The organism is Vibrio natriegens NBRC 15636 = ATCC 14048 = DSM 759 (genome assembly GCF_035621455.1).
In the GTDB taxonomy this organism is placed as follows: domain Bacteria; phylum Pseudomonadota; class Gammaproteobacteria; order Enterobacterales; family Vibrionaceae; genus Vibrio; species Vibrio natriegens.
The window spans coordinates 230686-288356 of record NZ_CP141823.1; the positions used below are offsets into that span (position 1 = coordinate 230686).

At 46.1% G+C, this 57671-nt stretch carries 51 protein-coding genes (2 of these 51 only partly in view); 15 read left to right on the plus strand and 36 right to left on the minus strand.

The genetic code is table 11. The features are described 5' to 3' along the window. The 18 genes from modA to VER99_RS15650 all read right to left on the minus strand — a co-directional run. A protein-coding gene (modA, locus tag VER99_RS15565; RefSeq protein WP_020333821.1) for a molybdate ABC transporter substrate-binding protein crosses the window boundary here: on the minus strand, nucleotides 1-405 show its 5' portion. 345 nt of this gene lie to the left of the window's left edge; the window shows 405 of its 750 coding nt (coding positions 1-405); its start codon is at nucleotides 403-405; its stop codon lies off the left edge, out of view. A gap of 4 nt (nucleotides 406-409) precedes the next feature. Further along, on the minus strand, nucleotides 410-1246 hold the full coding sequence (locus VER99_RS15570; protein ID WP_020333820.1) for a peptidylprolyl isomerase: 837 nt from the start codon (nucleotides 1244-1246) through the stop codon (nucleotides 410-412). Nucleotides 1247-1256: 10 nt separating this feature from the next. Next, a complete protein-coding gene (locus VER99_RS15575; RefSeq protein ID WP_020333819.1) occupies nucleotides 1257-1709 on the minus strand; it encodes a nitrogen fixation protein NifZ in 453 nt (150 codons plus the stop codon). Nucleotides 1710-1713: 4 nt separating this feature from the next. Continuing rightward, nucleotides 1714-2007 (minus strand): nitrogenase-stabilizing/protective protein NifW, encoded by a 294-nt coding sequence (locus VER99_RS15580; RefSeq protein ID WP_020333818.1) that lies wholly within the window; start codon nucleotides 2005-2007, stop codon nucleotides 1714-1716. A gap of 26 nt (nucleotides 2008-2033) precedes the next feature. Next, nucleotides 2034-3176, minus strand: a complete 1143-nt coding sequence (gene nifV, locus VER99_RS15585; protein WP_020333817.1) for a homocitrate synthase — start codon at nucleotides 3174-3176, stop codon at nucleotides 2034-2036. A 10-nt stretch (nucleotides 3177-3186) separates the two neighbouring features. After that, nucleotides 3187-4419: a cysteine desulfurase NifS gene (nifS, locus tag VER99_RS15590; protein ID WP_020333816.1), complete on the minus strand. Its 1233-nt coding sequence runs from the start codon at nucleotides 4417-4419 to the stop codon at nucleotides 3187-3189. Next, nucleotides 4409-5299, minus strand: a complete 891-nt coding sequence (nifU, locus tag VER99_RS15595; RefSeq protein WP_020333815.1) for a Fe-S cluster assembly protein NifU — start codon at nucleotides 5297-5299, stop codon at nucleotides 4409-4411. The genes nifS and nifU overlap by 11 nt, the downstream gene beginning before the upstream one ends. Nucleotides 5300-5553: 254 nt before the next feature. After that, nucleotides 5554-5844 (minus strand): ferredoxin III, nif-specific, encoded by a 291-nt coding sequence (fdxB, locus tag VER99_RS15600; RefSeq protein ID WP_014234010.1) that lies wholly within the window; start codon nucleotides 5842-5844, stop codon nucleotides 5554-5556. 22 nt (nucleotides 5845-5866) lie between these two features. Then, a complete protein-coding gene (locus VER99_RS15605) occupies nucleotides 5867-6346 on the minus strand; it encodes a NifB/NifX family molybdenum-iron cluster-binding protein (RefSeq protein WP_014234009.1) in 480 nt (159 codons plus the stop codon). Then, nucleotides 6343-7713, minus strand: a complete 1371-nt coding sequence (nifN, locus tag VER99_RS15610; protein WP_020333814.1) for a nitrogenase iron-molybdenum cofactor biosynthesis protein NifN — start codon at nucleotides 7711-7713, stop codon at nucleotides 6343-6345. Before nifN ends, VER99_RS15605 begins: the two co-directional genes overlap by 4 nt. A 1-nt stretch (nucleotide 7714) precedes the next feature. Next, nucleotides 7715-9133, minus strand: a complete 1419-nt coding sequence (nifE, locus tag VER99_RS15615; RefSeq protein ID WP_020333813.1) for a nitrogenase iron-molybdenum cofactor biosynthesis protein NifE — start codon at nucleotides 9131-9133, stop codon at nucleotides 7715-7717. A 149-nt stretch (nucleotides 9134-9282) separates the two neighbouring features. Continuing rightward, the gene (locus VER99_RS15620; protein WP_020333812.1) at nucleotides 9283-9582 is read right to left on the minus strand and encodes a hypothetical protein; all 300 of its coding nucleotides are present in this window, start codon (nucleotides 9580-9582) and stop codon (nucleotides 9283-9285) included. Next, entirely contained in the window at nucleotides 9575-10264 is a 690-nt protein-coding gene (locus VER99_RS15625) for a NifB/NifX family molybdenum-iron cluster-binding protein (protein WP_020333811.1), read from the minus strand. Before VER99_RS15625 ends, VER99_RS15620 begins: the two co-directional genes overlap by 8 nt. A gap of 13 nt (nucleotides 10265-10277) precedes the next feature. Continuing rightward, a complete protein-coding gene (gene nifT, locus VER99_RS15630; RefSeq protein ID WP_020333810.1) occupies nucleotides 10278-10496 on the minus strand; it encodes a putative nitrogen fixation protein NifT in 219 nt (72 codons plus the stop codon). A gap of 125 nt (nucleotides 10497-10621) precedes the next feature. Continuing rightward, nucleotides 10622-12193 carry a nitrogenase molybdenum-iron protein subunit beta gene (gene nifK / locus VER99_RS15635; protein WP_014234004.1) on the minus strand — a complete coding sequence of 524 codons (1572 nt, stop codon included), beginning with the start codon at nucleotides 12191-12193 and terminating at the stop codon, nucleotides 10622-10624. Nucleotides 12194-12280: 87 nt separating this feature from the next. Further along, nucleotides 12281-13747 carry a nitrogenase molybdenum-iron protein alpha chain gene (gene nifD, locus VER99_RS15640; RefSeq protein ID WP_014234003.1) on the minus strand — a complete coding sequence of 489 codons (1467 nt, stop codon included), beginning with the start codon at nucleotides 13745-13747 and terminating at the stop codon, nucleotides 12281-12283. 55 nt (nucleotides 13748-13802) lie between these two features. Continuing rightward, nucleotides 13803-14684, minus strand: coding sequence for a nitrogenase iron protein (gene nifH, locus VER99_RS15645; RefSeq protein ID WP_020333808.1), 882 nt, complete (start codon nucleotides 14682-14684; stop codon nucleotides 13803-13805). 236 nt (nucleotides 14685-14920) lie between these two features. Beyond that, nucleotides 14921-17410 carry a molybdopterin oxidoreductase family protein gene (locus VER99_RS15650; protein ID WP_020333807.1) on the minus strand — a complete coding sequence of 830 codons (2490 nt, stop codon included), beginning with the start codon at nucleotides 17408-17410 and terminating at the stop codon, nucleotides 14921-14923. A gap of 389 nt (nucleotides 17411-17799) precedes the next feature. On the opposite strand from VER99_RS15650, the gene cobA reads away from it, so the two are divergent. The 6 genes from cobA (at nucleotide 17800) to narL (ending at nucleotide 25796) form a co-directional block, all read left to right on the plus strand. Further along, nucleotides 17800-18609: a uroporphyrinogen-III C-methyltransferase gene (cobA, locus tag VER99_RS15655; protein WP_024372592.1), complete on the plus strand. Its 810-nt coding sequence runs from the start codon at nucleotides 17800-17802 to the stop codon at nucleotides 18607-18609. A 43-nt stretch (nucleotides 18610-18652) separates the two neighbouring features. Next, entirely contained in the window at nucleotides 18653-21193 is a 2541-nt protein-coding gene (gene nirB / locus VER99_RS15660; protein WP_020333805.1) for a nitrite reductase large subunit NirB, read from the plus strand. A gap of 35 nt (nucleotides 21194-21228) precedes the next feature. Then, the gene (gene nirD, locus VER99_RS15665; RefSeq protein ID WP_014233998.1) at nucleotides 21229-21555 is read left to right on the plus strand and encodes a nitrite reductase small subunit NirD; all 327 of its coding nucleotides are present in this window, start codon (nucleotides 21229-21231) and stop codon (nucleotides 21553-21555) included. An 89-nt stretch (nucleotides 21556-21644) separates the two neighbouring features. Then, entirely contained in the window at nucleotides 21645-23114 is a 1470-nt protein-coding gene (locus VER99_RS15670) for a NarK family nitrate/nitrite MFS transporter (RefSeq protein WP_020333804.1), read from the plus strand. Between the two features lie 173 nt (nucleotides 23115-23287). After that, nucleotides 23288-25042, plus strand: coding sequence for a bifunctional protein-serine/threonine kinase/phosphatase (locus VER99_RS15675; protein ID WP_020333803.1), 1755 nt, complete (start codon nucleotides 23288-23290; stop codon nucleotides 25040-25042). Between the two features lie 109 nt (nucleotides 25043-25151). After that, on the plus strand, nucleotides 25152-25796 hold the full coding sequence (gene narL, locus VER99_RS15680) for a two-component system response regulator NarL (protein WP_024372591.1): 645 nt from the start codon (nucleotides 25152-25154) through the stop codon (nucleotides 25794-25796). A 176-nt stretch (nucleotides 25797-25972) separates the two neighbouring features. Here narL and VER99_RS15685 read toward each other — a convergent pair whose 3' ends face one another. The 4 genes from VER99_RS15685 to VER99_RS15700 form a co-directional block, all read right to left on the minus strand. Further along, the gene (locus VER99_RS15685; protein ID WP_020333802.1) at nucleotides 25973-26833 is read right to left on the minus strand and encodes a sterol desaturase family protein; all 861 of its coding nucleotides are present in this window, start codon (nucleotides 26831-26833) and stop codon (nucleotides 25973-25975) included. Between the two features lie 7 nt (nucleotides 26834-26840). After that, entirely contained in the window at nucleotides 26841-27851 is a 1011-nt protein-coding gene (locus tag VER99_RS15690) for a DUF2804 domain-containing protein (RefSeq protein WP_020333801.1), read from the minus strand. A 179-nt stretch (nucleotides 27852-28030) separates the two neighbouring features. Further along, nucleotides 28031-28498, minus strand: a complete 468-nt coding sequence (locus VER99_RS15695; RefSeq protein WP_020333800.1) for an OsmC family protein — start codon at nucleotides 28496-28498, stop codon at nucleotides 28031-28033. Nucleotides 28499-28579: 81 nt separating this feature from the next. After that, complete coding sequence (locus tag VER99_RS15700; RefSeq protein WP_020333799.1) at nucleotides 28580-28702, minus strand: membrane protein; 123 nt, start codon at nucleotides 28700-28702, stop codon at nucleotides 28580-28582. Between the two features lie 364 nt (nucleotides 28703-29066). On the opposite strand from VER99_RS15700, the gene VER99_RS15705 reads away from it, so the two are divergent. From VER99_RS15705 to VER99_RS15715, 3 genes are all read left to right on the plus strand, one after another. Then, entirely contained in the window at nucleotides 29067-31715 is a 2649-nt protein-coding gene (locus VER99_RS15705; RefSeq protein ID WP_020333798.1) for an EAL domain-containing protein, read from the plus strand. Nucleotides 31716-31901: 186 nt separating this feature from the next. Further along, nucleotides 31902-33281 carry an NfeD family protein gene (locus VER99_RS15710; protein ID WP_020333797.1) on the plus strand — a complete coding sequence of 460 codons (1380 nt, stop codon included), beginning with the start codon at nucleotides 31902-31904 and terminating at the stop codon, nucleotides 33279-33281. 9 nt (nucleotides 33282-33290) lie between these two features. Continuing rightward, nucleotides 33291-34073: a slipin family protein gene (locus tag VER99_RS15715; RefSeq protein ID WP_014233986.1), complete on the plus strand. Its 783-nt coding sequence runs from the start codon at nucleotides 33291-33293 to the stop codon at nucleotides 34071-34073. A gap of 99 nt (nucleotides 34074-34172) precedes the next feature. On the opposite strand, the gene choV is transcribed toward VER99_RS15715, so the two are convergent. From choV to VER99_RS15780, 13 genes are all read right to left on the minus strand, one after another. Continuing rightward, a complete protein-coding gene (choV, locus tag VER99_RS15720; RefSeq protein WP_014233985.1) occupies nucleotides 34173-35357 on the minus strand; it encodes a choline ABC transporter ATP-binding protein in 1185 nt (394 codons plus the stop codon). 2 nt (nucleotides 35358-35359) lie between these two features. Next, nucleotides 35360-36202 (minus strand): choline ABC transporter permease subunit, encoded by an 843-nt coding sequence (gene choW, locus VER99_RS15725; RefSeq protein WP_024372589.1) that lies wholly within the window; start codon nucleotides 36200-36202, stop codon nucleotides 35360-35362. Nucleotides 36203-36294: 92 nt separating this feature from the next. Further along, entirely contained in the window at nucleotides 36295-37233 is a 939-nt protein-coding gene (locus VER99_RS15730) for a choline ABC transporter substrate-binding protein (RefSeq protein ID WP_020333795.1), read from the minus strand. Nucleotides 37234-37279: 46 nt separating this feature from the next. Continuing rightward, on the minus strand, nucleotides 37280-38980 hold the full coding sequence (gene betA, locus VER99_RS15735) for a choline dehydrogenase (RefSeq protein WP_020333794.1): 1701 nt from the start codon (nucleotides 38978-38980) through the stop codon (nucleotides 37280-37282). A 19-nt stretch (nucleotides 38981-38999) separates the two neighbouring features. Further along, nucleotides 39000-40460 (minus strand): betaine-aldehyde dehydrogenase, encoded by a 1461-nt coding sequence (betB, locus tag VER99_RS15740; protein WP_020333793.1) that lies wholly within the window; start codon nucleotides 40458-40460, stop codon nucleotides 39000-39002. Nucleotides 40461-40478: 18 nt separating this feature from the next. Further along, entirely contained in the window at nucleotides 40479-41078 is a 600-nt protein-coding gene (gene betI / locus VER99_RS15745) for a transcriptional regulator BetI (RefSeq protein ID WP_014233980.1), read from the minus strand. 625 nt (nucleotides 41079-41703) lie between these two features. Further along, entirely contained in the window at nucleotides 41704-42462 is a 759-nt protein-coding gene (locus VER99_RS15750; protein ID WP_014233979.1) for an SDR family oxidoreductase, read from the minus strand. A gap of 9 nt (nucleotides 42463-42471) precedes the next feature. Continuing rightward, nucleotides 42472-43368: a 3-hydroxyisobutyrate dehydrogenase gene (gene mmsB, locus VER99_RS15755; RefSeq protein ID WP_020333790.1), complete on the minus strand. Its 897-nt coding sequence runs from the start codon at nucleotides 43366-43368 to the stop codon at nucleotides 42472-42474. 46 nt (nucleotides 43369-43414) lie between these two features. After that, a complete protein-coding gene (locus tag VER99_RS15760) occupies nucleotides 43415-44545 on the minus strand; it encodes an enoyl-CoA hydratase/isomerase family protein (RefSeq protein ID WP_024372588.1) in 1131 nt (376 codons plus the stop codon). A 27-nt stretch (nucleotides 44546-44572) separates the two neighbouring features. Then, nucleotides 44573-45349 carry an enoyl-CoA hydratase gene (locus VER99_RS15765; protein ID WP_020333788.1) on the minus strand — a complete coding sequence of 259 codons (777 nt, stop codon included), beginning with the start codon at nucleotides 45347-45349 and terminating at the stop codon, nucleotides 44573-44575. Nucleotides 45350-45397: 48 nt separating this feature from the next. Next, on the minus strand, nucleotides 45398-46552 hold the full coding sequence (locus VER99_RS15770) for an acyl-CoA dehydrogenase family protein (RefSeq protein WP_020333787.1): 1155 nt from the start codon (nucleotides 46550-46552) through the stop codon (nucleotides 45398-45400). A gap of 84 nt (nucleotides 46553-46636) precedes the next feature. Continuing rightward, nucleotides 46637-48130 (minus strand): CoA-acylating methylmalonate-semialdehyde dehydrogenase, encoded by a 1494-nt coding sequence (locus VER99_RS15775; protein ID WP_020333786.1) that lies wholly within the window; start codon nucleotides 48128-48130, stop codon nucleotides 46637-46639. 70 nt (nucleotides 48131-48200) lie between these two features. Further along, nucleotides 48201-49379 (minus strand): thiolase family protein, encoded by a 1179-nt coding sequence (locus VER99_RS15780; protein WP_020333785.1) that lies wholly within the window; start codon nucleotides 49377-49379, stop codon nucleotides 48201-48203. Between the two features lie 209 nt (nucleotides 49380-49588). Here VER99_RS15780 and VER99_RS15785 point away from each other — a divergent pair, with 209 nt between their 5' ends. The 6 genes from VER99_RS15785 to VER99_RS15810 all read left to right on the plus strand — a co-directional run bounded on the left by VER99_RS15785 (nucleotide 49589) and on the right by VER99_RS15810 (nucleotide 56728). After that, nucleotides 49589-49975, plus strand: coding sequence for a MerR family transcriptional regulator (locus VER99_RS15785; protein WP_005373242.1), 387 nt, complete (start codon nucleotides 49589-49591; stop codon nucleotides 49973-49975). 45 nt (nucleotides 49976-50020) lie between these two features. Next, nucleotides 50021-51190: an isovaleryl-CoA dehydrogenase gene (locus tag VER99_RS15790; RefSeq protein ID WP_014233971.1), complete on the plus strand. Its 1170-nt coding sequence runs from the start codon at nucleotides 50021-50023 to the stop codon at nucleotides 51188-51190. Nucleotides 51191-51294: 104 nt separating this feature from the next. Next, nucleotides 51295-52902 carry a carboxyl transferase domain-containing protein gene (locus tag VER99_RS15795; RefSeq protein WP_020333783.1) on the plus strand — a complete coding sequence of 536 codons (1608 nt, stop codon included), beginning with the start codon at nucleotides 51295-51297 and terminating at the stop codon, nucleotides 52900-52902. Nucleotides 52903-53009: 107 nt separating this feature from the next. Further along, nucleotides 53010-53792, plus strand: coding sequence for an enoyl-CoA hydratase-related protein (locus VER99_RS15800; protein WP_020333782.1), 783 nt, complete (start codon nucleotides 53010-53012; stop codon nucleotides 53790-53792). Further along, nucleotides 53785-55845: an acetyl/propionyl/methylcrotonyl-CoA carboxylase subunit alpha gene (locus tag VER99_RS15805; RefSeq protein WP_020333781.1), complete on the plus strand. Its 2061-nt coding sequence runs from the start codon at nucleotides 53785-53787 to the stop codon at nucleotides 55843-55845. Before VER99_RS15800 ends, VER99_RS15805 begins: the two co-directional genes overlap by 8 nt. After that, a complete protein-coding gene (locus VER99_RS15810; RefSeq protein WP_020333780.1) occupies nucleotides 55826-56728 on the plus strand; it encodes a hydroxymethylglutaryl-CoA lyase in 903 nt (300 codons plus the stop codon). The genes VER99_RS15805 and VER99_RS15810 overlap by 20 nt, the downstream gene beginning before the upstream one ends. 108 nt (nucleotides 56729-56836) lie before the next feature. Here VER99_RS15810 and VER99_RS15815 read toward each other — a convergent pair whose 3' ends face one another. After that, on the minus strand, nucleotides 56837-57671 hold the end of the coding sequence (locus tag VER99_RS15815) for an FUSC family protein (RefSeq protein WP_024372587.1). The gene runs 1067 nt beyond the window's last position; only the last 835 of its 1902 coding nucleotides appear in the window; its start codon lies off the right edge, out of view; it ends in the stop codon at nucleotides 56837-56839.

The window sequence follows — 57671 nt, forward strand, 5'->3', positions numbered from 1 at the left end:
AAGCTTTGGATCAGCGATCGCAAGGTATTGAAAATTTGCCGAAAATAACTCTGATTTAACGTCAAGATTCTCAACAGGCGACCATGCCACCAAAACGCCTTGTGCGTACGTAAACTGATCTTCGGCCAGTTGTTTTTCCACCAGCAGTTGAGGTCGGCGTTGATCGGCTGAAAAGAACAAGTCAAATGGTGCACCGTTAACAATCTGCGCATAAAGCTGGCCCGTTGAACCAGTGCTAATTTCTACATCATCGCTATGCAGTTGCGTGTAATCACTCGCAAGCGCTTTCATTGGACGATAGAAGTTATTTGCAACAGCAAGTGTCAGAGATTGGCTGTAGCTGTTGCTCGAGAACAGCATCGCAGCAGCCAAGCAACAACTTAGGTTAGATCTATTTTTGGCCATAAAACTATCCCTCTTCCGCTAACAACTGCGACACCCACTGCTTCTGTATGTACGCTTTCGCTCTTTGTTGATGTTTTTGTTTGAGATAGGAATAGGCTTGCTCAAATGGTAATTGACCACTGGGTTTTACTGAGTGGACACGAATCAAATGAAAACCAATTTCCGTCTCAATAACTGAGCTAATCTCCATCAGATCAAGCTGTGGTAACTGCTGCGCGATTTGCGGAAAAAGTTTGGCCTCTTCACACCATCCCAGATAGCCATCATTGACTGCACTCGGGCATTCAGAATATTTCAGTGCGACTTGAGAAAAATCTCTCTCCTTTAACTCTTGCTTTGCTGTCTGAATACGAGCAAATGCAGGTTTACGGTGGTTTTCCTCAATATCGGTATTTACGGTGACCAGTATTTGACTTAGTTCCCACAGGCTTGGGCGTACAAACTTTTCCTGGTTGGCTTGATAATGTTCGAAAGCCGCTTGTTCACTAAGCTCGGGCACATCACTACTGACTTTTTCTAACACTTTATTGCAGCGAAGTTCATCCTTTAACGCCAGCCTGAGATCACTTTCTGACAACTGTTGCCCGTTAAGCGCACGATAAAATTCCTCTAAGCTTGGATACCCTTCCATTACGTCATTTATCGCCTGTTCAAGTTCATTGTCATGCACATAAGTTTGAATACCCAGACTTGAGCTTAGTACGGCCGACTGAATTCGAAAAAGCTGCTCAACCTGCGTGTTCACATCTTGTTTCTGCTGTTCACTCAGCCACTGAGGATTTAATTGATATCTTTCTGTCGCCACTTTCGCAGTCAGATAGTGACGTTTATATGCTTCCATGCTGTTACTCCTATGCCTCTATTGGGCTTAATCGCGTGGCATCTAAGGTAATCGTGTGCTCTCCAAACTTAACTTCGTAGTTAACGGTCCCATCATCTAAATTTCGATAAGCTCGGTGCACTTCTATTACGTCACCTTTGGACGCAAGTGGCTCGCCAAACATGACTAAACTGCAAGTCAATTTTGCTTTATCTAAAGACCGAAACAGGCAAGGAACCCAAGGCAATGTAGCGTCAATAACTTCACTGTCTCTCACGCCAACCACTTTGCTTTCTGCTGCGATAAAAATTTGATAAATGAGCTGTGTCTGCAAAAAATAACCGTAACTCCGAACAATACCGACGCTTCCGGCTTCAACGAGCAAGTCTCCTTTGTCTCTGTCCTGAAAACTGCCATCATTGCGAATATTTCTCACTACTCGTACTTCGTCACCCGATTCAAAACGGGGTATTTCTGCCTGCATAAGGTTACTCCGCTTGGTCGCAATCTGACTGACATGTCGCACAAGCGCTTTGATTTACCGTAGGAAGCCTTCCGCGCGTAATTTGTCCATAGGCTATCGATAATGCACTTCGGTAATCATCGTAGTTGTCTGTCACTTTCCTTGCGTCTAAGAGCTGACGACAAAGCCTTAACAGCGGAATGTGCTTGCTCTGTACAATCTGGCTATCGTATTCAATGGCGAAGTATTCTAAGAAATCCTCCACGCCCTCAAGCTGTTCGAGATCTTCAATAATCCGACGCTGCTCTCTGGTATCCATACCATTCTCTCCCGAAAGTTTTGAGATTAAGCCGAGTGTAAAATCATTGAGGTGAAACTACGCAACTGCTGAGGATCCGGGACACATTTGTAAGTTTCAGCCCAATTGACGAGTTGTGCTTTTATCAATTCACACTGTGCTGTAGTCAGCCTGATCCCCATCGCTGTATAGATTGACTCAATGGCCTGCATACCTGAGTGCTTACCCAGAACCATTTGATGGTCTCGTCCTACCAGACTTGGCTCAACACCCTGATAGTTCTTAATATCCTTGAGTAAGCCATCGACGTGGATGCCCGATTCATGCGTAAAAGCACAGTCCCCAACGATCGCCTTTTGCGGCATCAGCGGACGGCCAGAGGCGACTTGAACATAGCGACACAAACCTTCAAGCTTTAGTAAATCGACACCAGTTTCAGCGTGATTAAGCACCTTCAGCGCAACCGCTATCTCTTCCAGCGCGGCATTACCTGCGCGCTCGCCCAAACCATTCACTGTCGTATTAATAGAGTTCGCCCCCGCACGTATTGCCGCTAAAGAGTTCGCGGTCGCCATTCCCAAATCGTTATGCGCATGCATCTCAATCTGAAGACCCGTTTGAGCTCGTAATTCAGATATGGTCTGGTATGTAGAAAACGGATCGAGAATACCGAGTGTGTCAGCGAAGCGAACCCGGCTCGCGCCAAAAGATTCCGCCACTTCGAGTACCCGGCATAACACATCATGATCGGCGCGGGATGCGTCCTCCATTCCCACACAGACTTGCATACCGTTATCTATGGCCTGTTGAATGACGGATTCGCAAGCTCTTATCACCTGCTCCAGTGTCTTATTCAGCTTATGTTTGATTTGCTGGTGCGATACAGGTACCGAAAGATCAAGCCAATCCAGTCCAAGATCAACCGCACAATCCACATCTTCCGCTAACATCCGACACCACCCCATCGTCTTGGAATGTGTGAGACTATGGGTGATAGCCTTAATACCCTCACGCTCCCGCTCACCCATCGCCGGGATACCGACTTCAAGCTCACTGACGCCTGCAGACTCGAGCAATAAAGCAATGTTTACCTTTTCGTCGATGGTAAAGCCCACACCGGGGCTCTGTTCACCATCACGTAATGTTGTGTCATTGATAATGACATTTAACGGCTGCGCTTGCTTATCCATCGCGACACTCCTAGCCATAGACTGGAATAAATTCCGTCTCACTACCCTGTTGTGTTTCTGAGTTCCAATACGGCGACATTTCACGCAATCGTGCGACGATCGGCGGCAAATGTTCGAGCACATGATCGATATCTTCATCGGTCGTAAATCGAGACAGAGAAAATCGCAATGTACCGTGGGCCGCAGTAAACGGTATCTGCATCGCTTTCATCACATGAGACGGCTCTAGTGATCCTGAGGTACAAGCGGACCCCGACGATGCGGCAATACCAACCTGATTCATCATCAACAAAAGCGCCTCACCTTCGACATACTCCACAGCGATGTTGGTGGTATTTGGAACTCGACGTTTCGGAAAGCCCGTCACAAAGCAATTGGGAATTCGCGCAAGTAGCCCTTGTTCAAGCCGATCGCGAAGCATTTGAATTCGATGTGTTTCTGTTTCAAGTGCTACACATGCCAGTTCAGCAGCCTTACCCATTGCGATGACAGATGCTGCGTTTTCCGTGCCAGCACGTCTTCCACGCTCTTGGTGTCCACCACGTAATAACGGACGGAACTTAGTGCCACGTTTTACATATAAAGCCCCAATCCCTTTTGGCGCATGAAACTTGTGCCCCGAAATAGACAACATATCAATCGGGCAAGTTTGTACATTTACCGGGCATTTCCCTACCATTTGGACCGCGTCTACATGAACAATCACACCAAATGATTTCGCCAGTTGAGCGACTTGTTCAATAGGAAATATCGTGCCGGTTTCATTGTTGGCCCACATGATAGAAAGTATCGCAACATTGCGGCTTAAAGCCGCTTTGAGGGCAGTCATGTCGAGGCGACCTTTTTTATCCACACCTATCCAGTGAACGGTGTAGCCTTTGCGCTCCAATGTCTGACAAAGTTGTAGCGTCGCCGGATGCTCAACTTGTGTGGTAATGATCTCTTTCTTATCTGGGTAGGCTTCAACCGCAGATAGAATGGCCGTAGAAGTCGCTTCGGTCGCACAAGAAGTGAAAATGACTTCGCTTGCGTGTTCCGCACCAATTAACTGCTGAACTTGTTCGCGTGCTGTCTCCATCGCATGACCGACGGCGGCTCCAAGACGATGAATCGAAGAAGGATTGCCATAAAAAGTATCGAGATACGGTAACATCACTTCGAGCGCTTTAGGGTCAATACGGGTTGTCGCATTGTTATCAAGGTAAACCAGCTTATCACTGCTTAATTTAGCGTTATACGTCATAAGAGCCTTCCTTTTTAATCGTGTTCGATGCGTTTTGTTGAACTGGGAATACCGTAAAAGCGTCACCCAAGGCTTGAGTGATTTTTTGTTCCAAGTTCGCCATCGTCAGGCCAGATAAGCCACATCCAACACATGCGCCGCTCATTTCAACAAAAATGATATTGTCTTCAATATCGACCAGGCTAATGTCACCACCATCGGCTTGCACCGAAGGACGAACTTGTTCAATGATGGACTCAACAATGGCGACGATCTCAGTTTCCGGCTCATCGAGTTTTTTGGATACATCAGTAATCAAACCTTGTTCTGCCATTTCTTTAAGGCAATCTTCTAATACCCACTCAATTTTTTCATGGCAAGAGGTGCATGCTCCGCCCGCCTTGGTGTAGTTGATCACTTCTTCAAGTGTGGTGAGTTTATTGGCTGCGACCACGCGTTTTATCATCAAGTCATCAATAGCAAAGCACTTGCAGATTAACTCACCTTCTTCATGGTCATCTTCTAACGTTTCACCACGATAGTTAGCGACTGCCGCATGTAATGCTTCCATCCCCATTACAGAACAATGCATTTTTTCTGGCGGTAGACCATCAAGATATTCCGCGATGTCGTTATTTGTAATGCTCATGGCCTCATCAAGTGATTTACCGATGATCATCTCTGTCAGTGCTGATGACGACGCAATCGCGCTTCCACACCCGAAGGTTTGAAAACCAGCGTCTAAGATCACTTCAGTGTCAGGTTCAACTTTAAGCGTTAAACTCAATGCGTCTCCGCAACTGATTGAACCAACATCCCCACGTGCATTAGCGTCACTAACTAATTTTGCGTTTTTTGGATGAAAGAAGTGTTCCTTCACCTTTTCCGAGTAATCCCACATAGCCACTCCTTGGTTGAATATCTTTCGGTTCTTTCGATATTGTTACCGTTGCAATAACCCGACCAAGATCACGAAAAGGCACAACCATATGATTTTTAAGAAGTAAAAAATGCTCTTGATGTGACATTGGAATAAGAACGACAAAATTGTCATACCGTTTGTAGGGTTTATAACAAAACAAATTGTCAGCTAAGAAACATTAAGGGGATAAAAAGGACTGACTAAAAAAGGATGAGAACTCATCCTTTTGTTATTTATGCAGAGGGTGCGGTGAACGTCTGACAGTTTTTAGGACAAACTTTGGCGCAGGACATACATCCGATACAGTCCATTTGGTCTTTCAGAGTCATCACCATCATGATTTCGTCTTCATCATAATAGTCATCATCATCATCCGTGGCCTCCTTCTCAATTAAGTCGAAGACATTTCGGGAGCACACTTTAAAGCAGCGGCCACACCCTATACATTTTTGTTCATCAATCGCCTCGATAAATTGAGGTGCCCACGGTTCACCACCTCGGGTATAACTGAGTTGCGTCGTCATATTAACCATCCTTGTTTTACAATTACCATTCTTCATCCATTAGCTGAGTGAGCCTCTTTTCGGTGCCTGAGGTGTCGGGCTGCTTATTTTTCTTTAGCGCTCTGGAAAGCCATCCTGTGTGAGCGCTGTCTAACTCAGACAGGACTTCATTCAATAAAAAGTGAATGTCGCATTTCTCATTTACTTTGACTGGCTGGATATCACACTCCAACAATTGTCGTATCGCCGAAGCACCGCACGCATTACAGAATATTGCTGCGCACCCCGATAAATCTTCGATACGACTGGGTAACTTATCGTGTGCAGGGCCGCTAGTTCGGTACTCAATGGCTTCCATCAGGTGCCACTCGGTGTGGTAGATACCGTAAATCAATACACCTTTCGCAGAACCAAAGTGTTGGTCAACCGTTTGTCTATCTGACGTAGTAAAAGCAATTTTAACGCGCAGTTTTTCCTGAGTTGGCTCCGGTGGAAGATATAGCCTTCTTTTTGTCGACTTCATAACCCCTCCGTTGTTGGTAACACGTCATTTGCACCAAAACGATAGTAGCTTACGTGGGGTGTTACCTCGTCTTTGTGGTTGCGAAGCAACAAGTTGGCAAGTGCGAACAGTCGTTGACGAGCACCTTCATAGCCTGTTTGTTTGAGCTCCATATTTCCGAACTGGTCAAAACATGGATAGCCGACCCGCATAACAGGGACAACCGGCTCACATACGTTGGCACAATGGCTGTTACCAATCACTAAGGTTAACTCCGGGTTGGACAGATCGATGCACGATAAGTCACCAACAATTACTTCTTGTGCTTGCATGTCTTGCAAACCCGGGACATCTAACGTCGTGACGACCTGACTAACGGTACCACCTGCCATGGTGATTAGGTCAACGTAACCACTCGCCAAGTCGGGTTCAAGTGCGATGGTGTATTGCTCGCCACTGAGCAAAAAATGAACATCGAGTAATGCATCCTGCAGTCGTTGACGCTCACGTGTTATCCAGCCGGGCACAGCGCGACCACTTATCTCCGATAACGTCATGATAAATTGGTCGATTACGTCCAGGTTCATTGCCATCCCAAATTGGTGATAGCGAATACCGAACCTCACTTTAAGCCACCTTGCTACCTCATCGAGAGATTCGCCGAATACCAACGTGATAGCGCTGTCAGCCATCAACTCAACTTCAAGGACCGAAGTACCTCCAGTACTGGTCGCGCTAAAATCCTCTCGACCTAAATGACCGTCTAACGAAAGCGATAAGTCAGGCACAATGACAGAGTCCAATTCGAATGCTTCCACGTAGCGTTTAATCGTTTCAATATCCGCAGAAGTCATTCCTATAGAACAAAGGATATTCACTTGTTTGCGCTGTTTGTCTCGACCTGTCGGCCCTTTAACCAATTGCTTCACCACACTACGAACCGTATGCGCGTATCCAGTTTGCATGGAACCGACAAAATCCGGCGTCAGAACAGGAACAATTCTCGTATCCGAATATTGCGGGTGCTTGAGAGTGAATTCAGTAATGCTGTGATACAGGTCAGCCCCCTGCATTTCAGTTAAACCCGTGCTCATAAGTACGATCAATTCTGGCGCGTGTTTTTCACATAATACTTGTAGTGCTTCGCTTACATTACCCTCTCCGCCCATAACTGCAGAAACTTGGTCAATTGCCGTGTTCTGCAATGGAATCGGCTCCCTCAAATGTTGGATAAGGTAAACTTTAGTGAACGCACTACAACCTTGAGAGCCGTGCATCAAAGGTATGGAGCCAGCAAAACCAAGGGTCGCCAACGTAGCTCCCGTTGCCGGGCTCGTTTTTAACGGCTGGGTAACCAGTGGTGAATTTTGTTTGATTGGAGTAACCATATCAGGCTCCTTTTTCAATGATGGCAGAAGTGAATGTTGTGTCTTCGACGATCCAGGGAGCCTGACTTTGAACGGTTTGCCAGATGGGCGCTTCTATTGTTCTACATAGCTCTTTTGCTAACGTAAGCATGCCCTCGTAACCAGCATAGGCATGTTCCCGCTCTTGGTTAATATCTAAAAAAGGCAGCTTCGCTTTTAATGCGGTGTACATATTTCGGCCACCAGCAATCATGACATCAGCGTGATGTTGATGATAAGTATCGAGCAACAACCTGGCGCCACCTTCATCCAGCATGAGAGCGTCTTTGCCCATTATCTCCAGAATTTTATTTTTATCTGATTGTGTGGATTTACGGGTACCGGTAGCGACACACTCAATGCCAAGCTCTTGTAGGGCGCTCACGACTGACCAGGACTTAACGCCTCCGGTATAAAGCAGCGCTCGCTTACCACGCAACTTTTCTGCGTAGGGTACCAAAGCCGAGCGAATGCGACTTTCTTCTTCTGCAATCAACGCTTCTACTTCTTCGCTCAGTTTGGGGTCACCAAGTAAACGGGCAAATTCTCGTAGTGAATTCGATGTATCTTCGACACCGTAAAAGCTTCCTTCAAACCAAGGTATACCCCATTTTTCTTCTAGTTTTCGTGCAACATTCACTTGTGCTCGGGCACAAACGACCATGGCAGCGTCTGCACGATGCATAGTTTGTATTTGGTGGAACTGAGTGTCACCCGCCATACAGCACAACACTCTTAACCCTAAACGCTCAAATAATGGCGATACATGCCAAAACTCTCCGGCAATGTTGTATTCACCAATAAGAACGATATCGTGTACTAGCCGAGTTGAGTCGTGAAGCATTTTTGGTTTCGCTGGAGGCTCGGCGCTGCCCACGACGTGTTCAACCATCACATTACCGGCGATTCGGTTACCCAGGTTTTTATTACCATAAAAGCCAGCCGCATCGACAGGAATCACAGGGATGTTCCAACGCTCTGTGGCAAGAGAACAGATGGCTTCAATGTCATTCCCTTCGAGGGCAGGTACGCAGGTCATATAAACAAAAACCGCAGGTGGTTGATGTTGTTTAATCAGCTGTTTTATCGCGTGTAGCAGACGTTTCTCCGCTCGCCCCATGATAACGTCCTGCTCATTGAGGTCCGTGGTGAATCCATATCGAAACAGATTACTGCCCAGAGCTCGAGTCCCGCGGTTGTTCCAGCTGTTTCCCGCACAGCCAATCGGACCATGCACAATGTGCCCCACATCCGCTATGGGTAATAAACTTATCTGAGCGCCATCAAAACAACAGCCACCAGCCGTCGCCCCAGGTTTTGGTCGGCTACAACCACTTTTTTCTCCGCTGTTGTGCTCACAGGCGGGTTCATCTTGCAGTAACTTGATCTCCGATCGCTTCATGCGTCTCTCCTTGAGTTGCAACAGTTAAAGTTGAGATACCAAACACTTTGTTAGCTGCAAGCGCCATTCCACCTATAACCTATTGATTAATAAAGATACCAACAAAGATAAAAGCTGACATTGTCGTAAAGCCGACAAAAAACGCGCCGCTATTCGTGGAGAGCGACAACCAAACCGGAGCTCGCTTCCGGGTAATGTGTCAGCGTCAAACATCCCGACGCTTGTTGTGCGTACAAATAAAGATCGTAATGGCCGTAACTCTGATAGGGTTCACGACATCCCATCTCGTCTTCGCTACACAACGTAATTCTCACGTTAGGGTAACGTTCAGTGAGCCGTGTTTGCTCATTTACGCCTTGCGCAATCAGCTTATCTATTTCCATACCCAGTTGTTCCAGCAGATTAGCCGTGAGCGGGAATGGCTCGTGGAAAGCGTTTACGTTATTCATAAGCGGGTTCCCCGTGATGCTGAGGAACATAAGTACCAAGCAGTTTCTGAATCCAGGGAGGTGGCGTATTTGCCAGCATAACCTGCAACTCTTCCATCACGGTTTTTGCCTCAACAGCTTGCGGGCGTTTAATTGGGTGGACGTTAGCTCTGGTCACGCGTGCCGCTGCAGGGCCGCCAATCGACAAAGTAAACAGTATCTGGCATCCTTTAATCAGCTCTACTAAATGCAGAGCACGCTCCTCGCCTTGCCACTCTCGGTTCACTTCACTGACTTGAATAAGCTGAAATTCTGTCTCGTTTACTTCGTAAATAAGAATACGCAGGCACGATCCGTAATGCCCGTTTACCATTTCACCCTGATTAGAGGTTAATGCGACAGTCAGTTTGGGACCGTCCAAAGACACAGAAGGCGTCACCCGAGGTGGTTCAACGTCACCAATTTCTGTACTAGTCAGTATCGTATAAGCGTGACTGATGTCTTTACGCGTTTGTTCTCCATCCAGAGAGAGAATTAAAAGACGGAACGCTTTGGGAGAAATTCGCATCAGTTCTGTTTCAGTTAATGGCGCACTCACATGCTGCACCAGTAACCCTAGTAAACCACTAACGTCAATGTTAGGAAGTGATTTCGCCGCTAGCGCGATACGCAGTGCAACCGAAGGGGTAATTTCTTCGTTCATAACCTGTCCTCCTCTAAGCAGCCTGAAGTCGCTTAGCTCTTACGGTGATCGGTAACTTTGGCTTGTTCATGGGTTCGATGTAATACACCGCGCCACTCGATAGATGAACCTCTCCACCCCATTTATTGTCTTCGTCAAATTCAAAGTGAGTAATGTTTTCTTCAAGGTCTTTCTTAGCGAGGTAAAGGCTAAGTTCTCCAACCTCATTGTATTGAATCATTACGTTGGCCATGCTCTTCTCCTTTATTCAATGAGAAAGGGCTGAACTAAAGCGTGCTAACCTGTTGTGGTTTAATGCTATCCACATGGAGCCCCCTAGTACCAGCCCTCTGTATCCAATCCTTTATGGCTTATGATTTAGCGAACCAAATCAAAACCAAGGTCGGTTTTACCAAGCGTCATGGTGTCACGGTCAAGTTTGGCTAGTACTTCATTAACCAGTGTCGTCAGGATGTACATCGCACCTTCATACCCAAGCGTTGTGCTGCGATGGAGGTGATGACGGTCGAAGATTGGGAATCCAATGCGAACCAAAGGAACTTGGAACTCTTCACCTTTCGCTTTGGTATCGCGCTCAATGAACTTACCGTAAGAGTTGCCAATTAGCAGATCTGGCTTATCGGTAAACATCAGTGAACGCAGATGCCAAAGATCTTTGCCCACTAGAATTTCTGCTCCCTGACCGTAAGGGCTGTCTGCCAACATAGACTCCAGTGCTTTGCGCCAGCGTTTATTACCGTTGTGACACAGTACATGTTTGATTTCACAGCCAAGTTCCATCAAGAACTTACACATACCAGACAAGTAATCCGGATCACCATAAAGCGACACTTTGACACCATGTAACCAGGTATGAGAGTCGGTCATCATGTCGACCAAACGGCCTCGCTCTGTACTCAATGACTCAGGGATCGGTTGTCCAGTTAGCTCAGAAACTTTCATTAAGAAATTGTCTGTCCACTCTAAGCCCATCGGAATATCCAGCGCTGGCACATCTTGTTTCCAGGTCGTTTCGACAAATTTTTTCGTTTTTGGTAACTGTGTTGGAGTGAGAAGCAGCGTGGCTTTTGCGTTAGGCGCGCGCTTAACTTCATCGACTTTGGTACCACCCGCGTACATGCGATATTCACCATCTGCCGGGGTGTCTAAAACCTCTGACGGATCAGAAAGCATCTGATAATCGACACCCATCTCACCCAACATACGGTGAATAACGCGGTAATTACCTAAATAGGTTTCAAAGCCAGGGACAATATTGAGAGCGTTGGTTGAACCTGGTGTATAGGTTTCGCCGCTGTTCACAGTAAAGTAACGTAATACCCCCTCTAACATTCCATCCCAACCATTGGTGTGGCTGCCGACGAAACTTGGTGTATGAGCAAATGGTGTCGGCACAGAAGCAGGTAGGTAACCGCCCTCTTTCGCATTACCAATAAAGGCATTTAAGTCATCACCAATAACCTCAGCCATACATGTGGTCGATACCGCAATCATCTCTGGTTTATACAGGGCATAAGCATTTTGCAGACCATAAAACATGTTGTTTTGGCCACCAAATACGGCTGCATCTTCCGTCATCGAGTCAGACACACAGGCAACAGGTTCTTTAAAATGACGGTTAAAATACGTTCTAAAATACGCCACGCAACCTTGTGAACCGTGGACATAAGGCAACGTTTTTTCAAAGCCGAGTGCACACAATACAGAACCAAGGGGCTGACACGCTTTCGCTGGGTCGATGGTAATGTGTTTACGATTAAAGTTGAGCTCTTGGTATTCCTTCGTCGTGGTCCATTCAAACACTTCTTTCACTTTGTTTGCTTCAACAGCTTCCTCAAAGTGACTGCGTTTATTCGCGAGCAACTCTTGGTATTCTGGCTCTTGAAACAGTGAATAACCCGCTTTGATCTCTTCAATATTCTGAGTCATAGTTTCTCTCCTACCGTGCCACTAATCTGTGAACGCCGGTTCGGTTAATACAATTGGAAATCCCTTCCCACATTAGCGTTAAGTGCTTTAAGCTGTTTTCGCTAACTCAACAGCATCTTGGCTTTTCCAAGGAGCGGTTAGGTTGCTCCAACAAGGGTTATTGATTGTCATATCCATATCGCGAGCAAAGATCGCGAAACCATCCACGCCGTGGTAAGGACCTGAGTAGTCCCAGCTGTGCATCTGACGGAATGGGAAGCCCATTTTCTGGAATATGTACTTCTCTTTGATACCCGAGCCGATGAGATCAGGTTTCAAACGTTTCACATACTCTTCAAGCTCATAAGAACTCGCGTCATCGAACAATAAGGTGGCGTCTTTCATTTCCGGTGTGGTTTTGACGTAGTCATCGTTGTGCGCAAACTCATAACCTGCACCGACGATTTCCATACCCAAATCTTCATAGGCTCCGATAATATGACGAGGTCGCAGACCACCGACGTAAAGCATCACTTGTTTGCCTTCAAGACGAGGGCGATACTTCTCAATTACTGCGTTCCATTGTTCTCGGTAACGGGCAATAACTTCTTCGGTTTGTTGCTGGATTTTTTCATCAAACAACGCTGCAATCTTGCGCATGGATTCTTCAATCTTGGTCGGGCCAAATAAGTTGTACTCAATCCAAGGAATGCCGTGTTTTTCTTCCATGTAACGAACGATATAGTTCATAGAACGGTAACAGTGCACTAAGTTGAGTTTTACTTTTGGCGTATTTTCTAGCTCTGGTAACGTACCGTCGCCAGACCACTGAGCAACAACTCGAAGCCCCATGTCTTCCAGGATGATGCGAGATGACCAGGCGTCCCCACCGATGTTGTAGTCACCAATAATCGCGACGTCGTAGTCGGTCGATTCAAACTCTTTATCAGCCGAACCGTCGAGAACATAATCACGCAACGTATCATTCGCGATATGGTGACCAAGTGACTGGGAAACACCTCGGAAACCTTCACAGCGAACCGGAACGATTGTCTTGCCTATCTCTTGCGATTTCGTTTTGGCTACTGCTTCGATATCGTCACCAATAAGACCAACCGGGCATTCAGATTGAATACTGATGCCTTTAACCAGCGGGAAAAGTGTCTCGATTTCATCAATCGCGGAAGCCAATTTTTTATCGCCGCCAAAGACAATATCGCGCTCTTGAAAGTCTGTGGTGAAGTTTAACGTGCCAAAACTATCGACACCTGTCGTACCCGAGTAATAGTTTCGGCGACCAGCTCGTGAATATTGACCACAACCAACAGGACCATGCGAGATATGAATCATATCTTTGATCGGTCCCCAAACCACACCTTTGGAGCCAGCATACGCACAACCACGTACTGTCATAACACCAGGTAAGGTCTTACGGTTTGAAGTAATGCATTTACTGCTGTCTGCCGAGCTGTCGTTAACCGCGACATGCTTTTTACGGTCAGCTCTGGCGACTTCCGGATACACCTCCAGCACTTCATCGATAAGCGCCTGAGTTTGCTCTTTATTCATCGTCATAATTTGTCCTTATCCATTAGGATTCAATGTAACGCTCTAGAGTCTTAACGTTTAATTAAGCAGCCTCTTCCTCATCAGCCGTCTTACCGATGATTGATTCATCTTCGACTTCCATGATGCCGAATTCCATAAGCAGATCTTCAAGCTCATCCATGGTGCATGGCTCAGGGATAACGAATTTTTGGTTCTCGATAACTTTCTTAGCAAGAGTGCGGTATTCGTCCGCTTGGTTACATTTAGGATCGTATTCGATAACGGTCATACGACGAATCTCTGCACGTTGTACGATGTTGTCACGAGGAACGAAGTGAATCATTTGAGTACCGATCTTAGCTGCCAGAGCCATGATTAACTCATCTTCACGGTCAGTGTTACGAGAGTTACAGATTAAGCCCGCAAGACGAACATTACCTGACGTCGCATATTTACAGATACCTTTAGAAATGTTGTTCGCGGCGTACATCGCCATCATTTCGCCTGAAACAACGATGTAGATTTCTTCTGCTTTGTTTTCACGAATTGGCATCGCAAAACCACCACATACAACGTCACCCAGTACGTCGTAGAATACGAAGTCCAAGTCGTCCTCGTAGGCTCCTTCTTCTTCCAAAAAGTTGATGGCCGTGATAACACCGCGACCCGCACAGCCAACACCTGGCTCTGGACCGCCTGACTCAACACAACGAACATCGCCGTAACCGATTTTAAGTACATCTTCTAGTTCGATGTCTTCAACCGTCCCCGCTTCAGCCGCCATCTCCATGATGGTATTCTGTGCTTTGGAGTGTAGAATCAATCGGGTTGAGTCGGCTTTAGGGTCACAGCCAATGATCATGACTTTCTTCCCTGCTTCAGCAAGCGCCGCTACTAAGTTTTGAGTTGTAGTCGATTTACCGATACCACCTTTACCGTAAATTGCACATTGACGAATTGCCATGGTCTATCTCCTTTTTAATTTAGACTCATGACCGTTGTTGCGAAATGTATACCAACCATCAAAAATACAATATTTCAATAACTTACGTATAACTTTCTGTATGTAAGAAAAAACAAACAACTGACATTGTTTGTTTTAGTACAAGATTTGTTTGTCGTGATTGAATGACTGAACAGGTTGGAAAAAGAAAAGAGTAACAGAAGACGACTGTTACTCTTGGTGTTCCTATGGGTGCGCTAATTCCCCAATAAAGCATGCAGAGAAGAACCCTCGTCAGCGCTGCTGTTGAACAACGCACTCAACGCCTGAACTTCCTGATCGCTTGGCTCATCTTTCGTCAGTTTATATAACGAGGTAACTTTGTTTTCGACGACTGCCGCCATTCCTTTTATGGATGAATCATCGCGGCAAATGAGCTTATCAGCAGATGACGAACTCGGTAATAGTCGTTCAATTTTCATCTGTAGCTCATTAATCTCCATCGGTGAACGAATACGATATAAATAGCCGCCATCTACTTTTTGTCTGGCGACGTATCCAACAACACCTATTAAAATAGCGTCTTTGACCAATACGGTAGCACTGGTCTGATAGTCATAAGGCTTTATATCTACAGGGGTGTATTTAAACTCAGGTTGACCAGACAAAGTATCCGTTCGCGAATCAACCAGAGCGCAAGGCTTACTTAACGGGCCTGTAATTTCATTCCAGTGAATAGGAACAAACAGCTCGCCTGGCTTCATAGTGTCACTGGTAACAACCTTAACAACACACTCTCCGTTGTTATTGAACACAACCACCATTTCGTGATTAGAAAGACCATACTGCATCGCTGTTTGAGGATGGATCAAAACGTAAGGTTCACTTGCATGCTCAGCTAAACGACTCGATAACCCTGTACGAGTCATGGTGTGCCATTGATCCCGACTCCGACCCGTATTCAAAACTAACGGGTACACTTTCGTTGTTGATGCTTGCGGCGCTGTATGTTTTACCGCGATAAAGTTAGCACGATGATTCTCGGTAAAAAATCGTTGATCGGCAAACATTCTCTGATTCACCACCTGATGTTGTTGATGTTCTACCGGCCACTGCTGGGGAGTGAGCGAGTTGTATTCGGAATCAGTAATCTCAACAAGGCCAGCTAAATTGAGGTCTCGTTGTCTAGCCTTTTTACTTCCGTGGTCTGCGTTACCTAAGGCCGTAAGTTGAGCATACTCGCGGAAGATTTCTCCTTCATGTAAGTAATCAAACGCTTCTTTAAAGCCAATTCGTTGTGCGACTTGAGAGATAATCCACCAGTCCGGTTTGGCCATTCCTGGACTGGCTAACAGTCGGCGTTGTCGCGAGATTCGACGTTCGGAGTTGGTCACAGTGCCCGATTTTTCACTCCAACCTTGCGCAGGTAGCAGGATATCAGCGTAAGGCGTCGTCGCCGTGTTCTCAACACAATCCGAAACCACCACCAAAGGACAGTTTTCCAAAGCTTGTTTAATTTTGTCGCTATCAGGAAGGCTCACAACCGGGTTTGTCGCCATGATCCACACCGCTTTAATTTCACCACGATGAATAGCATCAAACATATCAATGGCTTTTAGGCCTGGTTTTTTCGCTAATGTGTCGGTTTGCCAAAAATCTTCAACACGGTCAATATCATCAGGATGAAATTCCATGTGCGCGGTCAGCGTATTCGCCAGAGCACCAACCTCGCGACCTCCCATCGCATTGGGTTGTCCGGTAACAGAAAAAGGGCCAGCGCCTTCTTTCCCAATCTTTCCCGTCGCTAAGTGGCAATTTATGATGCTGTTTACTTTGTCGGATCCCTGAGAGGACTGGTTCACCCCTTGCGAGTAAATCGTGATGACTTTTTCTGTTTGGGAAAAGCATTCATAGAATTCCTGAAGCGAAGCCAAATCAATGCCCGTCACCTCGCTTACCTCGGAGCCGTTTAGTGCAGACTGGTATGCCTCACTAAAACCGTTTGTCGCTGCGCTAATAAAAGCGTGATCAACTAGATTATGCTCACCAAGGTGCACCAATAAACCATTAAAAAGCGCGACGTCTGAGCCAGGATTAATCGCTAGATGTAGGTCTGCAATCTCGCAGGATTCATTACGGCGTGGGTCGATGACTATCACTTTTAGATTGGAGTTGGTCTGTTTAGCGGCTCTCAACCGTTGAAATAGTACCGGATGACACCAGGCCAGGTTAGAGCCAACCAAGATAACCAAGTCAGTTTTCTCAAGATCCTCATAGCAAACGGGAACGGTATCCATTCCGAAAGCACGCTTGTGTCCGACAACCGTAGACGCCATGCACAAGCGAGAATTACTGTCGATATTCGCGGTACCAAGAAAACCTTTTATGAGTTTATTCGCGACGTAATAGTCTTCTGTTAACAGTTGTCCAGAAACATAGAACGCCACAGAATCCGGACCAAATTGTTCTATCGTATCCGAGAAACCTTTTGCTACGCGGGAAAGAGCCTCGTCCCACTCTGTATCACACCAATCACCCGCTTTTGTTTTCAGTTTGGGAGCCAGTAAGCGGCCGTCATGAATGACGGTGTCGCCCAAAGCAATGCCTTTAGTACATAATTTTCCGTAATTCGAGGGGTGCTCCTTATCGCCACGGACTTCTAGCAGTCCATTAGACATAGGTCTGGCTTCAATACCGCACCCGACGCCACAATAAGCACACGTTGATTTAATCCATCCTTCGCTCATACCCACTAGTCTCCAAATTTCCTTTTAGGAACCTAGGAGCAAAATCCATTCCAAATACCACTAATTTATAATTTTCAATTTTTTATTGTTTTATTTCATAATCTTAATTTACCACCTAACCCTAAAGTGGTAGATGGCAATTCCCCTTAAAACTACCACCTTTTATGTATATTTACCTATTTTGATGCAACCTTGACCATTTACCACCTTCGTCTACCACTTTTGGTAATCACCTCTCTTTACTTTACGCCAACACCCAACACAAACTAAAAACTAATAACCTATTGTATTTTAGTTACTTTTAATTAATTTCAACAAAAATAAATCATACTGGCATTCATATTGCTTTGTGGCTAACAACTAGCAAAATCACATTCGAGGCAATGATGATGAATACAGAACATTCAGTTATTGGAAATGTATCCTTAGTAGGCGCTGGGCCAGGTGATCCAGACTTACTTACCGTTAAGGCGCTTAAGGCGATTGAGCATGCAGATGTCATCGTGTACGACAACCTAGTAAGTGAGGATATACGTGCTCTGTTCCCTTCCCATTGCAAGCTTGTTTATGTCGGAAAAGCAAAAGGCTGCCATAGCTATAAACAGGAAGAAATCAACCAGTTAATCGCTAATTTTGCGCTCGATGCAAATAACGTATGCCGTGTAAAAGGCGGAGACTCGTTCGTGTTTGGGCGTGGCGGAGAAGAAATGCTATTTCTCACCAAACTGGGAATTAGTGTCAACGTAGTTCCGGGCATTACCGCCGCTTCAGGATGTTCAACTTACTCCAACATCCCCCTAACCCACCGAGGCTTAGCGCAGGGTTGTACATTCATCACCGCTCACGCGGATAAGAAGCTTGAAATTAACTGGTCTGCGCTAGCCCAACTCAACCAAACGTTGGTCATTTATATGGGCCTGACCAAAGCGCCACTCATACAGCAGCAACTAACCAGCTCAGGTATGAACGCCGACAAACCAGTCGCGATTATTGAAAACGGCTGTACGCCACAACAAAGAACGATCATAGGCGAGTTATCCGAGCTATCCGAATTGATAACGCGTCATTCAATAAAGTCTCCGGCCTTAATTGTAATAGGTGACGTTGTCACCGTATCAAGCCAAATGCATTGGTTACAACAACTTAATAACAAGAATATGGAAGTTCTTTCCGAATCAAGTTTACGTAGAAGCGCCTAATTACACGGCCATGAAAAGTCAGAATCACTAAGGGAATGAGATTATGAGTAAGCAAAAAATCATTGTGGTCGGTAACGGAATGGTTGGCCATAAATTTATAGACACGTTGATCCAGTCTGAACAGAACAACATTGAAGTCGTGACATTTTCTGAAGAGCCACGTCTGGCTTATGACCGTGTTCAATTGACCTCATACTTTACAGGCAAAACAGTCGATGATCTGTCGTTAACCAGCGAAGGTTACTACCAGTCAAACGGCATTAAATACCTGCTGAATGAGAAAGTGAGTCAAGTAAATCCAGACGACAAACAGATTGTCACTTCTTCAGGCCGTGTAGAAAATTATGACAAATTGGTGCTTGCGACAGGTTCGTACCCGTTTGTGCCACCAATTCCTGGTAATGAAAAAGAGTTCTGCCATGTCTACAGAACCATCGAAGATCTGGACGAAATCGAACGCTCAAGTAAAGAAAGCAAAGTTGGTGTGGTGATTGGTGGTGGCCTTCTGGGTCTGGAAGCAGCGAATGCCATCAAAAACCTAGGGCTAAAAACGCATGTTGTTGAGTTTGCCCCACGTCTAATGGCTGTTCAGCTTGACCAGGACGGTGGTGATTTACTTCGCCGTAAAATTGAAGCTCTGGGTGTTACCGTTCATACAGAAAAAGCGACTACAGAAATTATTGATGGTAACGAATGCCGTTACAGAATGAATTTTTCCGACGGCACTCATATTGATACCGACATGATCGTCTTTTCGGCAGGTATTCGCCCACAAGACGAGTTAGCTCGTAATAGCTCCATAGAGATTGGTGAGCGTGGCGGCATTGTGATTAACAATCACTGTCAAACTAACTACGACGATATCTATGCGATTGGTGAATGTGCATTGTGGGAGCAACGTATTTTTGGCCTGGTAGCGCCAGGCTACCAAATGGCGAAGGTTGCAGCTCAACATATCCTTAGCACTGATGAAGCAGCCCAATTTATGGGCGCAGATATGAGCACCAAATTGAAATTAATGGGTGTCGATGTGGCGAGTATTGGTGACGTCCATGGCCAGACTGCAGGTGCGCTGTCTTACACATACAAAGATGAAATTGAACAAGTTTACAAACGCCTGATCGTCTCTGAAGATAAAAAGAAAATTGTTGGCGCCGTCTTAGTCGGTGATGCGACTGCCTACGGAAATCTGTTACAGATTCGCCAGAACGATCTTCCATTACCAGAGAACCCATCCGTGTTAATTCTGCCTAACGTGGCTGAAGATGAATCTGCTGGTCTGGGTATTGACGCTCTGCCTGACAGTGCTGTTATCTGTTCATGTTTCGATGTGACCAAAGGCTCGATTAAACAAGCTGTAGCTGCTGGCTGCACAACAATGGCGGCGCTAAAAGAGACGACTAACGCGTCAACAGGTTGTGGCGGTTGTAGTGCACTGGCAAAACAAGTACTCGACAGCGAATTAGAAAAGCTAGGCGTGGAAGTGAACAACCATGTTTGTGAGCATTTTGCTTATTCTCGTCAGGAACTCAGTGATCTTATTCGTGTAAACAAAATCAAAACGTTCGAAGAGCTGTTAGAGCAATACGGTCAAGGACTCGGCTGCGAAGTCTGTAAACCTACCGCAGGTTCTATCTTAGCTTCCTACTGGAACGACTATATCTTGCACGATGATCATATTGAGCTTCAGGATACCAACGATATTTATCTTGGTAACATGCAAAAAGATGGTACCTACTCTGTCGTCCCAAGAGTCGCAGGTGGTGAAATTACCCCTGAAAAACTCATTGTAATTGGCGAAGTCGCTCGTGATTTCGACCTTTATACCAAAGTCACTGGTGGCCAGCGAATCGACCTGTTTGGTGCACAGCTCAATGACTTACCTTTAATCTGGAAACGACTCGTTGATGCAGGCTTTGAGACTGGCCACGCCTACGGTAAATCCGTTCGTACCGTAAAATCCTGCGTAGGCAGCACTTGGTGTCGTTACGGCGTTGGCAATAGTGTCGGTTTCGCTATCGATTTGGAAAATCGTTACAAAGGCCTTCGCTCCCCTCACAAGCTCAAATTTGCTGTATCTGGCTGTACCCGTGAATGTGCTGAAGCCCAGTCAAAAGATATCGGTGTGATAGCGACAGACAAAGGATGGAACCTCTATGTCTGTGGTAACGGCGGTATGCGCCCTCGCCATGCCGATTTACTGGCCACAGACCTGGACGACGAAACGTTAATTAAGTATGTCGATCGCGTTCTGATGTTCTACATCCGCACCGCAGACAGACTGCAGCGCACTTCCGTCTGGCTTGAGAACCTCGAAGGCGGCATTGACTATCTCAAAGAAGTGGTGATTGACGACAAACTTGGGTTAGCAGATGAGCTGGAAAAATCGATGCAAGACAGCCTGGCAAATTACCAGTGCGAATGGAAAACCACCTTGGAATCTCCAGAGAAACTGCGTCGATTCAGCCATTTTATTAACAGCCCTGATCGTGATGAATCACTTCAGTTCGTTACTGTCAGAGAACAGAAATTTCCGAAAAACACAGCAGACGAGCTTGCTATCGAAGTGGTCGAAGTTAGCTGATACCAATCTAGATATTTAATTTTAGGAGAATCGATATGAGTAACTGGATATCAATCTGTGAATCAACTGCCATCGCACCCAACACCGGAGTTTGCGCCAAAGTAGATGATAAACAAATCGCGGTGTTTTTCAGCCAGCGCACTAACTCTTTGCACGCCATTTCTAACTTTGACCCTATTGGTAAAGCCAATATTTTATCGAGAGGGATTCTTGGTTGTGTGGGAGAGATATTGTGTGTTGCCTCGCCTTTATACAAACAACATTTTTGTCTGGAAACAGGCAAATGCATCGAAAACCCAGAGTATAACGTGCCGATTTATGAAGTCCGAAATAACAACGGCATGATCGAACTGAGACAGTAACGAGAAGCAAACGCCAAAAACTGTGGCATTGCCTTAACAACACAATCAAGGCAATGCCTTCGAAATGAATCTTATAAGGATTATTGAACATGGAAAGCTCAAAATTCACCCTCTTTTCTTTTAGTGGAAAAATGAAGATCCTCCATTTAAGCTGGATGGCATTTTTTATTACCTTTGTTGTTTGGTTTAACTTTGCACCGTTGCTACAAATGGTCAAAGAATCACTTGGCCTTTCAAGCCAGGAAATTAAAACCTTGTTGATTCTAAACGTTGCACTGACTATCCCAGCGCGGGTACTTATCGGCATGTTTACCGATCGATTTGGTCCGCGAATTGTGTATTCAGCACTGCTGGCTATCTGCTCCATCCCATGTTTCATGTTCGCCTTTGCAGATTCGTTTATACAAGCAGCCATTGCACGATTCCTGCTTGGCTTTATTGGTGCAGGTTTCGTTATCGGTATTCGTCTTGTTTCTGAATGGTTTCCGCATAATCAACTCGGAACCGCGGAAGGCATTTATGGTGGTTGGGGTAACTTTGGCTCTGCAGCAGCCGCATTTACACTACCAACTCTAGCATTAGTCTTTGGTGGCGAGGACGGCTGGCGCTATGCGATCGCTTTGACGGGTGTAATGAGCCTTCTGTTCTCTGTTGTGTTTTACAAGAACGTATCTGACACACCAAAGGGCGCAACTTACTTCCGACCTAAACACTTGTCAGCAATGGAAGTGACATCAAAAGGCGATTTCTTCTTTCTTTTAGCGATGAAAGTACCAATGTACGCTGTACTCGCACTACTGGCGTGGAAGTTGTCACCAAGCAATATCAATATGCTTGAACAAGGTGTGGTAAACGCGATTTACGCGGGCCTCGCGTTGCTTTACGTCATCGACGCTAATCAGGTTTGGAAGGTCAACAAATCGATTTTCAAAAAGCCCGTTGAACCTATTCATCAGTACAAGTTCAAGCAAGTAGCGGTTCTAAACGTCCTGTACTTTGCAACATTTGGCTCAGAACTAGCCGTGATCTCCATGTTGCCACTTTTCTTTTCTGAAACCTTTGAACTATCACCGGTCGTGGCAGGCATGGTGGCATCCGCTTACGCATTTATGAACCTGATGTCGCGTCCGGGTGGTGGTCTAATCTCAGATAAGTTTGGTCGTAAACTGACACTACTAATTCTGACAGCAGGCCTTGCCGTAGGTTATTTCCTGATGGGACAAGTCAATGAAAGCTGGCCAGTTTGGTTAGCTGTGGCTGCTGCAATGTCTTGTTCATTCTTTGTGCAGGCAGGTGAAGGCGCGGTATTTGCAACGGTTCCACTTATCAAGCGTCGAATGACAGGGCAAATCGCAGGTATGACAGGCGCGTACGGCAATGTTGGTGCGGTGACTTATCTGACCATCTTGTCGTTTGTCTCATACCAAACCTTCTTCTTCGTGATTGCTGGTACTGCAGTGATCGGGTTTGCTGCTCTGATGTTTATGGAAGAGCCATCAGGAAAAATTGCAGAGGTTAACGAAGATGGTAGCGTCACTCTGATTGATGTGTCTCACTAAATTGCATCAGTATTAGAGGTTTATCGGGAGATATTGAGCTTTACTGATTTATATATGCAAAGAATCACCAAATTAAGTAATGCCTCAATATCGTTCAAGAGCTCGACCAGTTTTGGTTGGGCTTTTGTTCTTGTTTCTTTTTATTGTGGGAAAGTGCGGCAAGGAAGGTATCAATGTTAGTTCAGGAAAAGTCAGCTCAAGAAATACAACATATCGAATTTTCCGGATGCTCTTTGATGGGTAAACGAGACGAAAATCAAGACGCCTTTATCGTCAAGTATCCAACGACTCGTGATGAGTTGATTCACAAAGGGGTTGTGGCTTGTATTGCTGATGGCGTGAGTTGCAGTAATCAGGCACAACAAGCCAGCCAGACCGCCACCACTCAATTTGTTACCGATTACTATGCGACGCCCTCAAGCTGGAGCATTAAACGTTCTGCGATTGAATTACTCACCAGTTTAAATAGTTGGCTCTATAGTCAGGGCAAAGATCAACTTTACCATAATGGCATGGTGACGACTTTTAGTGCCATTGTGATTAAATCCAATACTGGATACATTTTTCACGTTGGTGATAGCAGAGTGTATCTCTATCGCGATGACACACTGACTCTTCTAACCCGGGATCATCAACGCACTAATTTCGGCCACCAAAGTTATCTGACTCGAGCCCTTGGTATGGATGAAAAAGTCGAAATCGACTTTCTCACATTAGCGCTCAAAGAAAACGACACCATCGTTTTAACCACAGATGGGGTGCATGAGACCTTAACTCATGAGGAAATCAAACAACAAATTAGCAGCGCAGACTCCTCTGAAGCCCTTTCACAGGCTTTATGTAACAACGCTTTATTCAAAGGAAGCACTGACAATGTAAGCTGTACCGTATTGAACGTAAAAGAATTACCCAGCTTCAACTTGACTGAATACCAAACAGCCTTGCTCGCGAACAACATTCCACCAGCATTACACCAGGGTCAAAGCCTGGATCATTTTGAAATATTAGATACCCTCTACGAAGGCCCACGCAGCCACGTCTATCTCGCTTTTGATCGACAAAAAGGTGGCAATGTTATTATCAAAGCGCCCTCACTCAATTACAGTGACGATCCGGAGACATTAAAACGATTTGCCAACGAGCAATGGTTCTCGACTCAGTTGGACAGTCGCCGAGTAATGAAAATGTATCCAAGGCCCGTTCATTCAAAATTCATCTATCAGGTTTGCGAGTACATTGAGGGAATAACGCTGCGCCAATGGATGCATGACCACCCTAACCCACCTTTGGATTCAGTGCGTGAAATACTGGATGGCATCGTAAAAGCAGTTCGGGTTTTCCAACGTGCGGATATGGTGCATCGCGATTTGAAACCCGAAAATATCATGATCACACCAAATCGTGAGGTAAAGATCATCGATTTTGGTACGGTTGAGGCAAAGGGCCTGCGCGAGATACAACAAGAAGAAGCCACGTCGTTTCCGCTTGGATCGGTCAACTATACGGCTCCCGAGTACATCAATACTGGGGAAGCGAGTACACTCTCTGATCTCTTTTCTATCGGCATTATCGGCTACGAAATGCTCACCGCTCATCTGCCATATAAGGAACATTCACAGCAAACACTGCAGCAGGCTCGGCACGTAAGGTGGGATTACCACTCGATAAAAGAGTATCGGGAAGATATTCCGCTATGGGTAGATCTCGCGTTTAAAAAGGCGACCGCTGAGATCCCAACCAATCGGTATCAGGCTCTTGGTGATTTTATTGCTGATCTTTTCACGCCAAATACCCAACTATTAAACGGTGTCGACAACAAACCTTTATTAAAGCGCAACCCCATTTTATTTTGGAAGTCCCTTGCTTTGCTCGCTTGCACTGCTGCAGTGCTTGAAGGGCTACTTTTACTGCGCTTTACCCCCAATTAACCGCAAGAAGTAAGAGAATTTTTCCGAAGCTAAAAATAATTGTAGATTTAGTGTCCCTAAATCATGATGATAAAGTAATAAACACATGGAAGCGTTAAAGGAGTTAACGGTGAGCTCAGAAGAAGCAACGATAATGTTGGTCGACGATCACCCGCTATTTCGCAGTGGGTTGCGACAACTGATTGCCTTGGAAGAAGGTTTGCAAGTGATTTGTGAATACAGCAACGGGACTGATGCAATTGAAGGTGCCGTAGAGCATGATCCGGACTTGATTATTCTCGATCTTAACATGCAAGGAATAGACGGATTAGAAACTGTTCGCCAAATGAGAGAAAAAGGCGTCACCTCACGTGTTGTGATGCTGACCGTTTCGGACAATGAAGATGATGTTCTTAACGCAATTTCAAGTGGTGCGGATGGTTATCTGCTGAAAGACATGGAACCAGAAGACATTGTGACTAACATAAAGCAAGCCGTACTAGGACAACTTGCCTTGTCTGACAGACTGACCAAAGTACTGCTTCAGTCATGCAATAAACCGAAAAAACCTGCGCAAGAAAGCCCTCTCAAAACGCTCACCAGTCGCGAACTTGAAATTCTATCACTCATCTCTAAAGGCATGAGTAATAAGCTCATCGCTCACGAATTGAGCATCACAGACTCGACAGTAAAAGTCCATGTCAAAAATCTTTTGAAAAAGCTCAACGTCAGTTCGCGCTTAGAGGCCGCAGTCTGGATGATAGATAACCAATAGCTCGGTCTTTAAATGACGACTTGCAGGAATTGAAAACCTAATAACACCATTCTAAATTCAGCATGATCACATCGACCTCAACGGAAAGAGGCTTAAGGAACAATACCAATGTGACGACTAACACCGCATTCACTTACATTGGATATAGACGACGAAAAGGCGATAACTTTACCTTACTATGAGTCCGTGGAATCCGTTGGTGGTGAAAACAAACATTGCCAGCGTTGACGCCACGTTAGCGAGGGCTGGCAGACGTCTCGAAGCATATCCTGCCACTCGGCAAAGGTCACTTTTATAGGGTTAAAGCTGTTCACTGGTTTAGATATCCCATAACGTACCGTTTCGACCTCTGGCTCAAAAGAACCAAACATACGATCCCAGATGATAAGTACGCCCGCATAGTTTTTATCTATGTATTGTCGATTGATACCGTGATGTACACGATGATGAGACGGGGTATTAAATACCCATTCCAATGGACCAAGCGAGCGTATCGACTGAGTATGAACAAAAAACTGTAACCCCAGATTGAGCAATACCGCGAAGATCACCCATTTCGGTTCAAAGCCTATCACCACTAAAGGCAACCAAAAGATCCACATACCGGCAAGCGGATACATTAAGCTTTGACGAAAGGCAGTACTAAAATTCATTCTTTCAGAGCTATGATGGACAACATGAGCCGCCCACATCCAGCGAATACGATGGCTAGCGCGATGAAACCAATAATAGAAAAAATCTTGAAGAACCAAGAGCATTAAGAACGTAGAAATACTGATTTCAATGTCAAATAAGCGCCAGCCAAAAAGCCATAAATAAAGTTGAGAGATAAACAAACCTGCGAGAATATCTGTCGCTTGGTGAAGACCGGCCAATACAAAATTACATGTCACTTCAGGTAGGACATAAGTTGCGTTCTTCGGTAAACGATCTCTGCGCTGGCCGAACCAGTACTCTGAGAATATGCAGAGAAAAAATATTGGAGCCAGAATCAAAAGCAGCAGCTCAGGACGCTCCATCAATATTGACCAATCCATCTATTTGCTACCATTTTGCGTAGTGATCTTCGGTTAAGCCGACGACTTCATTCAACTCATGCTTCTTGCCATTTCCATCAATGACAAAGCCATTAAAATGTCCCATATATTGACGAAAATTACTTTTGAGAAGCCAGAAATTCTTTCTTTCTGAACGACAGTTTAACGGCGTGAAATTGAGTTCAACTCGCCCATCCTGAGAGGTGATTTTCCATTCTTCATGTGGGTTATTGCGTGAAAAATGAAAGTGCACCGGCGCCAGCAAATGACGCTCACCATTCACCCAAAGCACATTTTCGCAATAGCCCGTTTCGTTGACACCCACGGCGAGATTAAGACCTAAACGATCGGAGTCTTGCATATGGTTGATACTCGCCCATCGCCAACTTGTTTCTCTTCGCATGTATCCTGCCGAAAAATCGTACCCTGCAGAAACTTTACTCAGATCTTGTTCTTGACCCAGAATAAACAGGTTACCAGCGACCGATAAGCCATTGTGCTTTTGCGTATACGTCCAGCCTGAGTAACCCGTTGGCGTGCATAACATCAACGGGCTGCTTTGGGGTTCAGGATGTAAGCTGATTACCGCATTGACTGAGCCAGACACAAAATGGACGTGCCACGTACCTTCCTGGATGGAAAACTGGATCGCGTCATCCGCCAGAGTCGCGGAGCTTGACCAACTTGATGGCTCAGTTTGATAACCAAGATTGAAAGGTTTCAGCCACTGCTGTTCAACGAGTTCGTTGTTTTTAATGTCATAAAGATAACAAAAACCGGAGGCCAAATAACGAATATCAGCGATCGCAATGCCTATGAGATACTCAGGAGTAACCAGAGAGACAAACTGGAATTGCTTGTAGCCGAAATACTTACGCAATCTCGACGCAGGTCGGTCCATCTCATTCCGGTATTCGAAGCGATCAAGCTGTAACGATTTAGGCATGGCTTCAAGATGACCAAACGTTGGGGTGCCGTCCGTTTGAATAAACGACTCCAGTGGGGTGCGGCTCGTCATGTCTTAATCTTGTCGGGTTAACATATGCAAACAATAACATTAATTTAACAAATGACATTTGCGCTGACGCACAACAATGTCATTTCGTCTCATCGACATAAGCTGACATTGTCGCGTGCGTTTCAGTGAATTTAGCCGATGTTATCTAGGCAATACCCAAAATGAACGGTGAATTTCGGTTACGTAAGAATATTTGTTACTACTTCAGTTTTTACAGAGTTAGCAATAAAACAGTTTTCATGCGCCATATGATGCATTTTTTCTAACTGTTCTTGCGTGGGCTGTTTGTCGCCCGAAAACACGATGCTGGGATTCAGCTCCACACGAGAAACCCACTCTTTACCATTGTCCCCTTTTGTGAGCTCACCTTCAGCAGCGTCAACATAAGAGTCAATGACATACCGACGTTTGGCGGCTATCGATAAAAACACCAACATATGGCAGCTCGAAAGTGCCGCAACAAACGCTTCTTCTGGGTCGACGTTTTCCGCCACGGATAGAGGAAGAGGTACAACATGAGGGGACGGAGAAGCAGGCACCTGCAAGCCACCGTCAAACGTCCACGTATGCGCGCGACTGTATTGATTATCGCTGAAAATCTCGCTTGCTTGGCGTTGCCACTGAATAGTGGCAGTATGCTTACTCATACGAACTTCCTATTTATTTGAATATCTGCGTATTGCTCTAATGTGTGGCAGGTGTTTGAGCGACCTGCCATAAGGTTCAAATTAGTTGAAATATGACAAGAGTCGATGGAACCAAGTGACCTCTCCATAGGCGATCAAATCATAAATGGTAAAGAAGATCATACAGATAATGGCTAATTTGGCTAAACGGTAAACAATAAACATGACAAATTCCTTTGTTTTTTGACAGTTTACTATCACCTACGCTATTTATAAACTCAGATGAACATTCGTTCTCTTTTCATAAAAAAGCATGAATAGCGCCGAGTATGCAGAAAAAGGTTATTAGGTGGTTTTTATGGGGATCTATATGGTTAGTAGCCAGACGAGATTATGCAACGACACTGTATAACTATTTCTCTAACTCATTTTTAACAATTTGAACTTACGTCAAAAAAATATAGTATTAGATGCCATACACTTGCAAAAAACTTATACCTATTACCATTTTTTAATGCAAACATTTCGCTTATCTAACTTAAATCTCCGCTATAAGACCGCTTTATACTTCTCACTTGGTTTGCTTGGAATGGTACTAAGTTGTTTATTTATCGTTCGTTATTTTTTCCTGTACAGCGTCAATCAACTAGAAGACATGGAAATAAACCATGCAAACCAGCAAGCACTCGCTGTGGTTGATTTAATGGTCTCCCAACAGACGACTAACTCTTATGACTGGGCATATTGGGATGAAACTTACGATCTGTTTCTAGAAGATCCCGACATCGCAGGTTACACCGAGCGAAACCTGTATATAGAAACGCTTAATTCATTGAATTTGGACATGATGTCGTTTGTCACGCTGTCAGGCCAAGAATTACTCTCACTGGCTCGAGAAAAGTCGTCTACGTTATCGACTAAAGCTGTGCATCATCCGCTCATTCAACAACATATAGCGTCTATGAATCAAAAGTCGGATGCACATCCAACTCACCTTTCTGGGTTATTGAAAATTGATCAATCCATCTGGGGGCTTAGCTTAACCCCGGTAAAAAACAGTGAGAGTAATAGTGCATCAAATGGCTGGTTATTGTGGGGAAGAAACTTAACGTCGCGCTTTCCCGGTGACTTTGATTCTATTCTATTCGCTCAAAACTCATTAATCCCCCTACTATCGTCGGGGGCAGATAATAACCTTATACGAGACATTGAAAAATCTTCGAACTCTATAACCAAAGCTTCGCTACTGAATGACATTGAAGGTTCCCCTATTGCATGGGTAGAAACGGAGATGAAACGTGATTACTACTCTAAAGGTAACGCACTGTTTCTCTACTTATTCGCGACTGTCGGGGTAGTGGCATCAATCATAGCAATGGCCACATTTTTCATTTTCAGAAAAAAAGTGTCAGCTCGATTTAATCACTTCGCTGACAATATGTACAAAATCGCGTCGGAATATAAGCTTGAAGGGGTTCAATCAATAAGCGCTGACGAACTGGAACTAGCGTCTAAACTGGTGCAGAAGCTTTCTGACAATACGTCGATGACACAATCGAAGTTAAAGGATTCAATGCATAACTTCAGCGCGTTGTATCATAGCTCTTCGCTGGGTATGCTTTTCGTGATTGAGCGTGAAATTGTCGATGCCAACCCACGAGCGTTAGAAATGCTTAATCATCAAAAGCCGGATTTGATTAAACGCCCACTCAATACCCTTTGCTCCGTTCATACTAGTGAATCCCAACTTGAAGAGATGCTGATCGAGTTAGAAAACGGCAGAACTTTGTTTGAAGCGCAACTTCTCGACGGTCATGGCGATACTATTGACTGTCTAATTGAAGCGGCACTGATTCAGCACGATGGTCAGAGTGCGATCATGTTATTAATTCAGGATATCCGGGAAACAAAGCAACAAGCGGAAAAAATTCAACAGTTGACCGACTTAGACCCTGTGTCGGGTTTCTGTAATCGCCCAGTGATAGCTGAAGCGCTTGATAAACTGGTACAAACACAACCCAACCAGTTTTCGTTCATTTTCCTCAAAAGTAAACAGCTAAAACAAATTGCAGAAGTATACGGGCACTTTGTCTTTGATGAAGCAATCCAATACATTGCAAAGATACTGAGAGAGCACTTAGGAGCTTTTCAAATTGGCCGAATCAGCGAGAACGAGTTTATAGTACTCATCCCACGAGAGGCCAATCATAGTGAAGTCATAGAGGCGACCAACCGCCTACTACACCAACTTTCTTATAAGGTGGTATTTTCTGGTATTACCGTATCACTCGATACTAAAGCAGTGATGATGGATCCGAAGATCACCCACCAGCCTCTTGAACATCTACTTTTGGCTGCGCGTCACTCAGCACAATCAATTCGTGGGCGTCAGGCTCGCGAAGTTTTCGTTACTGATGAAGCGCTATCTGTCCAAGCAGAAACCTTGAACATCATTAACCGTGATTTAGAAGAAGCAATACAACAGAACGACATCATTCCGTATTTCCAGCCAATTGTTGATGCAAAAACCGAAGAGGTGATTGGCTTTGAGTCACTTGCTCGCTGGCAACACCCGGATCTCGGCATGGTGTCACCGACCGTTTTTATTCCTATGGCTGAGCAAGGCAAATTGATTATTGAGCTTGGGGAATCCATCCTCAAGCAATCTTGTGCGTTTATTGGACAACTTAACCAAGTTCGCCATGCTAAAGGACTACCACAGCTTTCGGTTCACATTAACTTAAGTGCCCGTCATTTTTATCACTCAAGGCTTATTTCATACCTTACGACGCTGATTGATGAGTACCAAATCTCTCCAGGAAGTATTGTGCTTGAAATTACCGAAAGCATGTTAATGGGGACTGAAGCCGACTCGATTCACTGCATTAATGAGATAAAGCGCCTCGGCGTTCTACTTGCGCTGGACGATTTCGGTACTGGCTTTTCCTCATTCAGCAGTATCTGCAACTTCCCACTGGATATTGTTAAATTAGACAAGTCCTACGTTGATGAAATTGAATTTAATGACCGAGCCAAAACACTGGTACGTAACATCGTCAATATGTCGCAGGAATTAGGATTAACGATCGTTGCTGAAGGCGTAGAAACAGCAAGTCAGGTGCGTAAGCTCAAAGTCTGGAACATCAATAACCTACAAGGTTTCTATTTTTACAGACCGATGCCAATGGATGCTGTACTTAAAACGTTCTCTGGTCATCAGGTCAGCGAGTTGCTCTGATAGAGGGGAAAATGGCTCCAACTCTTTCCCCGCTCCTTGTTATCCTCTGTTCAACCGTATCGGGTTGTTCAAACTGCCATCCGATTAAATAAATCTATAACGCTGTGCTCATACTGTCCTGTTACTTGCGTATATACTTTAAATAAGCTTTTCAATAAGTCCCTGTCACTGCACTAGGAGGACTGTATGAAATGGATACGAATATGGCTATTACCGCTTGTCCTGATTGCTAGTCAGGCATTGGCTAACACGGTATGGATCGTCCCGGTTAACGGTGCTATTGGTCCCGCTATTAGCGATTACCTTTCCAGAGAAATAGAACAAGCCCAGCAGGAAAACGTCAGTTTAGTCATTTTAAGGATGGACACACCGGGCGGACTGGATAGCTCGATGAGAGACATTATTCATGCCATCACTACTTCCTCCATTCCCGTCGCAACATGGGTTGGACCATCGGGTTCTCGAGCGGCCAGTGCAGGTACTTATATTCTTCTTGCCAGCCATGTCGCAGCAATGGCAGAGGCTACAAATCTTGGCGCTGCTACCCCTGTCGCATTGGGTGGTGGGGCACCAGGAGCCCCTTCCCCTGGCGATGATCAAAACGAAAAAGCCAAAGACCAACAAGAAACTGAAGATGGCACCTCTGAAAAAGTTCCGGCTAAAACAGCGATGGAAAAGAAAGTCATCAATGACGCCAGAGCATATATAAAAGGGTTGGCTAAGCTTCACGATCGCAATGCTGAATGGGCAGAAAAAGCCGTGAGTGAAGCGGCAAGTCTCGACGCTCAGGAAGCGCTAAAACTGAATGTCATTGACTATATAGCAAATTCACCCGAAGAGCTGGTTCAGACTATTAACGGAACAACCGTTAAAATAAACAATCAGCCCGAGACATTATCATTGGAAAACCCTGTCTGGGTAGAAAGAGTCCCTGATTGGCGTGCGGAAATGCTTGCCGTCATCACCAATCCCAACGTTGCTTACATTCTGATCCTTATTGGTATCTATGGTCTACTTTTAGAGTTCTACAATCCCGGAATTGGCTTACCCGGCGTATTAGGTGGCATCTGCTTGCTACTTGCGATGTACGCACTACAGATGATGCCCGTTAACTACGCTGGTCTGGGGCTACTACTACTCGGCATTGCGCTAATGATTGCCGAAGCATTTAGCCCGAGTTTCGGAGTTTTGGGCTTGGGGGGTGTGGTTGCCTTTATTCTCGGTTCGATATTCCTGATGGACAGTGACTTACCGGGTTTTCAAGTCGCATTGCCTTTAATCTTTGGCCTTGCCATTTTTTCAGTTGCGCTGATCATTCTGACTGTCGGCATGCTAGTGAGAATACGCCACCGAAGGGTCACGACTGGTCTTGAAACCTACCCTGGCAAACAAGCAGTGGTAAGCGATGATTTCATTGACGGTGAAGGTCGCGTGCAAATGGATGGCGCATTTTGGACCGCCAAAGATGAACTAAACCAAGGACTCAAACAAGGTGACCAAGTTACCGTTGTCAATGTGAAAGGGCTAACCTTAACGGTAAAGCCAAATGACCGCCCTAATGAATAGGAGGCGAATATGTTGCTCTACACTGTTTCTGTAATCCTGGTTCTGTTGATCGCACTAGCGACACAAATTTTCAAAGTTCTGCGCGAGTACGAACGTGGCGTAATTTTCTTCTTGGGTCGATTTCAAGAGGTAAAAGGCCCTGGCCTGATCATCTTGATTCCCTTTATCCAACAAATGGTGCGCGTAGACCTGCGAACTGTCGTTCTCGACGTCCCGACACAAGACCTTATAACGAAAGATAATGTGTCTGTTCGCGTAAATGCTGTAGTCTATTTTCGCGTCGTCGATCCGCAAATGGCCATCAACAATATTGAGAGCTACAGCGAGGCGACCAGTCAGTTAGCGCAAACAACGCTTCGTTCAGTATTAGGTCAGCATGAGCTAGATGAGCTCCTTTCCGAGCGAGAGCGACTCAATAAAGATTTGCAGTCCATCCTCGATCAACAAACGGATGACTGGGGGATTAAAATAGCCACCGTTGAAGTTAAACATGTCGATTTGAATGAAAGTATGGTTCGAGCGCTTGCTCGTCAAGCCGAGGCGGAGCGTAATCGTCGTGCAAAAATCATCCATGCGACTGGTGAATTAGAAGCGTCTAACAAGTTAAAAGAAGCGGCACAAATGCTAAATGAAGCACCAAATGCCTTGCAATTGCGCTATATGCAAACGCTAACTGAAATTACCACAGATAAAACTTCGACAATTATTTTCCCGATGCCAATTAATTTAGTTGAAGCGGTACAAGATATTGCGAAAGCAGTGAATAAGGACAAAGAAAAGAAAGAGCAATGAGCACAGTAAATTGAAACTAATTTCGGCTCGATAGACAAAAGCCGCAGCGTACCAAAGCTGCGGCTCTTTTTATTCTCCGAACTTTATGTTCTGGAGTTATCAAGCCACTTTATCTGACCTGAAGTTACCCAGTAGTGCATTGTACAACTCATTGTCGCTCAATATGCCGACCAACTGGTTATCTTCAACCATCAATAAAGGCTGGTTACTGCGCTGCTTAAGCTCTATCGCTTCACGCATACTGATATCCGGGCTAACCTGAACCAACGTATTTTCTTTCACATCATCAAGGTTCGATGATTCGCTATCCCAAAGGATCAACAGCTTATCAGTATCAATTAACCTCAATCCTTTCGGATCTTGCGACACCCAAATGTCTTTATCAGCACAGATGAGAACACGTTCTTCTTGACGTACCAGAGCATCACATGACTGCATTAAAGAACGGCCTTTAAGCACGTTTAACGGGTTAGTATGTGCCACGAAGTCCGCCACATAATCGTTTTCTGGTGTCAGAATGATCTGTTCTGGCTTTCCATGCTGAATCAGTTTGCCCGATTCCATAATGGCAATGTTGTTACCAATTTTAAGTGCTTCATCCAAGTCATGACTTACAAATAATATCGTTTTATTCAGCTTCTCTTGGAGCAAAATCAGTTCATCCTGAAGCTGCGCACGAATTAATGGGTCAAGTGCTGAAAACGGTTCATCCATCAATAAGATGTCAGTGTCCATCGAAAAGGCGCGAGCCAAGCCAACACGCTGCTGCATACCGCCAGAAAGCTCATGAGGAAACTTGTTTTCCCACTCTGACAATCCCACCATTTCTAACTGTGCACGTGCTTTTTCACGACGCTCAGCTTTGCCAATGCCTTGCATCTCCAGTCCAAACGCCACGTTATCTAAGACCGATAACCAAGGCATCAAAGCGAACTTCTGAAATACCATAGAAACACGATGAGTACGTAAATGGCGAAGCGTCTGTTCATCACAGTTCGCGAGTTCCACCATGTCGTCACCATCTTTGATTTTCAGTGAACCACGGGAAATGTTATTTAACCCGTTCACGGTGCGAAGTAAGCTGGATTTACCCGAGCCCGACAGGCCCATCAGTACACAAATTTCACCCTGTTTAACGCTCAATGATACGTTATCAACCCCGACGACCTGACCAGTTTCATCGATAATTTCTTGTCGCGATTTACCTTGGTCTAGCAGGTTCAGCGCTTGCGTTTGCTGTTGACCAAAAACCACATCAAGGTTTTCAATAGTAATTGCGTCCATGATTACGCCTCCTTCTGGTTTGGTGCTTTACACAAGCGATCGAGGATGATTGCCACAAGAACAATCGCTAATCCTGCTTCAAAACCTTGTGAGATGTTTACGGTGTTTAGCGCACGTACAACCGGCTTACCTAAACCGTCAGCACCCACTAGCGCCGCAATAACCACCATTGAAAGAGACAGCATGATACATTGCGTCACGCCTGCCATGATGCTTGGTAATGCCGCAGGTAACTCCACCTTAAACAGCAGTTTCATACGGCTTGCACCAAACGCTTTACCTGCTTCCAACAACTCTTCCGGCACTTTAATGATGCCCAGATAAGTCAATCGAATTGGAGCCGCAATGGCGAAGATAATGGTTGAGATAAGCCCCGGTACGATACCTAAACCAAACAGAACCAGTGTCGGGATCAGGTATACAAACGTTGGTACGGTTTGCATCAAGTCCAGAATCGGTCTGAGTAATGTATATAACCAAGGACGATGCGCAGCCATAATTCCTAAAGGCACACCAATTAATACGGAAATCGTCGTCGCAGCAAAAACAAGGACAAAGGTTTCCAGCATCTCTTGCCAATAGCCAAGGTTGAGAATCGCGAGTAACGCAAGCACGACAAATACAACAAGAGGAATACTACGATGTAGGAACCACGCGATTGCCGCCGTCATAATGATTGGAGCCGCAGGTGGCATCCATTTGAAAATATCCACCACAAACATAATGATGGTTTCAAGTGTAATTGAGATAGTATCAAAGAACCCAGACGCATTGATGGTTAACCAATCAACACCCGTTTCCATCCACTGCCCTAATGGTAGTTTGTTGTCCGTAATAATATTCACAATAAACCCTTTGTGTTAATGAAGTGGGCATCACCGCCCACTACTATCCCCAAATCGTTACTCAAGTTGAGTTTCTTGGGGTATAAATCGAATTAAGCGTTTGTTTTTAGGTACGCTGTGATCGCTGCCTGTGCATCCTGGCCATCGACCGTTTTCACATCCTTAAGCCACGCTTCGATTTGATCTTGATTCGCGTTTAACCACGCTTGTGCCGCTTTCGATGGCTTTTGCTTCTGGTTAAGAATCGCTTCCATTAACTCGTTTTCCATTTCTAGGCTGAACTCTAGGTTTTTCACTAGTTGACCTACATTTGGACACTCAGAAAGGTAGTTTTTACGTACGTTTGTGTAGACATTCGCGCCACCGTAATTTGGGCCGAAGAAGTCATCACCGCCTGAAAGATATTCCATCTCAACATTGTTGTTCATCGGGTGCGGAGCCCAACCCAGGTAAACAATCCACTGGTTACGACGCACTGCGCGCGAAACTTGTGACACCATGCCTGCTTCACTCGATTCGATAAGGCTGAAACCTTTTAAACCAAATGCATCGCTGTCGATCATAGATTGAATTAAGCGGTTACCATCGTTACCTGGTTCGATGCCATAAATGCGGTCTTTAAACTTGTCAGCATGTTTTACCAGGTCAGCAAAGCTCGTTACGCCCGAGTCATAAACGTATTTTGGTACCGCAAGCGTGTACTTAGCTCCGACAAGGTTCGCTTTAACGGTTTCGACGGTGCCAGCATCGCGGTATTTGGCGATATCGCCTTCCATTGTTGGCATCCAGTTGCCCAGGAAAATATCAATGTCACCATTGGCCATTGATGAGTAAGTTACAGGTACAGAAAGCAGATCTGTCTTGGTCTTGTACCCTAACCCTTTTAGTATTTCTGAAGTAACGGCGGTTGTTGCTGTAATGTCTGTCCAACCTACATCAGCAAATCGAACGGTTTCACACTGATTTGCGTAAGCACCGGTTGCTAAGGTACTTAACGCGATAGTTGATACAATTTTCGTCATCTTAGACATGTTTAGTTCCTTGTAATGATTACTGACTATTTGTTGATTATTTGAATTATGAGATTGAATCTAAATTTCTTTTTGGTGGATGCATTCGTTGCATCTCTTGCCAGTTCGGTGCAATCCAAACCGGAGTATTGTTTGATTTTTGTAATGCGTTTCCGAGGATCATATCCGCTGCGCGTTCGGCAACCATGATGGTTGGCGCATTCAAGTTGCCGTTTGGAATGGTTGGGAAAATGGATGAATCCACAACACGTAATCCTTGGATGCCACGTACCTGACACTGCTCATTCAGAACCGCTAACGGGTCATCGTCCGCGCCCATTTTGCAGCTACACGATGGATGGTAAGCACTCTCTACGTTCTGCTTCACCCATTCATCAATTTGCTCGTCAGTCGTGATGTTTAAACCTGGCTGAATCTCGTCACCACGGAACTCGTCCATCGCTGGCTGATTCAAGATTTCACGCGTTAGGCGAATACAATCACGCCAGTCCTGCTTATCTTGCTCGGTGGAGATGTAGTTGAATTCGATCTTCGGCTTGTCGTTCGGATTCGACGAAACGACTTCTACTGAGCCTCGGCTTTCTGGCTTATTAGGGCCAACGTGCACCTGGAATCCATGACCATCAAAGGCAGCCTGACCGTCATAACGCATCGCAGCAGGTAAGAAGTGGTATTGAATATTCGGCCACTTCAAGCCTTCACGAGAACGAATAAACGCGCAAGATTCAAAATGGTTCGTCGCACCGAGGCCTTTACGGGTGAGAATCCACTCGGTACCGATTAACCCTTTACTCACCAAACCTAACTTACTGTTAAGCGTGATCGGCTGTTTACAGTGATATTGAAAGTAAACCTCCAGATGGTCTTGCAGGTTTTTACCCACGCCTTCCAACTGGTGATTCACCTCGATACCTGCTTTTTCCAGCACATCTTTAGGACCAATACCGGAAAGTTGCAGCAGCTGTACCGAACCAATTGAACCCGCACTAGAAATCACTTCACTGTTTGCAAAACACTGCTTAACAGAACCTGATTGCTCGAATTCAACGCCGACCGCTTTCTTGCCTTCAAGTAAAACGCGGTGGACGGTGACTCGCTTCATTAACGTGAAGTTCTTACGCTTTTTAGCACGGCTTAAGTACGCATTAGACGTCGAAGCACGCACGCCTTTATCAACAGTCATATGCATCGGACCGAAGCCCTCTTGCTGGTAACCGTTGTAATCATCCGTCTCTGGATAACCCGCATCTTTACCAGCTTCGATAAACGCTTCGTATAGCGGGTTAAGCTTCATGTCATTACCGTTGCAGGTGCCAACAGGGCCATTATCGCCACGGTATTCGTCCGCTCCACCAACCCAAGATTCCGCTTTACGGAAGTAAGGTAAACACGCCTGATAATTCCAGCCTTTTGCGCCCTCTTCTTCCCACTGGTCGAAGTCGCAAGCATGACCACGTACGTAAACCATGCCGTTAATAGATGAGCTACCGCCAAGAACTTTACCGCGAGGACAGTGCAGTTGGCGTCCATCAAGGCCGTCTTCTTTCACGGTCTCGAATTGCCAAGCGTATTTTTCGGTGTTCATCGGGTAAGAGAGCGCTGTCGGCATTTGGATAAAAATACTCTTATCTGTGCCGCCCGCTTCTAGCAATAAAACAGAGTGCTGACCGCTTTCACTCAAGCGATCCGCTAAAACACAGCCGGCCGAACCCGCACCGACGATAATATAATCGTAGCGTTGTTGCATTTTGATTCTCCTGGAAGGTTTAAGCGTAAGGGCTTTCGAAATCGCTCAGTTGAACTAATACGCTCTTAGTTTGCGTGTAGTGCTTCAGTGTTTCGACGCCGTTTTCGCGGCCAATACCTGATTGCTTGTAACCGCCCACTGGCATTTCTGCCGGAGAATCACCCCAGGCATTAACCCAGCAGATACCCGCCTGAATCTTATGAATAACGCGATGTGCACGAGAGAGGTTCTGCGTGAAGACACCCGCTGCCAGACCATACTCCGTATCGTTCGCACGCTCGATAACCTCAGCTTCATCACTGAACTTAAGCACAGACATAACAGGACCAAAGATCTCTTGCTGTACGTGACTCATGCTATCGTCACAGTCGATAAATACCGTCGGAGCGACGAAGTTACCGTTAGCAAGGCCATTTTCCGTAACTTTGTAACCACCAGTCAGCAGAGTCGCGCCGCTTGCTTTCGCTTCTTCAATTGCAGACAACACTTTGCCTTCGTGCTCTTTTGAAATTAGAGCGCCAATTTGCGTGTTTTCATCAAGGGGATCACCGACAACCAGCAGTTCAGTACGAGTTTTAAGCTGCGCCACGAATTCGTCGTAAATGGATTCATGAACAAATACGCGGGTACCGTTGGTGCATACTTCACCTTGAGTGTAAAAGTTTGCAACCATGGCAGCCGATACTGCATCGTTCAGTTTTGCATCTTCGAATACGATCAGTGGTGACTTACCACCCAGTTCCATAGTGACTTGCTTAAGTGTTTTCGCGCTGTCACCCATAACGACTTTGCCTGTACCGCACTCGCCAGTGAACGAGACTTTTGCAATATCCGGATGCGCCGTCAGCATTTGGCCAACACGGTAATCACCCTGCACAACATTAAATACACCGTCAGGCATGCCCGCTTCTGAGTAAATTTCAGCCAGTTTAAGTGCTGTTAGCGGCGTTTCTTCCGATGGTTTGAAAATCATTGCGTTACCAGCAGCAAGCGCCGGTGCGGATTTCCACATTGCGATTTGAATTGGGTAGTTCCAAGCACCGATACCCGCACAAATGCCTAAAGGTTCACGGCGTGTGTAGAAAAATTGGTTTTCGTTTAGCGGTTGTTGTTCGCCCTGTAAGCTAGGCGCTAAGCCCGCATAGTATTCCAGTACATCAGCACCTGTCGTAATATCAACAGCGTTTGCTTCTTGGATTGGCTTACCTGTATCCGCTACTTCTAGTGCGGCTAATTCGTCATTGCGTTCGCGTAGAATCGCAACGGCTTTGTTAAGAATACGGCTACGTTCGATTGCCGTCATTGCAGACCATACTTCAAAGCCGCGTTTTGCAGACTCAACCGCCGCTTCCATATCATGCTGATTTGCTTGTTTAACATTGGCTAACGGCTCACCATTAGCCGGATTGTATGTGGTGAAATGCTCTTCAGAGCTTCCGGTGTACATTGCACCGTCGATGTAATGTGTTTTCATTTCCATTTTGAAGACCTGTGACTTTTAAATTTTTTGTGAGTAGTACGTTAGCTGCTTTTCGAGATAGTCGTTGATGATGACTCTTGCTTTTTCTGCATCGATGCCTTGCGGGTTGAGCGTTCCGCGTAACCATATTCCATCAATGAGTGACGCAATCCCGTGAGCAACCAATTCCGCTTGCTCTGCACTTAATAGTGCTTTTAATTCTCTTCTTAGATGGGACAAAAGACGTCGTTCGTTTACACGTTGCAGACGCTTTAGCTGTTCGTCATGCATCGAATAAGACCAGAAGGCTAGCCATGTCTTGGCCACTTTATTTTCAGCCTGAAAGCCGACAAAGTTACCGTCAATAATGGCATTGATACGTTGATGATGAGCGTCAGCCGGCAGCTCACGAAGCTTTTTCGTGATCGTGAATGAAAGCTGGCGAAGGATCTCGCGCATCGTTTCTTCCAATAACCCGTGCTTACCACCAAAGTAATGATTGATGATACCCGTTGATACGCCAGCTTCTTTGCTGATCAACGAGATACTCGCTGCATGTAAGCCCACCCTATCAATCACTGACATTGTCGCTTTCACCAGCTGTGGCTTCCTGATTTCAGGCATTCCCACCTTCGGCATTTCATCCCCTTTCATTTTTAATTGAACGGTTAGTTAAATATAAAATGCCTGAATTTTAGTTCGATCTCAAACTATTTTTTGTAGATTCATCCGAAGAATGTTGGAAATTTGCGCTTTGAGACACAGAGATGACGTGTTGAAAATGACTCATTAAAAGGCGATACACAGCTTAACTAAAGAAAATTAATCTTTATTTTTCAATATATTATAGACATAAAATTATTATCTTTGTGTTTTTTAATTTTCGGGTAGATTAATTTTCAAATTTATCAACACAAAAAATTTACATCGTACACTAATGATTGCACCGATACTGTTCTGTTTGCACAAACATTGCCCACGCCATGTGGTAACAGTCTCATAACATTATAATTTTCATTTGCACAATTATTGGTCGCTATGAAATAGGATTTTACATACCCAATAACGGCGATTCAAAAGTGTGATCCGCACACAGTTTTAGAAAACACACTTAAAAAGAGGTAAAGAGAAACGGGAAAGATAAATTGGCATGTAACGTAAAACAGATAGAGAGGCTCAATCTTGTTTTATGCAACTGCCATCAATGAGGAAATTTTGATGTTGGCTAACAATACAACGAACATTGTTAGCCTTGTGAGTGAGGTTACATTCGCATACCACCATCTACTTCTAATACTCTTCCGGTCACGAACTCGTTAGTTAATGCATATTTCACGGTCGCGGAGATTTCATCAGCAAGCCCCAAACGACCGACAGGAATCATCTTGATTAGCCTGTCCATAGCTTCTGGTTTAATCTGGTCCGTCATCGCCGTTTTGATTACGCCCGGCGCGATCGCAACAGAGCGAATACCAAATCGGCCTAATTCCTTCGCCCATACCGTCGCCATTGTCGCCACTGCTGCTTTGGAGGCAGAGTAGTTGGTTTGACCAATATTCCCAGCTCGAGCCACACTGGATATATTAATAAGCACACCTTTACTGTCGGTGTTGAGCATCACTTTGCTCGCTTCACGACCGCATAAGAAAGTACCCGTGACATTTACGTCCATAACCGACTGAAACTGCTCCAGAGACATTGGCGTAATCTGACCGTCTTTCACTTTTATGAACATACCATCACGCATGATGCCAGCGTTGTTAATCACGCCATTGAGCTGTTTAAAGTCCGCTTCAATTTGCTCAAATGCCGCGCAAACCTGTTGTTCGTTTGTCACGTTCGTCACATAAACTCGGGCATTAACGCCCAGAGATTCACACTCTGCCTGTGTCTCCCTCAATTGTTCCAAATTGAGATCGATTAACGCGAGGTTCACTCCGCTTTCTGCCAGCGATAATGCCATCTGTTTGCCAAGCCCCTGCCCAGCACCTGTAATCGCAACAACCTTATTTGCTAACTCCATAAGCGCTCCTTAGGCTTGGTTTTGCTTTTGGTAGAACTCAAACAAGCTAGAGAAATCTTTTTGTCCGTTGCCCTGACCGTTATGAAAATTAAATAGATTGCGTGCCACGCTACCCATTGGCGTTGAAGTTTGACTGGCAACTGCCGCTTCCATAGCAAGACCGAGGTCTTTCGCCATAAGCTGACTCATAAAACCACCTTGATAGCCATTACTCGCTGGCGCATTCTCCATCACGCCAGGACACGGGTTGTATAGCTCTAACGCCCAGTTTCGACCTGAGCTTTGCAGCATAATGTCAGATAGCACTTTAGGATCGAGACCGTTCTCGATACCGAGGTTAAGTGCCTCACAGGTGCCGCTCATCAGAATACCCAGCATCATGTTATTGCAGATTTTCGCCACCTGACCAGCACCAGCGTCACCCGCATGGAAGATGTTTTTTCCCATATGGCAAAGCAACGCTTTAGCCTGAACAAAGTTCTCTTGTGAGCCACCAACAATAAATGTCAGTGTCCCTGCTGCTGCGCCAGCCACACCTCCCGAAACCGGTGCATCGACAAAGCTGATGCCTAACTGTTGTGCCTTTTCGCCAACCATACGTGCGGTCGCGGGATCAATGGTGGATGAATCAATCAGCAATGTTCCAGACTCAACGCTTTCTAAAATGCCATCCTGACCAAGATAGACACTTTTTACATGCTGACTAGCAGGTAACATAGTGACGACAATGCCAGCACCTTGAACGACTTGCTGAACAGAATCAGCACTCGAAGCACCAAGTGCGGTTAGTTCCGCCACAGCGTTCGGATTCAAATCAAATACTTCAACCTTCAAACCGGCTTTAACCAGGTTCTTAGCCATAGGTGCGCCCATATTGCCAAGACCAATAAATGCTATTTTATCCATGTTCTGTCTCTTCCTTGTCGCTAATCCGTTTAACTATTCCGTTCAACTAAAGTTCAGCTGTCGCCAATTGCGTGTCTTTGAGTGGGTAATCCACTGAATCAATGGGTGCAAAAAAGCGTTGCAGCTCTTGTGGTGTCACATCGACAACACTCTTGTGCATCCACGTTGGCTGATTGGTTTTATCGATGATGAGTGCACGAACCCCTTCTCTAAAGTCACCTTCTAAGCCACAACGCAATGTGAGATTAAACTCCATATCAAAACAAGCATCCAAAGACAGCCCCTGATACTGAGTCAATTGTTGGTAAGTAAGATTGAGTGAAAGAGGGCTGCCATAACTGAGTGCTTTCTGCGCGTTCACGAACCATTTATCATCCACATCAGCGTTGGCTATCGCGTCAGCTATCGTTGGTAAATCGCCCCGACAAAGCTGCTCTATCAAGTTAGCATGAGGTAACATCAATCCCTCGCCCGGTTCGTCGACTTCTAAAGTACGAAGTAGTGTCGCAATCTTCTCGTTAATGTCTGCCTCACTTTTCCAATTGATATCAGACAGTTGAGAGAAGAAATCCCCTTTGCTATCAGGCTGGGTAATCCATTGGCTCAACCCTAATGCTTTCATATCGGTCGCATTAATCTGACAGGCAGTTAAACCAAGAAACAGCGCGTAGTGTTTTGGTAACTGATTCAAAAAGTAGGTCGCACCCACATCCGGATAAAGACCAATCTTGATTTCTGGCATCGCAAAGCGAGTGTTGGTCTCCGCCACGCGATGACTTGCGCCCATAAACAGACCGACCCCACCACCCATCAGGTAGCCATGTCCCCAAGCGATAATCGGTTTTGAATAGGTATGAATCAGGTGATCGCAGCGGTATTCAAGCTCGAAGAACGTCTTCATGGCTGAAAGTGCAGAGTTAAAATCTTGCTCTTTGTTTTCTAACGCGCGGTAAATGGCTTGAATATCACCACCTGCACAGAATGCTTTTTCACCCTTCGCATGCAAACACACCGCAACAATGTTGTCATCGACTTGCCACTCAAGCAGCTGATTGTATAGCTGCTCAATCATTACATAGCTCAGTGCGTTGAGCGCCGCCGGATTATCTAACTCCAGCACACCAATGACAGAACCATCGGCACACTCTAGCTTTGACACGTTTACTTTGCTGGTCATCTCTACGTTGCTCGCCATGGTGACTCCTTAGCTATTGGTCCAGTTTGGCTTACGCTTTTGCAAGAAAGCGTTCACACCCTCTGTCTGATCTTGCGTATTGAAAAGCTGTAAGAACAATTCACGTTCCAAAACCAGCCCTGCCGCATGTGTCTGGCTACGTCGATTTTGAATGAGTGTTTTGCAAGCAGATACAGACTTAGGCGATTGACCCGCGACACGCTGTGCCAGTTCCATTGCGGTTTCCAACGCTTGTCCTTTTTCAACGACTTCTTCGACCAAACCAATTTTCTCTGCTCGCTCGGCTGTCACACGTTCACCACATAGGATCATGCGCTTCGCCCAACCTTCACCGACTAACGCAGTGAGATTTTGCGTTCCTCCGGCACAAGGCAATAAGCCAACCGACGCTTCTGGTAACGCCATTTGTACTTGCTCTTCAGCGATACGAATGTCACAAGCCATCGCAACTTCCAAACCACCGCCCATTGCATAGCCATTGATCGCCGCGATAGACACCCCATCAAACGCTGACAAGGCTTCAAACGCTTCACCAAATGCAAACGCCATATCCGCCGCTTGCGATTTGTCACCCGAGGCGAAATTATTAAGGTCCGCACCAGCAGAAAAGAACTTCTCCCCTTCACCCGTTAGTACCAAAGCGTAGATAGAGCGATCGTTGCTGAGCTCAATTGCCAACTCTTTAAGTTGATTCAAAGACTCAAGCGTCCACGTATTCGCAGGTGGATTGCTGATGGTTAGCTTGGCAATGTGATTTTCACGCTCTAATTTGATTTGTGCTGTCATAATCTTTCAATCCATTTTGTTCTTTAAGGTAAGGCTCTACTGCGCAGGCTAAACCAGCTCAACGCCTTCCGTGAGTAGGCGTCTTGAGATGATAAGACGCATGATTTCGTTGGTACCTTCAAGAATTTGGTGAACACGAACGTCTCTGAAGTGACGCTCAACTGGATATTCTTTGATGTAGCCATAACCGCCGTGAATTTGCAGTGCCTCGTCACAAACCTTGAAGCCCACATCCGTTGCAAAGCGTTTCGCCATTGCGCAGTACGCACTTTTTTCTGCTTGTTGAGCATCGAGTTTTGCAGCCGCAAGTCTCACCATTTGACGGGCAGCGACCAGCTCTGTTGCCATGTCCGCCAGCTTGAATTGCAGCGCCTGGAATTGCGCTAGTGAACGTCCAAACTGTTTACGCTCTGTCATGTACTGTTTTGCTTCGTTCAGCGCTTGTTGTGCCGTACCAACAGAACAGGTAGCGATATTGATGCGGCCACCATCAAGACCGAGCATCGCGAATTTAAAGCCTTCACCCTCTTCACCCAACAAGTAGTCAGCCGGAATTCGGACGTTTTCGAAGGTGATCATGCGCGTTGGTTGGCAGTTCCAGCCCATTTTGGCTTCTTTCTTACCGTAGCTGATGCCTTCGCTGTCAGCAGGTACAACAAAAGCAGATACACCGCCAGCACCTTCTCCACAAGAGCGAGCCATAACAACAAGCACGTCCGTATCACCCGCGCCAGAGATAAATACTTTTGCTCCATTCAAAACAAACTCATCGCCATCACGCACTGCACTCGTCGTCAGAGATGCCGCGTCAGAACCTGCATTTGGCTCAGTGAGGCAGTAAGAAGCGAGCTTTTCACCCGTGATCAATTCACCACTAAATTGTTGAGCAACTTCCGGTTTGGCAAAGCTGGTGATCATCCAGGTTGCCATATTATGGATAGTCATAAACGCTGTAGTTGCCGTACAACCCATCGCCAATTGTTCAAAAATAATCGCAGCATCCAAACGGGAAAGCCCCAAGCCACCGTGCTCAGGTGGCGTATAGATACTCAAAAAACCCAGTTCACCCGCCTGGCGAAGTACATCTTTAGGGAAGTGTTGTTTTTCATCCCACTCTGCGGCGTGCGGTGCAAGCATCTGTTCTGCGAACTGTTTAGCTGCGTCTGCGAATGCGATTTGATCTTCGTTTAATTCAAAATCCATCTTGAAGTCCTAAGGTCTAATTCATTGCATTTGAATCTAGGCCAAGCAGGAATAAGCTTGGCCATATGCTGTTAACGTGGGTAATTAGCTAAGCTGAATGGTCATGTTCGGACCGCTTGGAATGTCATCTTCAAACCAGCGTGCGGTGACCGTTTTCGTTTCGGTGTAGAAGCGAACCGCTTGTTTACCGTAGGCATGCAAATCGCCGTAGAAACTGCCTTTCCAACCCGTAAATGAGAAGAATGGCAATGGAACTGGGATTGGCACGTTAATACCCACATTACCCACTTCAATATTGTGCTGATACTTTCTCGCGGCAGCGCCATTCGCTGTGAAAATAGACGTACCGTTACCAAAACGGTTCGCGTTGATAAGCTCAATCGCCTCGTCCAGATTGTCCACTTCCATGGTCAGCAGCACTGGGCCAAAAATCTCTTCCTGATAAATCGACATGTCTGTCGTCACGTTGGTAAACAGTGTTGGACCCACCCAGTTGCCGTCAGGGAAACCAGCCACTTGGCAGTCGGTACCGTCCAGAACACAGTTCGCGCCAGATTCTTTGCCTTCATTAATTAAGTTCACCACACGTTGTTTCGCTTGCGGGCTAATAAGCGGTCCATAACCCGCTGATTCATCATCCCACGCGCCTGGCTGAACTTGAGCTAACGCCTCTTTAAGCTCTGGAATCCATTCTTTGGTTTCGCCTACAAACACCGCCACCGAAATCGCCATACAGCGCTGACCTGCGGCACCAACTGACGCGCCAACAAGGTTATTAATCACTTGCTGTTTATTTGCATCAGGCATAATAACCATGTGATTCTTTGCACCAGCAAATGACTGAACGCGTTTTAGGTTGTCAGTGCCCGTTTTGTAGATGTACTCACCAACCGGCACAGAGCCAACAAAAGAAATAGCGCGGACGACTGGATCAGTAAGAATGCGGTCAACCTGCTCTTTGGTACCGTGGACAATTTGCAATACACCTTTGGGTGCACCGGCCTGTTCAAACAGTTCAGCCAGTTTCATCGCGGTTAGCGGCACTTGCTCCGACGGTTTCAAAATAAAGGTGTTGCCGCACGCAATCGCCATAGGGAACATCCACAATGGTATCATCGCAGGAAAGTTAAACGGAGTGATACCGGCACAAACACCAAGTGGTTGAATGTAAGAGTAACCATCAATATTCGTTGCGACATTCTCAACCGTTTCGCCCATCATTGAGCTACAAATGTTTGCAGCTTGTTCAACGACTTCAATCCCGCGCCAAACATCACCTTTAGCATCCGCTAGGGTTTTACCTGTCTCGCTTGAAAGCAATATTGCCAACTCGTCGTGCTGCTCTTTTAGTAGATGTTGGTAACGCAGCATCAATCTTGCACGCTCCGGTGCAGCCACTTCTTTCCAACGCTTAAACGTCTCTGTTGCGCTGGCGATCGCCGCATTCATTTCTGATTCCGTGGCACAAGGCACTTGTGCAATCACTTCATTAGTTGCCGGGTTGGTTACATCTAGCCATTGTTTTGAGTCGGAGATGGCGAATTCACCACCGATATACTGCTTTACTTGTTCTGTCATGATGACATCCTTGTATTTTTCAGCTTGTTACTGACTACTGTTATGTAAGTGAAACTTTGTTGAGAATGAATTAGCAGATTTCAATCGCGATCGCGGTTGCCTCACCGCCACCAATACAAAGCGATGCAACGCCACGTTTTCCGCCAGTTTGCTTAAGCGCGTGAATCAACGTCACGAGGATGCGGTTACCACTGGCACCAATAGGATGACCTAACGCACAAGCACCACCGCGCGGGTTAACTTTGTTCTCATCGAGTTCGAGCACTTTCACTGCGTATTGAGTGACAACAGCAAAGGCCTCATTAATTTCCCAAAGGTCAACGTCCGATTTGTCCCAGCCCGTTTTTTCCAGCAGTTTTTCAATCGCGAAGACAGGTGCGATGGTGAACTCTTCTGGCAGCCTTGCATGTGTGCTGTAACCCACGATTTTGGCGAGAGGTTGAAGGTTTTCCTGACGACCAAACTCGCTATCGACCAATACCATTGCCGACGCGCCATCTGAAATGGAGCTTGAGTTTGCCGCTGTTACGCCACCATCTTTAGCAAACGCAGGGCGCAAAGTTGGAATTTTGGCAACGTCAAGTTTGCTCGGTTGCTCATCGTCGGCAACCAAGATGTCGCCGCGTCGACTTTTCACGTTAACAGGCACGATCTCTTCTTTGAACAAACCTTGCTCAATTGCTTGCTGCGCGCGAGTCACCGATTGCTGCGCCCAAGAATCCATGCTTTCACGATTAAACTGATACTTTTGCGCTGTTTGTTCAGCGAAGACACCCATCAGCTCGCCTTTATAAGCATCCTGTAAACCATCATAAAACATGTGGTCGAGCACTTGTTCGTGACCTAAACGGAAACCCTCGCGCGCTTTCTTTAATAGATAAGGAGACGAAGACATGTTTTCCATACCACCCGCAATAACCGCGTGCGCGTTGCCAGATTGAATAAGATCATGAGCAAGCATCACGGTCTTCATGCCCGACCCACACACTTTGTTCAGCGTGGTACAACCTATGGATTGTGGCATGTCAGCTTTTAAACTCGCCTGTCTTGCAGGTGCTTGTCCCACACCTGCTGGCAGAACACAGCCCATCAGTACTTCATCTATTTTGTCTGCATCAAGCTGACTTTCTGCTAAAGCGCCCTGAATGGCTGTCGCCCCGAGTTCAGTGACATCGGTTGAAGCTAATGCCCCTTGAAAAGCACCGATAGGCGTTCGTTTAGCGGCAACAATCCATGTTTCGTTTTTCATTCTGTTAACCTTTTATTGACGTTTACGTCATAACTATACTAACATTTACGTTAACGTCAAGTTTGAGGTTATTGTTTGTTCGAGTGAATCGTCAGTTTCGGGTAAACGTCAGTAATATCAAGGCTCAAGAGTGTTCACTAGTTGTTTACTTTAACGTTAACGAATTGTATATTCGGATAAATGTTATACGAAAGTCGTAAGGTTAAAGAATGAATACATTTAAGATCAGTGAGCTCGCTAAGGAGTTCGATATTACAACCCGAAGTATTCGCTTTTACGAAGATTTAGGTCTGCTAACTCCAGAACGTAAAGGCAACACTCGAATCTACAATGGTCGCGATCGAATTCGACTAAAACTGATTTTGCGAGGTAAGCGATTAGGCTTTTCTCTTGCAGATATCAAAGAGTTGTTTGAACTCTACGATACCGATCAAAGTACTGAGCAGTTGAACTATATGATTCGGTTGATCGAAGAGAAGAAGGCAGCATTGCAACAGCAGGCGAATGACATTCAAGCGGTAATGATGGAATTAAATGCTGCGCAGTTGCGATGCCAAAACACACTGAGATCCATGAAAGGCGAAAAAGTCACCTGACACCTCAGCACTGGGATGTAGGTGACGTAAAGGCAAGGACACGCAATGAAATCTACCTACTCTTCCCTAAACTTTGTTTATGACGAAAATACCGATTTGCTTCGCGAGCAAATCAATAGTTTTGCTGCAAGAGAAATTGCGCCTCTCGCGCAATCTATCGACCAATCTAACGACTTTCCAAACCATCTTTGGTCCAAATTAGGTGAAATGGGTCTTTTAGGTGTGACCACCAGCGAAGAGTTTGGTGGCGCAAACATGGGCTACCTCGCCCACGTGATAGCGATGGAAGAAATCAGCCGGGCATCAGCTTCGGTTGCTTTAAGCTACGGTGCGCACTCCAACCTTTGTGTTAACCAAATCCACCGCAACGGGACACAAGCTCAAAAAGAGAAATATCTGCCTAAACTTATCTCCGGTGAACATATTGGCGCGCTAGCAATGAGCGAGCCTGGCGCAGGTTCCGATGTGGTATCCATGCAGCTCAAAGCCGAACGTAAAGGCGATATCTTCCTGCTAAATGGCAACAAAATGTGGATCACTAACGGTCCGGATGCACACACCTATGTTGTCTACGCCAAAACCGATCCAAGCCAGCACTCCAAAGGCATCACGGCCTTTATCGTAGAACGTGAGTACCCTGGATTCACTCAAGCGCAAAAGCTCGACAAATTAGGTATGCGCGGTTCGAACACTTGTGAATTGGTATTCCAAAACTGCGAAGTCCCTGCTGAAAACATTCTTGGTGAAGAAAACCAAGGCGTGAAAGTGTTGATGAGCGGTTTGGACTACGAACGCGTTGTGCTTGCCGGCGGCCCGCTTGGCATTATGCAGGCATGTATGGATATCGTTGTGCCATATATCCACGACCGTAAACAGTTCGGCAAATCCATTGGCGAATTCCAGCTTGTGCAAGCGAAAATCGCGGATATGTACACACAAATGAATGCTGCTAAAGCCTACGTATATGCTGTGGCAGCCGCTTGTGATCGCGGTGAAACCACACGTAAAGACTCCGCTGGTGCGATTCTCTACAGCGCGGAACTGGCAACCAAAATGGCTTTGGATGCGATTCAGTTGCTCGGTGGAAACGGTTATATCAATGAGTTTGATACGGGTCGTCTGCTTCGTGATGCCAAGCTGTACGAAATCGGCGCGGGTACTTCGGAAATCCGACGCATGCTTATTGGTCGCGAATTGTTTAACGAAAGCGCCTAGTTATCATTCAACCCCAGGCGGACTGACTCAACACTTTTCATTATTCAACCTAAATTGGTGACAGGCAATCTGTGCCTGTCACTCCGAATGGAGATCGGCTATTTATGGCTTGTTTGACGACCAATATTAATACCCACTCAGAGCAGTATCAGGAAAACTACCGTTCTATGGCGTCACTTGTGGATCAACTTTATACCGTGACCGCGCAAATAGAGGACGGTGGCGGCGAAAAAGCGCGAGAACATCAGCAGAAGAAAGGCAAGCTCCCTGCTCGAGAGCGCATTCTGGCCCTACTCGATCCAGGTTCGTCCTTTTTAGAAATCGGTCAGTTTGCTGGCTGGGATGTGTACCCTGATTACGTTCCATGCGCCGGAGTGGTTGCAGGTGTGGGTGTGATAGACGGCACAGAGTGCATGATCGTCGCTAACGACGTGACGGTAAAAGGCGGCAGTTACTATCCACTTACCGTTAAAAAGCACTTAAGAGCTCAGGAAATTGCAGAAAAATGCCAAATACCGTGTGTTTACTTAGTCGATTCTGGCGGCGCTAACCTGCCTCGCCAAGATGAAGTATTTCCAGACAAAGACCACTTCGGCCGTATTTTCTACAATCAAGCCCGTATGTCGGCCAAAGGCATCCCACAAATTGCTGTGGTGATGGGGCTGTGTACCGCTGGCGGTGCTTACGTTCCTGCCATGTGTGATGTTTCCATCATCGTAAAAGAGCAAGGTACGATCTTTTTAGCGGGTCCACCTCTTGTAAAAGCAGCGACTGGTGAAGAAGTAAGTGCTGAAGATCTGGGCGGTGCCGATGTTCACTGCCGTACGTCTGGCGTAGCCGACTATTATGCAGAAAACGATCACCATGCGTTAGAGCTCGCAAGACAGGCCGTTTCACAAATCAACCACTTAAAGCCGATTCAACTTAAGCAAAAAGCGCCACAAGAACCACGTTTCTCTGCGCAGGAGCTTTACGGCATCGTCGGTACCGATCTTAAAAAGCCGTTTGATGTAAAAGAAGTAATTGCTCGAATCGTCGATGACTCCCAGTTCGATGAATTTAAAGCCTTATTCGGTGAAACCTTAGTCTGCGGCTTTGCTCATATCCACGGAATGCCGATTGGGATCGTTGCTAACAACGGCATTCTATTTTCTGAGTCGGCACAAAAAGGCGCCCATTTTATTGAGCTGTGTGCACAGCGCAAAATTCCACTTCTCTTTTTGCAGAACATAACAGGCTTTATGGTCGGTCAAAAATACGAGGCAGAAGGCATCGCTAAGCATGGCGCAAAAATGGTGACCGCTGTGGCATGTGCAGACGTGCCTAAATTTACCGTTGTTATTGGTGGATCGTATGGCGCAGGTAACTACGGTATGTGCGGCCGAGCTTATGATCCAACCATGATGTGGATGTGGCCAAATGCGCGTATTTCCGTTATGGGTGGCGAGCAAGCTGCGGGCGTAATGGCGCAAGTGACCCGTGATATTAAAACGCGCAAAGGTGAAAGCTGGAGCGCAGAGGAAGAGGAAGCGTTCAAGCGCCCAATTGCGGAGCAATATCAGACGCAAAGCCACGCTTATTACGCCAGTGCTCGTCTGTGGGACGACGGCATTATTGATCCCGCGAAAACCCGAGATGTTGTCGGCATTGCGCTGTCTGCTGCGCTTAATGCACCGATACCAGACAGCAAATTTGGCATCTTCCGTATGTAGTCGGATACAAAGCAAACCTTAACTCCTCGCTATCCATCAATGATGAATAAAGTGCTGACTAGCGAGTATTGGAATATCAGACTTAAATGTCAGACAAAGGAAGTCACATGACCGGACTACTGCTTGAAAAAGACAGCAATGGCGTTGCCTGGTTGAGCCTGAATCGGCCAGAAAAACACAACGCGTTTAATGACGAATTGATTGCCTCACTGATTGAGACACTAGAGCAACTCGAAAAGGAAGATTCTATCCGTGCACTGGTGTTAACTGCACAGGGAAAACACTTTTCTGCGGGGGCTGATCTTGGCTGGATGCAGTCAATGGCAACCAAAACCAAAAGTGAAAACCTGCAAGATGCACAGCAACTAGCAAAACTTTTGCATACGCTGGATACCTTCAGTAAACCAACAATTGCCATGGTACATGGCGCAGCATTTGGTGGTGCGCTTGGGCTGATTTGCTGCTGCGATATTGCCATTGGCACACCTGAGAGCCGCTTCTGTTTGAGTGAAGTGAAACTCGGGTTATTGCCCGCGACCATCGGACCTTACGTAATCCGAGCGATTGGACAACGACAAAGCCGACGCTATTTTTTAACCGCGGAACTGATTGATGCCGAAACTGCGCTTTCGATGAACATTCTTCATCAAATCGATCCACAGCCAAAAGAGGCGGTCAATCGTATAGTTGATCACCTGATTAATAATGGTCCGCAAGCCATGCAGGCGGCAAAAGCACTTTGTTTACGCTGTGATAACCAACCTATCGACCACTCATTAATTGAATACACCAGCCAAGCGATAGCTGCTGCTCGGGTATCCGCAGAAGGACAAGAAGGCCTGACTGCTTTTTTCGAAAAGCGTGCCACTCATTGGAGGAATCATGTTTAAAAGAATACTGATTGCAAATCGCGGTGAAATCGCATGCCGAATCATTAAAACCGCAAAAAGCATGGCCATCGAAACCGTTGCCGTCTATTCCGAGGCCGATCGCAACAGCCTGCACGTCAAACATGCGGACTTTGCCGAATTTATTGGCCCCGCTCCGGCGAGTGAGTCATATCTGGACATTGATGCCATCATCGGTGCTGCAAAGAAATGGCAAGCCGATGCTATTCACCCTGGCTACGGCTTTCTGTCGGAGAACCCGAAACTGGCGAAAGCGTGCAGTGAAAATGGCATTGTATTTATTGGCCCTTCCACCAGCGCAATCGAGGCTATGGGTTCTAAATCTCAAGCCAAAGCAATCATGTCAGAGGCGAACGTACCATTGGTTCCCGGCTATCACGGCACAGACAACAGCGTAGAGCATTTATTAGCAGAAGCGGAAAAAATCGGTTACCCGGTAATGCTAAAAGCGACTCAAGGTGGTGGCGGTAAAGGCATGCGAGTGGTCAGCAGTGCGGCTGAAATGCCGTTAGCCATTGACGGTGCGCAGCGCGAAGCACTTTCAAGCTTTGGCGACAAACAGCTTCTTATCGAAAAATGCATATTGCAGCCGCGCCACGTGGAAGTGCAGGTATTCGCCGATCACCATGGCAACTGCGTTTATCTTTCTGATCGCGATTGTTCCATTCAGCGTCGTCACCAAAAAGTCGTCGAAGAAGCGCCTGCTCCCGGTCTGAGTGATGAACTGCGTAAACAAATGGGTGAAGCCGCTGTTCAGGCCGCTCAGGCGATCGACTACGTTGGCGCTGGTACGGTTGAATTCTTACTTGATAGCCGTGGTCAGTTCTACTTCATGGAGATGAATACCCGTCTGCAAGTTGAACACCCAGTCACTGAATTGATAACAGGTGTTGATCTCGTTGAATGGCAGTTCAACGTTGCGGCTGGCGAGCGTTTGCCTATCTCACAAAACGAAATCACGCATAACGGTCATTCAATCGAGCTACGAATTTACGCCGAAGACGCCGAGAATGACTTTATGCCGTCGACTGGCCGCATTGATTACTTGAAAGAACCCGTCTCAGACAGCAATGTTCGCTTGGCGTGTGTGCGTGTCGATAGCGGTGTCACACAAGGCGATGCCATTAGCGAGTACTACGATCCGATGATCAGTAAACTGATCGTCTGGGGTCAAACGCGCGACATTGCTCTCAAACAGCTTAAACAGGCTTTAACTCAGTATCACGTGCGTGGCGTCACCACCAATATTGGTTATCTGCACAGCATTATTTCGCAGCCAGCCTTTGCTGATGTTAAGCTTGATACCGGATTCTTGGTCCAACACCAGCAAGGCATTAACGAGCAACAAAACGTGTCTGATTCGATCTGGCTCACATTGGCCGCGATTGCGCGCTGGAACGATATCACCTCGACGTCTGGCGATTCATCATTACCGTCCCCTACTAAGCAAGGTTTTAGGCTGTCGGTTGAGAACGTGTATCGATTTAATTTCACGGATGCAACGGCTAACCATCAAGTACGCTTACACCATTCTGCTAAGGAGTCCGGTTTCCAGCATCCTGACCAATTTACGATTCAATGTGGTGTTCAAGTACATCAGGTTTGCCTGCTTGAAAAAGATGGACAATTCATCGTTGATATTGATGAGGTGCGTTACATCTTTAATGCACTCAACGACGAGCAGAAAACGACGCTGTTTTATCTTGGTCTTCAACGTACATTTGCGCACCAACCAAGCTTTGAATCACCAAAAGGCAAAGAGGATGAGCTTAGCCCAACCGCGCCACTTAACGGCATAATCTCCGCTGTCATGGTGAATAAAGGTGACGAAGTGGCGGCTGGCGATCCATTGTTAGTTCTCGAAGCGATGAAGATGGAGTACACCATCACCGCTCCGGTAGCTGCCACTGTTGATGAGATCTTTTATCAGCATGGAGACCAAGTACAGCATGGTTCGATACTGCTGCATTTAGCTTCGGCATCAGAGAATGTCTGTGTCGATAAGGAGCGCGAGTATGCTACCAGCGAAGGTTAATATCGTCGAAGTTGGCGCTCGCGACGGCCTGCAAAATGAAACCGCAGTGACGTTGGTGGATAAAGTCCGCTTAATCGATCAATTGAGCCTCAGCGGGTTAAAACACATTGAAGCGGGTTCTTTCGTCTCACCGAAATGGGTGCCACAAATGGCCGATTCTGATCAGGTATTTGCGGGAATAACTCAACAACCAGACGTGGTTTACAGCGCGCTCACACCCAATTTAGCAGGTTTAGAACGAGCACTGGAAAGTGGCGTAAAGCAGATTGCAGTATTTGGCTCCGCTTCTGAAGCGTTCAGCCAGAAGAACATTAACTGCAGTATTGCGGAAAGCCTCGCGCGGTTTGAACCTGTGATCGCGTTAGCACAGCAGCATAACATTCCTGTGCGTGGGTATTTATCCTGCACCGTGGTTTGCCCCTACGAGGGCGAAATCAAACCAGAGCAAACCACCGCGGTAGCGAATACGCTGTTTGATATGGGATGTTATGAAATTTCTCTGGGCGATACTGTCGGTAAAGCAACCCCAAATCGCGTTATTGCCATGCTTGATTCGCTGTTAACGCAACTACCAAAAGATGCGCTCGCAGTACATTTTCACGATACTTACGGGCAGGCATTGGCCAACATCTACCAAGCTTTATTAATGGGAATTAACACCGTTGATAGCGCCGTTGCAGGTTTGGGAGGCTGCCCTTACGCAAAAGGAGCGAGTGGCAATGTCGCAACAGAGGACGTGCTTTATCTGTGTGAGCAACTTGGTATTGACACGGGCGTTGATCTTAACGCTGTCAATGAAGCAGGCTGGCAAATTTGCCGCGCATTAGGTAAACCGCCAGCGTCAAAAGTGGCACTCGCACTTGGCGATCCGAGAAGCCTTTAACCTAGAAGCCTATCAAAGTGACTACGCAGTAACTCAGGGTAATCTGGCGATATAAGCCAGACAACCTGAGTTACTGCATCATAGTCAGTCTAATCATAAACCTACAAATTACCCGACCCAACGACACCAAAGTGGCTGAGTTTGTGCCAACTCTTCCGCCGCACCTGAAGCCTGCGCACTGAGGAGCGGCGTTCGATATTTCTCCATCTCAGCATAGCGATGTAATAGCGCTAACGTGTCTTGTGGTGACTGACGTAATGCGTGTTGCAGGCGCTTACACCAAACCTGATGCCGTGACTGATGATACCCTTCTGGCGACTCTACTGCTTCTCGGCGCAAGTTTTCAACACACTGACCAAGCATCAGAAGCCCGAGTCCTGCGCGACCATGCTGCGGCCAGTCCAGACTGGTTTTTCGAGTCATACTCGTTAGCCTAACAACTCTGTGTTTCATACGCGCCTGCCAAAACGGGAAAGACGTAGTATCTGAAGCTAGAGAGGAAAGAGAACGCCACATCGCCTGCATGAGCACTTGTTGTCTGCGAAGCAAATTGGTCGGAAAGATAAGCTTAAATGCGAGTAATGCCAGTGTCGGTCCGGCGATGATTGCGACGCCTTTGATGGCCATTTCACCTGCATCAGGGGTATAAGGCAAACTTGGTGTCGAGAGCAACAAAAAGATCATCACATAATCCATCGAACCTGACATCACCTTAGGGTAAGCAAACGGAAGTGTGATGAGCAAAATAAACGGAACCATCATAACTAGCATTTGCCATTCCGAGTTCGCCAATGGCCACAACAACAATTGACAGATAGCAGTTGCAGCCACTGCCACCACTTGCCATAAGGTGATGTGTTTCATAATAAGTGCCGGACTCTCAAAGGTAGAGAACAGCGTCACCATTACAGATGTTCCGAGTAAAACGTATGCCCCAATCGGC

What these genes read in the sequence shown, in the direction of transcription:
- VER99_RS15675 (WP_020333803.1), top strand. Translation starts at nt 23,288, where the DNA reads ATGTTAGTTCAGGAAAAGTCAGCTCAAGAAATACAACATATCGAATTT.
- mmsB (WP_020333790.1), bottom strand. Translation starts at nt 43,368, where the DNA reads ATGGATAAAATAGCATTTATTGGTCTTGGCAATATGGGCGCACCTATG.
- VER99_RS15730 (WP_020333795.1), bottom strand. Translation starts at nt 37,233, where the DNA reads ATGTCTAAGATGACGAAAATTGTATCAACTATCGCGTTAAGTACCTTA.
- VER99_RS15715 (WP_014233986.1), top strand. Translation starts at nt 33,291, where the DNA reads ATGTTGCTCTACACTGTTTCTGTAATCCTGGTTCTGTTGATCGCACTA.
- VER99_RS15580 (WP_020333818.1), bottom strand. Translation starts at nt 2,007, where the DNA reads ATGGATACCAGAGAGCAGCGTCGGATTATTGAAGATCTCGAACAGCTT.
- betI (WP_014233980.1), bottom strand. Translation starts at nt 41,078, where the DNA reads ATGCCGAAGGTGGGAATGCCTGAAATCAGGAAGCCACAGCTGGTGAAA.
- nifE (WP_020333813.1), bottom strand. Translation starts at nt 9,133, where the DNA reads ATGAAGCGATCGGAGATCAAGTTACTGCAAGATGAACCCGCCTGTGAG.
- VER99_RS15705 (WP_020333798.1), top strand. Translation starts at nt 29,067, where the DNA reads ATGGTACTAAGTTGTTTATTTATCGTTCGTTATTTTTTCCTGTACAGC.
- nifD (WP_014234003.1), bottom strand. Translation starts at nt 13,747, where the DNA reads ATGACGATGAATAAAGAGCAAACTCAGGCGCTTATCGATGAAGTGCTG.
- VER99_RS15780 (WP_020333785.1), bottom strand. Translation starts at nt 49,379, where the DNA reads ATGAAAAACGAAACATGGATTGTTGCCGCTAAACGAACGCCTATCGGT.
- nirD (WP_014233998.1), top strand. Translation starts at nt 21,229, where the DNA reads ATGAGTAACTGGATATCAATCTGTGAATCAACTGCCATCGCACCCAAC.
- VER99_RS15710 (WP_020333797.1), top strand. Translation starts at nt 31,902, where the DNA reads ATGAAATGGATACGAATATGGCTATTACCGCTTGTCCTGATTGCTAGT.
- nifU (WP_020333815.1), bottom strand. Translation starts at nt 5,299, where the DNA reads ATGTGGGATTACTCGGAAAAGGTGAAGGAACACTTCTTTCATCCAAAA.
- nifN (WP_020333814.1), bottom strand. Translation starts at nt 7,713, where the DNA reads ATGGTTACTCCAATCAAACAAAATTCACCACTGGTTACCCAGCCGTTA.
- betA (WP_020333794.1), bottom strand. Translation starts at nt 38,980, where the DNA reads ATGCAACAACGCTACGATTATATTATCGTCGGTGCGGGTTCGGCCGGC.
- VER99_RS15790 (WP_014233971.1), top strand. Translation starts at nt 50,021, where the DNA reads ATGAAATCTACCTACTCTTCCCTAAACTTTGTTTATGACGAAAATACC.
- nifS (WP_020333816.1), bottom strand. Translation starts at nt 4,419, where the DNA reads ATGACGTATAACGCTAAATTAAGCAGTGATAAGCTGGTTTACCTTGAT.
- nifK (WP_014234004.1), bottom strand. Translation starts at nt 12,193, where the DNA reads ATGACTCAGAATATTGAAGAGATCAAAGCGGGTTATTCACTGTTTCAA.
- fdxB (WP_014234010.1), bottom strand. Translation starts at nt 5,844, where the DNA reads ATGACGACGCAACTCAGTTATACCCGAGGTGGTGAACCGTGGGCACCT.
- VER99_RS15605 (WP_014234009.1), bottom strand. Translation starts at nt 6,346, where the DNA reads ATGAAGTCGACAAAAAGAAGGCTATATCTTCCACCGGAGCCAACTCAG.
- VER99_RS15650 (WP_020333807.1), bottom strand. Translation starts at nt 17,410, where the DNA reads ATGAGCGAAGGATGGATTAAATCAACGTGTGCTTATTGTGGCGTCGGG.
- VER99_RS15770 (WP_020333787.1), bottom strand. Translation starts at nt 46,552, where the DNA reads ATGGATTTTGAATTAAACGAAGATCAAATCGCATTCGCAGACGCAGCT.
- VER99_RS15795 (WP_020333783.1), top strand. Translation starts at nt 51,295, where the DNA reads ATGGCTTGTTTGACGACCAATATTAATACCCACTCAGAGCAGTATCAG.
- VER99_RS15800 (WP_020333782.1), top strand. Translation starts at nt 53,010, where the DNA reads ATGACCGGACTACTGCTTGAAAAAGACAGCAATGGCGTTGCCTGGTTG.
- VER99_RS15810 (WP_020333780.1), top strand. Translation starts at nt 55,826, where the DNA reads ATGCTACCAGCGAAGGTTAATATCGTCGAAGTTGGCGCTCGCGACGGC.
- VER99_RS15690 (WP_020333801.1), bottom strand. Translation starts at nt 27,851, where the DNA reads ATGACGAGCCGCACCCCACTGGAGTCGTTTATTCAAACGGACGGCACC.
- choV (WP_014233985.1), bottom strand. Translation starts at nt 35,357, where the DNA reads ATGGACGCAATTACTATTGAAAACCTTGATGTGGTTTTTGGTCAACAG.
- VER99_RS15575 (WP_020333819.1), bottom strand. Translation starts at nt 1,709, where the DNA reads ATGCAGGCAGAAATACCCCGTTTTGAATCGGGTGACGAAGTACGAGTA.
- VER99_RS15695 (WP_020333800.1), bottom strand. Translation starts at nt 28,498, where the DNA reads ATGAGTAAGCATACTGCCACTATTCAGTGGCAACGCCAAGCAAGCGAG.
- VER99_RS15805 (WP_020333781.1), top strand. Translation starts at nt 53,785, where the DNA reads ATGTTTAAAAGAATACTGATTGCAAATCGCGGTGAAATCGCATGCCGA.
- nifT (WP_020333810.1), bottom strand. Translation starts at nt 10,496, where the DNA reads ATGGCCAACGTAATGATTCAATACAATGAGGTTGGAGAACTTAGCCTT.
- nifH (WP_020333808.1), bottom strand. Translation starts at nt 14,684, where the DNA reads ATGGCAATTCGTCAATGTGCAATTTACGGTAAAGGTGGTATCGGTAAA.
- VER99_RS15700 (WP_020333799.1), bottom strand. Translation starts at nt 28,702, where the DNA reads ATGTTTATTGTTTACCGTTTAGCCAAATTAGCCATTATCTGTATGATC.
- VER99_RS15750 (WP_014233979.1), bottom strand. Translation starts at nt 42,462, where the DNA reads ATGGAGTTAGCAAATAAGGTTGTTGCGATTACAGGTGCTGGGCAGGGG.
- betB (WP_020333793.1), bottom strand. Translation starts at nt 40,460, where the DNA reads ATGGAAATGAAAACACATTACATCGACGGTGCAATGTACACCGGAAGC.
- VER99_RS15685 (WP_020333802.1), bottom strand. Translation starts at nt 26,833, where the DNA reads ATGGATTGGTCAATATTGATGGAGCGTCCTGAGCTGCTGCTTTTGATT.
- VER99_RS15670 (WP_020333804.1), top strand. Translation starts at nt 21,645, where the DNA reads ATGGAAAGCTCAAAATTCACCCTCTTTTCTTTTAGTGGAAAAATGAAG.
- VER99_RS15620 (WP_020333812.1), bottom strand. Translation starts at nt 9,582, where the DNA reads ATGAATAACGTAAACGCTTTCCACGAGCCATTCCCGCTCACGGCTAAT.
- cobA (WP_024372592.1), top strand. Translation starts at nt 17,800, where the DNA reads ATGAATACAGAACATTCAGTTATTGGAAATGTATCCTTAGTAGGCGCT.
- nirB (WP_020333805.1), top strand. Translation starts at nt 18,653, where the DNA reads ATGAGTAAGCAAAAAATCATTGTGGTCGGTAACGGAATGGTTGGCCAT.
- VER99_RS15570 (WP_020333820.1), bottom strand. Translation starts at nt 1,246, where the DNA reads ATGGAAGCATATAAACGTCACTATCTGACTGCGAAAGTGGCGACAGAA.
- nifV (WP_020333817.1), bottom strand. Translation starts at nt 3,176, where the DNA reads ATGGATAAGCAAGCGCAGCCGTTAAATGTCATTATCAATGACACAACA.
- VER99_RS15785 (WP_005373242.1), top strand. Translation starts at nt 49,589, where the DNA reads ATGAATACATTTAAGATCAGTGAGCTCGCTAAGGAGTTCGATATTACA.
- VER99_RS15760 (WP_024372588.1), bottom strand. Translation starts at nt 44,545, where the DNA reads ATGACCAGCAAAGTAAACGTGTCAAAGCTAGAGTGTGCCGATGGTTCT.
- VER99_RS15775 (WP_020333786.1), bottom strand. Translation starts at nt 48,130, where the DNA reads ATGACAGAACAAGTAAAGCAGTATATCGGTGGTGAATTCGCCATCTCC.
- VER99_RS15625 (WP_020333811.1), bottom strand. Translation starts at nt 10,264, where the DNA reads ATGAACGAAGAAATTACCCCTTCGGTTGCACTGCGTATCGCGCTAGCG.
- VER99_RS15765 (WP_020333788.1), bottom strand. Translation starts at nt 45,349, where the DNA reads ATGACAGCACAAATCAAATTAGAGCGTGAAAATCACATTGCCAAGCTA.